Source organism: Erwinia sp. PME.40.26/001, assembly GCF_055556675.1.
This window is the reverse complement of the sequence record NZ_JBVHNP010000006.1, coordinates 57,672-114,321: the sequence shown is the minus strand read 5'-3', so window position 1 is coordinate 114,321 and position 56,650 is coordinate 57,672. Positions and strand designations below refer to the sequence as shown.

The 56,650-nt window shown below is 56.3% G+C and carries 53 protein-coding genes (2 of these 53 only partly in view); 24 read left to right on the top strand and 29 right to left on the bottom strand.

From position 1 onward, the window contains the following. Window positions 1-564, bottom strand: partial view of a dephospho-CoA kinase gene (coaE, locus tag ACZ3HG_RS17020; protein ID WP_062747268.1) — the 5' portion only. It extends 48 nt beyond the left edge of the window; 564 of the gene's 612 nt are visible here — the first part of the coding sequence; it begins with the start codon at window positions 562-564; the stop codon falls past the left edge of the window. A 248-nt stretch (window positions 565-812) separates the two neighbouring features. Between coaE and ACZ3HG_RS17015 the strand changes: the two genes are divergently transcribed. After that, window positions 813-1,853 carry a GMP reductase gene (locus ACZ3HG_RS17015; protein WP_191934138.1) on the top strand — a complete coding sequence of 347 codons (1,041 nt, stop codon included), beginning with the start codon at window positions 813-815 and terminating at the stop codon, window positions 1,851-1,853. A gap of 34 nt (window positions 1,854-1,887) precedes the next feature. On the opposite strand, the gene hofC is transcribed toward ACZ3HG_RS17015, so the two are convergent. The 7 genes from hofC to ACZ3HG_RS16980 all read right to left on the bottom strand — a co-directional run bounded on the left by hofC (window position 1,888) and on the right by ACZ3HG_RS16980 (window position 7,397). Further along, window positions 1,888-3,087 carry a protein transport protein HofC gene (gene hofC / locus ACZ3HG_RS17010; protein WP_465333507.1) on the bottom strand — a complete coding sequence of 400 codons (1,200 nt, stop codon included), beginning with the start codon at window positions 3,085-3,087 and terminating at the stop codon, window positions 1,888-1,890. Beyond that, a complete protein-coding gene (gene gspE / locus ACZ3HG_RS17005) occupies window positions 3,080-4,480 on the bottom strand; it encodes a type II secretion system protein GspE (protein ID WP_191936149.1) in 1,401 nt (466 codons plus the stop codon). Before gspE ends, hofC begins: the two co-directional genes overlap by 8 nt. Beyond that, complete coding sequence (gene ppdD / locus ACZ3HG_RS17000) at window positions 4,477-4,920, bottom strand: prepilin peptidase-dependent pilin (protein ID WP_191936150.1); 444 nt, start codon at window positions 4,918-4,920, stop codon at window positions 4,477-4,479. Before ppdD ends, gspE begins: the two co-directional genes overlap by 4 nt. Before the next feature lie 241 nt (window positions 4,921-5,161). Beyond that, window positions 5,162-6,052 (bottom strand): carboxylating nicotinate-nucleotide diphosphorylase, encoded by an 891-nt coding sequence (nadC, locus tag ACZ3HG_RS16995; protein WP_191936151.1) that lies wholly within the window; start codon window positions 6,050-6,052, stop codon window positions 5,162-5,164. An 80-nt stretch (window positions 6,053-6,132) separates the two neighbouring features. Beyond that, window positions 6,133-6,678 (bottom strand): DUF4865 family protein, encoded by a 546-nt coding sequence (locus ACZ3HG_RS16990; protein ID WP_191934133.1) that lies wholly within the window; start codon window positions 6,676-6,678, stop codon window positions 6,133-6,135. Then, window positions 6,675-7,073: a tautomerase family protein gene (locus ACZ3HG_RS16985; RefSeq protein ID WP_191934132.1), complete on the bottom strand. Its 399-nt coding sequence runs from the start codon at window positions 7,071-7,073 to the stop codon at window positions 6,675-6,677. The genes ACZ3HG_RS16990 and ACZ3HG_RS16985 overlap by 4 nt, the downstream gene beginning before the upstream one ends. A gap of 3 nt (window positions 7,074-7,076) precedes the next feature. Continuing rightward, window positions 7,077-7,397, bottom strand: coding sequence for a carboxymuconolactone decarboxylase family protein (locus tag ACZ3HG_RS16980; protein WP_191936152.1), 321 nt, complete (start codon window positions 7,395-7,397; stop codon window positions 7,077-7,079). 104 nt (window positions 7,398-7,501) lie between these two features. Here ACZ3HG_RS16980 and ACZ3HG_RS16975 point away from each other — a divergent pair, with 104 nt between their 5' ends. Continuing rightward, window positions 7,502-8,413: a LysR substrate-binding domain-containing protein gene (locus ACZ3HG_RS16975; protein ID WP_465333504.1), complete on the top strand. Its 912-nt coding sequence runs from the start codon at window positions 7,502-7,504 to the stop codon at window positions 8,411-8,413. Here ACZ3HG_RS16975 and ACZ3HG_RS16970 read toward each other — a convergent pair. From ACZ3HG_RS16970 to ACZ3HG_RS16960, 3 genes are all read right to left on the bottom strand, one after another. Beyond that, window positions 8,400-9,059, bottom strand: a complete 660-nt coding sequence (locus tag ACZ3HG_RS16970; protein WP_191936154.1) for an anti-sigma factor — start codon at window positions 9,057-9,059, stop codon at window positions 8,400-8,402. The genes ACZ3HG_RS16975 and ACZ3HG_RS16970 overlap by 14 nt on opposite strands. Beyond that, window positions 9,056-9,601 (bottom strand): RNA polymerase sigma factor, encoded by a 546-nt coding sequence (locus ACZ3HG_RS16965; RefSeq protein WP_191934128.1) that lies wholly within the window; start codon window positions 9,599-9,601, stop codon window positions 9,056-9,058. The genes ACZ3HG_RS16970 and ACZ3HG_RS16965 overlap by 4 nt, the downstream gene beginning before the upstream one ends. Window positions 9,602-9,723: 122 nt before the next feature. Beyond that, complete coding sequence (locus ACZ3HG_RS16960; RefSeq protein WP_191934127.1) at window positions 9,724-10,281, bottom strand: fasciclin domain-containing protein; 558 nt, start codon at window positions 10,279-10,281, stop codon at window positions 9,724-9,726. Between the two features lie 183 nt (window positions 10,282-10,464). On the opposite strand from ACZ3HG_RS16960, the gene ampD reads away from it, so the two are divergent. Together ampD and ampE are read left to right on the top strand one after the other, a co-directional pair. Further along, entirely contained in the window at window positions 10,465-11,022 is a 558-nt protein-coding gene (gene ampD / locus ACZ3HG_RS16955) for a 1,6-anhydro-N-acetylmuramyl-L-alanine amidase AmpD (RefSeq protein ID WP_191934126.1), read from the top strand. Beyond that, window positions 11,019-11,873: a beta-lactamase regulator AmpE gene (gene ampE, locus ACZ3HG_RS16950; protein WP_191934125.1), complete on the top strand. Its 855-nt coding sequence runs from the start codon at window positions 11,019-11,021 to the stop codon at window positions 11,871-11,873. The genes ampD and ampE overlap by 4 nt, the downstream gene beginning before the upstream one ends. Here ampE and ACZ3HG_RS16945 read toward each other — a convergent pair. From ACZ3HG_RS16945 to aroP, 3 genes are all read right to left on the bottom strand, one after another. Further along, entirely contained in the window at window positions 11,844-12,824 is a 981-nt protein-coding gene (locus ACZ3HG_RS16945) for a glycoside hydrolase family 43 protein (protein WP_191934124.1), read from the bottom strand. The two genes, ampE and ACZ3HG_RS16945, sit on opposite strands and share 30 nt — an antisense overlap. Further along, window positions 12,821-14,236, bottom strand: coding sequence for a glycoside-pentoside-hexuronide (GPH):cation symporter (locus tag ACZ3HG_RS16940; RefSeq protein WP_191934123.1), 1,416 nt, complete (start codon window positions 14,234-14,236; stop codon window positions 12,821-12,823). Before ACZ3HG_RS16940 ends, ACZ3HG_RS16945 begins: the two co-directional genes overlap by 4 nt. 170 nt (window positions 14,237-14,406) lie before the next feature. Next, window positions 14,407-15,762 (bottom strand): aromatic amino acid transporter AroP, encoded by a 1,356-nt coding sequence (gene aroP / locus ACZ3HG_RS16935; protein ID WP_191934122.1) that lies wholly within the window; start codon window positions 15,760-15,762, stop codon window positions 14,407-14,409. 472 nt (window positions 15,763-16,234) lie between these two features. Between aroP and pdhR the strand changes: the two genes are divergently transcribed. From pdhR to ACZ3HG_RS16895, 8 genes are all read left to right on the top strand, one after another. Continuing rightward, the gene (pdhR, locus tag ACZ3HG_RS16930; RefSeq protein WP_191934372.1) at window positions 16,235-16,999 is read left to right on the top strand and encodes a pyruvate dehydrogenase complex transcriptional repressor PdhR; all 765 of its coding nucleotides are present in this window, start codon (window positions 16,235-16,237) and stop codon (window positions 16,997-16,999) included. 139 nt (window positions 17,000-17,138) lie between these two features. Beyond that, window positions 17,139-19,802: a pyruvate dehydrogenase (acetyl-transferring), homodimeric type gene (gene aceE / locus ACZ3HG_RS16925; protein WP_191934121.1), complete on the top strand. Its 2,664-nt coding sequence runs from the start codon at window positions 17,139-17,141 to the stop codon at window positions 19,800-19,802. A 14-nt stretch (window positions 19,803-19,816) separates the two neighbouring features. Next, entirely contained in the window at window positions 19,817-21,415 is a 1,599-nt protein-coding gene (gene aceF / locus ACZ3HG_RS16920) for a pyruvate dehydrogenase complex dihydrolipoyllysine-residue acetyltransferase (protein ID WP_465333500.1), read from the top strand. A gap of 300 nt (window positions 21,416-21,715) precedes the next feature. After that, window positions 21,716-23,143 carry a dihydrolipoyl dehydrogenase gene (gene lpdA, locus ACZ3HG_RS16915; protein WP_191934371.1) on the top strand — a complete coding sequence of 476 codons (1,428 nt, stop codon included), beginning with the start codon at window positions 21,716-21,718 and terminating at the stop codon, window positions 23,141-23,143. Window positions 23,144-23,273: 130 nt separating this feature from the next. Continuing rightward, window positions 23,274-23,978: an SDR family NAD(P)-dependent oxidoreductase gene (locus ACZ3HG_RS16910; RefSeq protein ID WP_137269064.1), complete on the top strand. Its 705-nt coding sequence runs from the start codon at window positions 23,274-23,276 to the stop codon at window positions 23,976-23,978. Window positions 23,979-23,991: 13 nt separating this feature from the next. After that, window positions 23,992-24,666 (top strand): energy-coupling factor ABC transporter ATP-binding protein, encoded by a 675-nt coding sequence (locus ACZ3HG_RS16905; RefSeq protein ID WP_137269065.1) that lies wholly within the window; start codon window positions 23,992-23,994, stop codon window positions 24,664-24,666. Beyond that, window positions 24,663-25,307: an energy-coupling factor transporter transmembrane component T family protein gene (locus ACZ3HG_RS16900; RefSeq protein ID WP_137269066.1), complete on the top strand. Its 645-nt coding sequence runs from the start codon at window positions 24,663-24,665 to the stop codon at window positions 25,305-25,307. The genes ACZ3HG_RS16905 and ACZ3HG_RS16900 overlap by 4 nt, the downstream gene beginning before the upstream one ends. Beyond that, window positions 25,307-25,846, top strand: a complete 540-nt coding sequence (locus tag ACZ3HG_RS16895; protein WP_465333497.1) for a biotin transporter BioY — start codon at window positions 25,307-25,309, stop codon at window positions 25,844-25,846. The genes ACZ3HG_RS16900 and ACZ3HG_RS16895 overlap by 1 nt, the downstream gene beginning before the upstream one ends. Before the next feature lie 62 nt (window positions 25,847-25,908). Here the strand turns inward: ACZ3HG_RS16895 and ACZ3HG_RS16890 are convergent, their stop codons facing one another. After that, complete coding sequence (locus ACZ3HG_RS16890) at window positions 25,909-26,895, bottom strand: zinc-dependent alcohol dehydrogenase family protein (protein WP_191936159.1); 987 nt, start codon at window positions 26,893-26,895, stop codon at window positions 25,909-25,911. 46 nt (window positions 26,896-26,941) lie between these two features. Between ACZ3HG_RS16890 and ACZ3HG_RS16885 the strand changes: the two genes are divergently transcribed. Genes ACZ3HG_RS16885 through ACZ3HG_RS16875 form a run of 3 tightly spaced genes read left to right on the top strand, consistent with a single transcriptional unit; the run spans window position 26,942 to window position 30,058 of the window. Continuing rightward, window positions 26,942-27,373 carry an acyl-CoA thioesterase gene (locus ACZ3HG_RS16885; protein WP_423244841.1) on the top strand — a complete coding sequence of 144 codons (432 nt, stop codon included), beginning with the start codon at window positions 26,942-26,944 and terminating at the stop codon, window positions 27,371-27,373. A 5-nt stretch (window positions 27,374-27,378) separates the two neighbouring features. Beyond that, complete coding sequence (locus tag ACZ3HG_RS16880; RefSeq protein WP_465333495.1) at window positions 27,379-28,890, top strand: class I adenylate-forming enzyme family protein; 1,512 nt, start codon at window positions 27,379-27,381, stop codon at window positions 28,888-28,890. Then, the gene (locus tag ACZ3HG_RS16875) at window positions 28,853-30,058 is read left to right on the top strand and encodes a thiolase family protein (RefSeq protein ID WP_465333493.1); all 1,206 of its coding nucleotides are present in this window, start codon (window positions 28,853-28,855) and stop codon (window positions 30,056-30,058) included. Before ACZ3HG_RS16880 ends, ACZ3HG_RS16875 begins: the two co-directional genes overlap by 38 nt. 7 nt (window positions 30,059-30,065) lie before the next feature. Here the strand turns inward: ACZ3HG_RS16875 and ACZ3HG_RS16870 are convergent, their stop codons facing one another. Next, window positions 30,066-30,848 carry an enoyl-CoA hydratase/isomerase family protein gene (locus ACZ3HG_RS16870; RefSeq protein ID WP_465333491.1) on the bottom strand — a complete coding sequence of 261 codons (783 nt, stop codon included), beginning with the start codon at window positions 30,846-30,848 and terminating at the stop codon, window positions 30,066-30,068. Between the two features lie 1,171 nt (window positions 30,849-32,019). Between ACZ3HG_RS16870 and cspG the strand changes: the two genes are divergently transcribed. From cspG to yacL, 3 genes are all read left to right on the top strand, one after another. Continuing rightward, window positions 32,020-32,232, top strand: coding sequence for a cold shock protein CspG (gene cspG / locus ACZ3HG_RS16865; RefSeq protein WP_062747198.1), 213 nt, complete (start codon window positions 32,020-32,022; stop codon window positions 32,230-32,232). A gap of 505 nt (window positions 32,233-32,737) precedes the next feature. Further along, on the top strand, window positions 32,738-35,335 hold the full coding sequence (acnB, locus tag ACZ3HG_RS16860; protein ID WP_465333489.1) for a bifunctional aconitate hydratase 2/2-methylisocitrate dehydratase: 2,598 nt from the start codon (window positions 32,738-32,740) through the stop codon (window positions 35,333-35,335). A 166-nt stretch (window positions 35,336-35,501) separates the two neighbouring features. Beyond that, on the top strand, window positions 35,502-35,864 hold the full coding sequence (gene yacL / locus ACZ3HG_RS16855; RefSeq protein WP_062747191.1) for a protein YacL: 363 nt from the start codon (window positions 35,502-35,504) through the stop codon (window positions 35,862-35,864). A gap of 73 nt (window positions 35,865-35,937) precedes the next feature. Here yacL and speD read toward each other — a convergent pair whose 3' ends face one another. From speD to ACZ3HG_RS16840, 3 genes are all read right to left on the bottom strand, one after another. Next, window positions 35,938-36,747, bottom strand: coding sequence for an adenosylmethionine decarboxylase (speD, locus tag ACZ3HG_RS16850; RefSeq protein WP_062747316.1), 810 nt, complete (start codon window positions 36,745-36,747; stop codon window positions 35,938-35,940). 27 nt (window positions 36,748-36,774) lie between these two features. Continuing rightward, the gene (speE, locus tag ACZ3HG_RS16845; RefSeq protein ID WP_191934111.1) at window positions 36,775-37,632 is read right to left on the bottom strand and encodes a polyamine aminopropyltransferase; all 858 of its coding nucleotides are present in this window, start codon (window positions 37,630-37,632) and stop codon (window positions 36,775-36,777) included. Between the two features lie 277 nt (window positions 37,633-37,909). After that, a complete protein-coding gene (locus tag ACZ3HG_RS16840; protein ID WP_062747186.1) occupies window positions 37,910-38,257 on the bottom strand; it encodes a YacC family pilotin-like protein in 348 nt (115 codons plus the stop codon). A 211-nt stretch (window positions 38,258-38,468) separates the two neighbouring features. Here ACZ3HG_RS16840 and cueO point away from each other — a divergent pair, with 211 nt between their 5' ends. Further along, window positions 38,469-40,085, top strand: coding sequence for a multicopper oxidase CueO (gene cueO, locus ACZ3HG_RS16835; protein WP_465333608.1), 1,617 nt, complete (start codon window positions 38,469-38,471; stop codon window positions 40,083-40,085). 287 nt (window positions 40,086-40,372) lie between these two features. Here the strand turns inward: cueO and ACZ3HG_RS16830 are convergent, their stop codons facing one another. Then, window positions 40,373-41,650 (bottom strand): cystathionine gamma-synthase family protein, encoded by a 1,278-nt coding sequence (locus ACZ3HG_RS16830; RefSeq protein WP_062747181.1) that lies wholly within the window; start codon window positions 41,648-41,650, stop codon window positions 40,373-40,375. Window positions 41,651-41,903: 253 nt separating this feature from the next. On the opposite strand from ACZ3HG_RS16830, the gene hpt reads away from it, so the two are divergent. Continuing rightward, window positions 41,904-42,440 carry a hypoxanthine phosphoribosyltransferase gene (gene hpt / locus ACZ3HG_RS16825; RefSeq protein ID WP_062747178.1) on the top strand — a complete coding sequence of 179 codons (537 nt, stop codon included), beginning with the start codon at window positions 41,904-41,906 and terminating at the stop codon, window positions 42,438-42,440. Window positions 42,441-42,583: 143 nt separating this feature from the next. Here hpt and can read toward each other — a convergent pair whose 3' ends face one another. Beyond that, window positions 42,584-43,246 (bottom strand): carbonate dehydratase, encoded by a 663-nt coding sequence (can, locus tag ACZ3HG_RS16820; protein ID WP_118665867.1) that lies wholly within the window; start codon window positions 43,244-43,246, stop codon window positions 42,584-42,586. Window positions 43,247-43,354: 108 nt separating this feature from the next. On the opposite strand from can, the gene ACZ3HG_RS16815 reads away from it, so the two are divergent. Continuing rightward, the gene (locus ACZ3HG_RS16815; RefSeq protein ID WP_191934110.1) at window positions 43,355-44,281 is read left to right on the top strand and encodes an ABC transporter ATP-binding protein; all 927 of its coding nucleotides are present in this window, start codon (window positions 43,355-43,357) and stop codon (window positions 44,279-44,281) included. Beyond that, the gene (locus ACZ3HG_RS16810; RefSeq protein WP_191934109.1) at window positions 44,278-45,048 is read left to right on the top strand and encodes an ABC transporter permease; all 771 of its coding nucleotides are present in this window, start codon (window positions 44,278-44,280) and stop codon (window positions 45,046-45,048) included. The genes ACZ3HG_RS16815 and ACZ3HG_RS16810 overlap by 4 nt, the downstream gene beginning before the upstream one ends. Window positions 45,049-45,140: 92 nt before the next feature. Here the strand turns inward: ACZ3HG_RS16810 and panD are convergent, their stop codons facing one another. From panD to sfsA, 8 genes are all read right to left on the bottom strand, one after another. Beyond that, the gene (gene panD / locus ACZ3HG_RS16805) at window positions 45,141-45,521 is read right to left on the bottom strand and encodes an aspartate 1-decarboxylase (protein ID WP_062747172.1); all 381 of its coding nucleotides are present in this window, start codon (window positions 45,519-45,521) and stop codon (window positions 45,141-45,143) included. 65 nt (window positions 45,522-45,586) lie between these two features. Further along, on the bottom strand, window positions 45,587-46,441 hold the full coding sequence (gene panC / locus ACZ3HG_RS16800; RefSeq protein ID WP_191934108.1) for a pantoate--beta-alanine ligase: 855 nt from the start codon (window positions 46,439-46,441) through the stop codon (window positions 45,587-45,589). A 15-nt stretch (window positions 46,442-46,456) separates the two neighbouring features. Further along, window positions 46,457-47,251 carry a 3-methyl-2-oxobutanoate hydroxymethyltransferase gene (gene panB, locus ACZ3HG_RS16795; RefSeq protein WP_465333485.1) on the bottom strand — a complete coding sequence of 265 codons (795 nt, stop codon included), beginning with the start codon at window positions 47,249-47,251 and terminating at the stop codon, window positions 46,457-46,459. 76 nt (window positions 47,252-47,327) lie between these two features. Next, the gene (gene folK / locus ACZ3HG_RS16790) at window positions 47,328-47,807 is read right to left on the bottom strand and encodes a 2-amino-4-hydroxy-6-hydroxymethyldihydropteridine diphosphokinase (protein WP_191936170.1); all 480 of its coding nucleotides are present in this window, start codon (window positions 47,805-47,807) and stop codon (window positions 47,328-47,330) included. Next, entirely contained in the window at window positions 47,804-49,225 is a 1,422-nt protein-coding gene (pcnB, locus tag ACZ3HG_RS16785; protein ID WP_342354642.1) for a polynucleotide adenylyltransferase PcnB, read from the bottom strand. The genes folK and pcnB overlap by 4 nt, the downstream gene beginning before the upstream one ends. 58 nt (window positions 49,226-49,283) lie before the next feature. Continuing rightward, complete coding sequence (gluQRS, locus tag ACZ3HG_RS16780) at window positions 49,284-50,189, bottom strand: tRNA glutamyl-Q(34) synthetase GluQRS (protein WP_465333482.1); 906 nt, start codon at window positions 50,187-50,189, stop codon at window positions 49,284-49,286. Between the two features lie 69 nt (window positions 50,190-50,258). Next, complete coding sequence (gene dksA / locus ACZ3HG_RS16775) at window positions 50,259-50,714, bottom strand: RNA polymerase-binding protein DksA (RefSeq protein WP_191934103.1); 456 nt, start codon at window positions 50,712-50,714, stop codon at window positions 50,259-50,261. A 308-nt stretch (window positions 50,715-51,022) separates the two neighbouring features. Further along, window positions 51,023-51,727, bottom strand: a complete 705-nt coding sequence (gene sfsA / locus ACZ3HG_RS16770; RefSeq protein ID WP_191936173.1) for a DNA/RNA nuclease SfsA — start codon at window positions 51,725-51,727, stop codon at window positions 51,023-51,025. A 263-nt stretch (window positions 51,728-51,990) separates the two neighbouring features. On the opposite strand from sfsA, the gene hrpB reads away from it, so the two are divergent. Continuing rightward, a complete protein-coding gene (gene hrpB / locus ACZ3HG_RS16765) occupies window positions 51,991-54,441 on the top strand; it encodes an ATP-dependent helicase HrpB (RefSeq protein WP_191934101.1) in 2,451 nt (816 codons plus the stop codon). Window positions 54,442-54,740: 299 nt separating this feature from the next. After that, a protein-coding gene (gene mrcB / locus ACZ3HG_RS16760) for a bifunctional glycosyl transferase/transpeptidase (RefSeq protein WP_191934100.1) crosses the window boundary here: on the top strand, window positions 54,741-56,650 show its 5' portion. It continues 631 nt past the right edge of the window; the window shows 1,910 of its 2,541 coding nt (coding positions 1-1,910); the start codon lies at window positions 54,741-54,743; its stop codon lies beyond the right edge, outside the window.

Genomic DNA, 56,650 nt, shown 5'->3' with positions numbered 1-56,650 from the left:
GGCGGCAACGTGGGCGATCACCGTTTCAGGCGATCCGCCGTTATCAATAATGTCATCTGCTACTGCCAGGCGCGCTTCGCGCGTCGCCTGCGCCGCAAGAATATTTTCCGCCTGTTCGCGACTGATATTGTCACGACGCATGGTGCGGTTCAGCTGTGTTTCCCGGTCAACATCGACGACCAGTACCCGGTCAGCAAGATGCTGTAAGTTATTTTCAACCAGCAGGGGGACGACCCACAAACACCATGCCGATCGGCTTAATGCTAACTGCTGTTGGGTTGCGGCGTGGATAAGCGGATGTAACAAATTATCAATCCAGCGCTTTTCCTGCGGTGAACTGAAGATTTTCTGGCGCAGAACGGCCCGGTTTAACGCGCCATCCGGATGCAGAACCTCATCGCCGTAGCGGGCATGGATGACGTCCAGAACGGGTTGTCCCTTTTCAACGACCTGGCGAGCGATGACATCGGCATCGACAACATCCACACCCAGCCCGGCAAAGGCATTTGCAATGGTGCTTTTCCCGCTGCCGATACCACCGGTCAGCGCCACGATATAGCGCATAGGACTCAACTCTCAGTGCCTTGATGAACTGCGTTTACGCCGTATACACCGTTTTGCGATACAGGTCACAAGACAAATTCACAGATAAATTTATCAGATTGTAACGTAATTAAAGTCAATTTCGCAGTCTTGTCGGCGCGTTTTTAGCGCGTATGATAGCGTCACTGGAGCTGGCACTCAGCTTGTGACAACAAGCGTAGCTCGTCAGGTGCGTCACTGCATCAACGCCATCAACCAGGAAATTTGTTATGCGTATCGAAGAAGATATTAAGTTGGGCTTCAAAGATGTTCTAATCCGGCCAAAGCGTTCCACGCTGCAAAGCCGTTCTCAGGTTGAGCTGGAGCGTCAGTTTACCTTCAAGCATTCAGGCATCGCCTGGTCTGGCGTACCCATTATTGCGGCGAATATGGACACCGTCGGTACCTTCAGCATGGCGCAGGCGCTGGCCTCGTTCGATATTCTCACCGCAGTGCATAAACATTACAGCGTTGAGCAGTGGCGGGCGTTCGTTGAGCGTTCCACGCCGGAGGTGCTTCAGCATGTGATGGTGTCTACCGGAACCTCTGAGGCTGACTTCCTCAAGCTGCAGCAGATTCTGGCGCTGTCCCCGGCGCTGAACTTTATCTGCATTGACGTGGCGAACGGTTACTCCGAGCACTTTGTCGCCTTTCTGCGGCGTGCCCGCGAAGCCTGCCCGGGTAAAACTATCTGTGCCGGTAACGTGGTGACCGGGGAAATGGTGGAGGAACTGATCCTCTCCGGGGCCGATATTGTCAAAGTGGGCATCGGGCCGGGGTCGGTCTGCACTACCCGAGTGAAAACCGGCGTGGGCTATCCGCAACTGTCCGCCGTGATTGAGTGTGCAGATGCGGCACACGGTCTTGGCGGCCAGATTGTCAGCGATGGCGGCTGCTCGGTACCTGGCGATGTTGCAAAAGCCTTCGGCGGCGGTGCTGATTTTGTCATGCTCGGCGGGATGCTGGCGGCTCACGATGAATGTGAGGGCACGGTCGTCGAAGAACAGGGCGAAAAATTTATGCTGTTCTATGGCATGAGCTCAGAGTCAGCAATGAAACGTCATGTTGGCGGTGTGGCACAGTACCGGGCAGCGGAGGGGAAAACCGTTAAGCTGCCGGTGCGGGGGCCGGTCGAACTCACCGCTCTGGATATCCTGGGAGGGCTGCGTTCAGCCTGTACCTATGTGGGTGCCGAAAGGTTGAAAGAGCTGACCAAGCGCACAACGTTTATCCGCGTTAACGAGCAGGAAAACCGCGTTTTTAACCGCTAAACCGGCCAGCCCCGCCCCGTCGGGCGGGGCATGTCTACCCCAGCGCATCCCCCAGGCGAAATACGGGCAGATACATGGCCACCACCAGCGTACCGACAATCCCCCCAATCACCACCATCATCAGCGGTTCCAGCGCCGCCGCGAGCGTATCTGCCAGCTGGTGGGTGCGTTGTTCATGCCAGTTCGCCAGCCTGAACAGCAGCGTATCCAGCGAACCAGACTCTTCACCCACCTTCACTAACTGGTAGCAAAGAGGCGTAAACAACGCATGAGATTTCAGGGCCTGATGCAGGGGATGACCTGCCTCAATGTGGCGCTGTAATTCGCCAATAGCCTCACGCCAGATCAGCGGTGACAGTGTCTTTTCCACGGCCTGCAGGCTCTGAAGTAATGTCAGTCCAGCCCGCTGTGTCAGAGACAGAGTGGTAAAAATCTGGCTTAACAGGCTGCCCTGACAAAGCGTCGAGACCAGGGGCAAACGAAGCAGTAAACGCTGTCCCACGCGCTGCCAGCGCAGAGACGTCCTGCGACGGTGCCTCCAGATGAGTGCTGCAACGGCAACACTGACGATCATCATCAGTGCCTGCTGTTGCAGAAGCTGTGAAAAAGCGATAACAGCGGCGGTAAAGGCGGGAAGGGGAGCATTAAACGTCTTGTAGATAGCGACGAACTCAGGCAGAACAAAGACCAGCATCCCCAGACTGACCAGCAGTGCCACTACGAGAATAAACAGGGGGTAGCGCAGGGCTTTTTTCACCTTCATCTGCAACTGGTGCTGACGCTCCTGCTGATTGGCCAGCTGCAGGCAGCACTCGTCCAGCTCACCGGTCAGTTCGCCGATATGAATCAGTGCCGGATACAGCGGCGGAAAGACGTCAGGCCAGTGCGTTAACGCTTCTGAAAAGGGTGTGCCAGCCGAGATGCTGTGTTGCAGGCCGGAAAGCAGCGCCTGCCAGCCCGGTTCAGGGTGATCCTCAGCCAGCAGCTGTAAGCACCCTGACAGGGACATTCCCGCCTTTAGCAAGGTGGATAACTGGCGCACAAAGGCCGTTTTATGCGCCCATTTCCAGTGCCGTGGGGCGTAGCGGCGGTCGTGCGAGATCTTCAGCGGTAGCTGACTGGCCGCCGCCAGATCACTGGCAATCTGCAGCGGGCTGGCGGCAAAGCGGTATCCCTGATGGAGTCCGCCCTCATCGTCAACCGCCTGCCAGCGATAAAGAGAACGTTTACTCATGACTTTCTCCTGCGACCCGTGTCAGCTCTTCCAGGGTGGTGTCACCACGATTGACGCAGTGCAGCCCCTCAACAAACAGGGAATTCAGCCCCTGCTGGCGGGCAATATTTGCCAGTTCTTCCGGATGAGCCGATCTTGCCAGAGCATTCTGTAACCTGGCATCGATCGGCAGCAGTTCAAACAGGGGCAGGCGTCCATAGAAGCCCGAAAAGCAGTGTTCACAACCTACCGCGCGCCAGTTCTGTACGGTCCCGGGCCAGACAGACGGAGGAAAATGGGCCGTGGCATCGGCAGGCTGACGGCAGTGGGGACAAAGCCTGCGTACCAGACGTTGTGCAATGACCAGTTTCAGCGCGGAGGCCAGCAGATAGCCCGGAACACCCATCTGTCCCATACGTACCAGTGTTTCCGTCGTGGAATTCGTATGCAGGGTGGAGAGCACCAGATGTCCGGTCTGGGCTGCTTTAACCGCAATCTCAGCGGTTTCCCCATCACGTATCTCTCCAATCATGATTACGTCTGGATCCTGGCGCAGCAGCGCACGCAGGACCCGGTGAAAATCCAGGCCTGCCCGGGGATGAATTTGAGTCTGATTAATGCCTGGCAGAGGGATCTCGATTGGGTCCTCTACGCTGCACACATTTCGCGTGATGGCATTCAGCCAGCTCAGACCACTGTACAGCGTGAACGTCTTGCCGCTGCCGGTGGGGCCGGTCACCAGAATCATGCCCTGCGGCCGGGACAGTGCTTCACGGTAGCGCTTCAAATGATGGGCTGGCATGCCAAGATTTTCCAGGGCGATAGCCTGGGTATCACTTTGCAGCAGCCGTACGACGGCTTTCTCACCGAAACGTGTCGGCAACGTAGACAGACGAAACGACTCGCTGACGCCGTTAAGCAACAGGGAGAACTGACCATCCTGCGGCACCCTGCGTTCAGCAATATCCAACCCCGCGAGGATCTTTAACCGGGCGACCAGCGGAGCGCTATTATCCTGGCCCGCCACAGGCAGGCGCTGCAGAACGCCGTCGACGCGCAGGCGAACACGAAGCCCCGCTTCCTGTGGCTCAATATGAATATCCGATGCGCGTTTCTGCAGCGCCTGGGTGAGCAGCATATCAATTTTGTCTACAGCCGATCCCGCGGATTCTTGCTGGTTTTCCGTCGAACCCTGCACGGAAGAGGCATGTTCGCGGGTAAACTGCTCTATGCGTGCCTGTGGCCAGCACTCAACATCAATGGTGCTGTGGGTAGTAAAGCGCAGGGCTGCCATCATCTCATGAGTGGGCGTTTCCGCCGTGGCAATACGCAGCCGCTGTGCGCTGTAGTCGATGATAATAGCCCCGTGCTGCTGGCAGATGATTTCTATCGCACGCTGAGTCTCTGCGGTCATGGTATCTGTTCCTCATCGAAACGGAATACCTCCTGACAGGCTTCCTTCAGGCTGACGTTTCCACTGGTACAACTGCGCTGCCAGCTTATCTGCCCATCGCTGCTATCCCACTGCGGTGTGAGTTTAACGCTTAAACCCAGCAGGCTTTCCTGGCCGGTAAGCGTAATCACCCCTGCATTTGCGGTCAGTGCAGAAACATAGCGCGAGGTCCGTTCAGCAGGAACCCCGTTACTGCCGGCACTACAGTTTCCACTGCCCCCACGCTCTATCGCGCACAGTTCGACGGCGGTTTTAAACGGCATCGCCGTCTGGAGCATATCGGTGAGCGCTGCTTTTTGCAGATAGCCCTGATAAGCAGGCAGCCCAATGGCGCTGAGAATGGCAATAATAGCGATGACGATCATCAGTTCGATCAGGGTAAAGCCCCGCTGGTGGATCATAACAAACCTCCTTGTGTATTGAGGCAGGTACCCTACTTCAGCGGGAAACCTCCGGCCAGCGTCAGACCGCGTTGTTCAGAGGCACGTCGTAAAGTGTGTTGCTGTGTTGCATGGGTACCGTCAGGGCTGGAAGCCACCCCGCAAAAGCACCGCGCGGACAAAAAAAAGGCCAGCGTATCTGGCTGGCCTGAGGTAAAACGGGGACGTTGACTGACGCGATGTCTGCTACGCGGCGTTACCCTTAGCGAAAGCGCATCGACAGATCGAGGGCATGCACATGTTTGGTCAGGGCACCGACGGAAATATAATCCACACCGGTTTCGGCAAAGGTACGCAGTGTTTGATCGGTGACATTTCCCGAGACTTCCAGCAATGCCCGGCCGTCGCTGATTTTCACCGCTTCACGCATCTGCCCGACGGTGAAGTTGTCCAGCATCACGATGTCTGCACCGGCCTGCAGCGCCTGCTCCAGTTCATCCAGCGACTCGACTTCCACCTCTACGGGGACGTCAGGGCGCAGCCAGAAGGCTTTTTCGACGGCTTTGGCGATAGAACCGCAGGCGATGATGTGGTTTTCTTTAATCAGAAACGCATCCGAAAGACCCAGACGGTGGTTGGCCCCGCCGCCGCACAGTACCGCGTATTTCAGTGCCGTACGCAGCCCTGGCAGGGTTTTACGCGTATCCAGCAGCTGTGTACGGGTGCCTTCCAGCAGGGCGACATAGCGGCTGACTTCCGTTGCCACGCCAGAGAGCGTCTGGACAAAGTTCAGTGCGGTACGTTCAGCGGTGAGGATCACCGGGGCAGGGCCGTTGACCTCAAACAGCGTCTGATCGGCAGCGATCGTATCACCGTCATCAACGTGCCAGACAATCTGCACTTTGTCCCCCAGTTGAATAAACACTTCCTCCACCCAGCGCTTACCGCAGAAAATACCCGGTTCACGCGTGATGACTACGGCGTGAGAGGCGGTGTCGGCAGACAGCAGACTGGCGGTGATGTCCTGGCAAAGGTCAATTTCACCCCCCAGGTCTTCACGCAGTGCCTGGGCGACGCCAGGCGGAATATCGTCCTCAATACGGCCCATTAATTCAGCGCGACGGCTGTCCGGATCGTAACGGCGGGATGTCATGATCAAACTCCGAAAGGTCGGATAACAGAGGCTGACATGCTAGCGTGTTTATACCGCCCATGCCAGCGACCGCCGCCGGATTACACGATGTGTAGCGGCAGCGAGATGTGTCCCACCCGGTAGCATTCTGCGGCATTCACGTCACTCAACGGCCGCGGGCTTATCTGAAAGGTTAAATGCCGCCAGGTTTGTACATCCCATGCAAGGATCTGACTGACTGAGGCTGCCTGTTCTTCGATCTCTGGGCGGTAACGTGTGAGATCTGTATAGGGGGATATGGGGGTAATAATACGCCTGGCAAAACCGGCGTTCGCCAGTGCCGATGCCGGTTGGTAGTGCAGGACCAGCCAGCTGTCAATCTGCGGCCAGCCATAATCCTGAGTCAGCCGCTGAAACGCACTGCTGGTGAGAAAGCGCGTCATACTCTCACTGTCCTGCCAGAGGTAAAAAGGCGCATACAGCGGCTCGGGAGAATGTTGTGGGCTGCCATAATCAGCGTAGCAATAGGCTTTCAGAAGCAGGCCAGGGAAACCATCAAGCCGGTGACCATTTTCGCCGATACGGGTGGTGATGATTGCCATGTCATAGTCATGTGGCAGGCGGAAACGATATTGCATGGCGATCATAATGTGTTCTCCGCTGGCCAGTGAAAAGCGTTACCGCTGGCGAAAGACCAGTCCTCAGGCTGGGTAAAACTCAGTGTGACCATCACATCTTCCGGGCGTATCGCCAGCTCGCCGGAGAGTCGATGTGCCAGGTGATGATAAAACTGCTGTTTTTGCTCCACCGTTCTGGGCCTGCCTGCGGTGATATGAAACCAGACAAATCCCTCAGATCGCGGGCCGCCAAGATAGTGGCGTGGATACACCCGCTGGTCTGGCGCATATTCGTCCAGCAGTTGAAAGCAGTCATCCGGCGGTACGTCGAAAAAATCCACCAGCGTACGGTGCAGGATCTCTGACAGCGCCTGTTTGAAAGGGGGCGTGGTGCCCCCGGGCAGGGCAATCCGGGTAAATGGCATAAGTTACTCCTGAGGTTTGCTGCCTGGCTGAGGCAGCAGGCTGAGTGCTGAAACGGCTGCGGGCCAGCCGCAATAAAACGCCAGATGTGTCATCGCTTCCGCGATTTCGCTGTCAGTCAGACCATTCTGCCGGGCGAAATCCAGATGCCAGGGTAACTGCTGGTGGCGGCCGAGCGCGATTAACGCGGCCAGGGTGATCAGACTGCGTTCACGTTTGTTTAATTCGCTACGCTGCCAGATCGTGCCAAACAGAGTCTGTTCTGTAATGGCGGCAAGCACGGGGGACACGCTGGCCAGGCTGTCACGGTCAAGCGGTGCTGTCATGCGGCTGTTCCTTTTCTGTGGAAGAAGACAGCAGCATAGAACGTAAAAATAGTTTATAAAATCGCATATATTCGTATCGATAATCCCGAAAAACAGGATGATGAATGCAGTCGTTTAAACGTATGACTTTCGATCTGGATGCGTTACGCACGTTTGTGCTCGGTATTGAACTGGGGAGTTTTGCCCAGGCCGCCGACCGGTTGAGTCGCTCGACCTCCGCCGTTAGTGCGCAGCTAAAAAAACTGGAACAGCAAACAGGGCTGCCGCTGTTACAGAAGGCCGGGCGACGGCTGGCACTGACTGATAACGGCGAGCTGCTGATGGCTTATGGCAGGCGATTACTGGCGCTCAATGATGAGGCCTTCAGTGCGCTGTCCGGTCGGGATATTGGCGGTAGCGTGCGCATAGGGTTACAGGAAGATTTTGGTGAGATCGTGCTGCCGGAACTGCTGGGGCAGTTTTCGCGGGCACATCCGCTGATACAGGTCTCTGCACGCATTGGCCGTAACAGTGAATTACTGCAGGGAATGCGTCAGGGGGAGCTTGACCTGGCATTGTGCTGGCAGGGGGATGACACGTCACGCTTTACGCAGCCGCTGCCGGCCGCCGCACTGCGCTGGATAGGGCGTGAAGGGTTTCAGCTGGCGCAATGGTTAGAGCAGGGTGAGGCGTTGCCGCTGTTGCTGTTTGAGGCACCCTGTCTGATGCGCACCCGGGGAATCGATGCACTGGATCACGCCGCCATACCGTGGCGGGTAGCTTTTACCAGCAGAAGCCTGAGCGGACTCTGGGCCGCGGCCTCCGCCGGACTGGGCGTGACCCTGCGCACTCAGTTTGGGCTTCCGCAGGGGCTGCAGGTCTTACATCATCCGCTGCTGCCGCCGGTCGGGGATTTGGGCATGGCACTGCTTCAGGGGCAGGAGGTATTACCGCCTGCCGCCGCGCGCCTGCGCGCGATACTGCTGGCGCAACTGGCTCCGGTTTTACCCGAGGCCAGTCTGGCTACAAAGGCATAATTTTACCGCTATACAGTACCTGCCCTGTCGGTTGTCCGGTCGGGGAACCGCCGCGCGGCTCAAGGCTGATCGCCAGCGTCGGTAGCTGTGCTATCTGGCGTGACGTGACGTCAACGCGCTGACGCTCTCCCTCTGTCACCAGCCCCAGAGACTGCGGTTTCTCACCTGGCGGGATGAGCCAGAGCTGTAAACTGTGGTCGGGTTGAATGGCCGGGGCATTGACGGCCTCCACCATCAGCTGCGTTTTATCCGGGCTGAGGCTGACGACCCAGGACCCCTGCTGGCTGTCACCGTTAAGTACCGCAATGGCCTGCTGTGCTGGCGGCACGCTGAACTGTGTATACAGCAGCGCTCCGGCAAAGGAGGCGGCCAGCACCCATCCCACCCAGGGCCAGCGCGGGCGGTGTGCAGGCGCAATGTCAGCGGGAAGCCCACGGGATATTCGCTGCCAGACGGCTTCAGGAGGGGGAACGGGAGTCACCTGCTGGTCGAGTTCAGCCAGTGAATTCTGCCAGCGGCTGACTTCTGCCGCCAGCTCAGGCTCCTGCAGCAGGCGGCGGGCAAAACGCTGACGTGCGGCACCGCGCAGCGTGCCAAGGGCATATTCTGCGGCCAGGGCTGAGTCAAAATCGCGTCTGCTTTTCATATGCCCACACACTCTTTCAGTTGAGTTAATGCACGGCGGATCCAGCTTTTAATGGTTCCCGCAGGTTGTTCCAGGTGCAGCGCAATTTCGCTATGTGACAATCCCTGATAATACGCCAGCGTGATGCTCTGACGCTGTTCAGACGACAGCTGTGTCATGCAGTCTGTCAGTCTGCGTGATTCTGATCCTGAAGGTAAGTCAGCGCTGAGGGGCGTCATGGCGAACAGATCGTCATCCTCTTCCAGCGCGTCGACACGGTTATCCTGCAGGCGCAAATAATCAATCGCGCGGTTGCGCACAATATTGGTAAGCCAGGTTTTAGGGGCGCTGAGTGCCGGATCAAAGCTGTCAGCACGCTGCCAGACGATAAGGAAGCTGTCATGCAGCACCTCTTCTGCCCAGTCGCGACGGCGTAACATACGCAGTGCAATGGCAAAAAGGTAAGGTGAATAACGGCGGTAGGTCGCCTCAAATGCCTGTTTATCACCGGCCGCGATGGCCTTCATAAATAAAATCTGGCTATCCGTTACGTCGTCCGTCATGAAGCATCCTGAAAAAAGAGGTGCAGAAGGAGTGTAAAAAAACCTGCTGCACCAATTATATACCCTTTATTTTAACATCAGCGGGTATATTTAGTTTTTCCCGAGTGTTGGCACACGATGGATTAAGGCATCAGTACCGTATCAATAACATCAATCACGCCATTTTTTTGCTGCACATCATAGGTGCTGATATTGGCGACGTTGCCTTTATCATCTTTTACCTGGATATTGTGAGGGCCGTTCATCATCAGCCACAGAGGGGCACCGTTAACAGTTTTCAGCTCTGCACTGCCGTTCCCCTGTTTGATTTTTTTCATCAGCGCTTTCATATCATATTTTCCGGCGACCACATGATAGGTCAGCACGCTGGTCAGCGTGGCTTTGTTTTCCGGTTTCAGCAGATTATCCACGGTGCCTGCCGGCAGTTTGGCAAAGGCGGCATTGGTCGGCGCAAAGACGGTGAACGGGCCTGGACCTTGCAGGGTTTCTGCCAGGCCGGCTGCTTTCACCGCGGTCACCAGTGTCGTGTGGTCTTTCGAATTCAGGGCATTTTCAACGATATTATGGGAAGGGGACATGGCGGCCCCACCCACCATCACGGTATTCCTCGACATCTCAGCCATGGATGCAGCACTGAACAGCATTGAAGCACACAGGGCGGTACGGATGAACGTTTTCATGATGAGTTCCTTAGCGTAAGAGAAGGCATTTTTGCCTCACATAGCTATCTACGGATGAGGAGTGAAATCGGATGCAAAAAAGTAAAAATATTTTCTCACAGGGTAAAATGAGCGGCAGATAAGTTTGATTCAGCAGAAAAAAATCATGTTAATCTGCTGGAGTCTGAACACAGGAGAAGCGGTATGCAGCTGCAAGATGGGTGGATTTCGGGGGTACGGCAGGTGCCGTCGCCGCACAGTAATCAGCGACCGGAAGGGGAATCCCCCTCACTGCTGGTGATCCACAATATCAGTCTGCCACCCGGTGAATTTGGCGGCCCATGGGTCGACGACTTGTTTACCGGACAGCTTGATCCCAGCATTCACCCGTACTTTGCTGATATCTGCCATTTAAAGGTCTCAGCACACTGTTTTATTCGTCGCGATGGTGAAATCGTGCAGTACGTCCCTTTTCACCTGCGTGCATGGCATGCCGGCGTGTCACGCTATCAGGGGCGAGAGGCCTGCAATGATTTTTCCGTGGGTATTGAGCTGGAAGGGACGGACACGCTGCCCTATACCGATGCACAATATCAGACGCTGTGTGCAGTGACGGCATTACTGACACAGCACTACCCCGCTATGGCACAGCACATCACCGGGCACAGCGACATTGCGCCTGAACGTAAAACGGACCCGGGCCCCTCTTTTGACTGGGCGCGTTATCATGCTGACCTTGAGCATACGGGAGTGAAGCTATGACGTTATTCAGCCTGTTACTGGTTCTGGGATGGGAAAGACTGTTTAAAATGGGCGAGCACTGGCAGCTTGACCATCATTTAATACCGTTATTCCGCGCCCGCCGCCACTTCTCTCTGCTTCGCACGCTACTGATGACCGTACTGATGATGGCGGCGGTTGCGCTATGTCTGCTGGCGCTGAAAGGGCTGTTTTTTGGTGTGCCTAAGCTGCTGTTTTGGATCGTCATTGGCCTGTTGTGCATCGGGGCCGGGTCGGTACGCCTGCACTATCACGCTTATCTGAAAGCTGCCAGCCACAACGATCGTGATGCACACCAGGCGATGATTGAAGAGTTAACGCTGATCCACGGTGTTCCTCCGGAGTGCAGTGAGCGTGAGTTTCTGTCAGCGCTGCAAAATGCACTGCTGTGGATCAACTACCGGTTTTACCTGGCACCGCTGTTCTGGTTTGTGGTGGGGGGGCCGTGGGGGCCGGTGCTGCTGGTCGGCTACGCTTTTCTGCGAGCGTGGCAGAGCTGGCTGGCACGTCAGCAGAACCCGCTGGCGCGGGCACAATCAGGTGTGGATGCCATTCTGCACTGGGTTGACTGGGTCCCGGTACGCCTGGTCGGTGTCGCGTATGCCCTGCTGGGGCACGGTGAGCGTGCGCTGCCTGCCTGGTTCGCTTCGCTGGGCGACCGCCACACGTCTCAGTACCAGGTACTGACGCGACTGGCTCAGTTCTCTCTGGCGCGCGATCCCCACCTCGATAAGGTGGAGACCCCGCGTATCGCGGTTGCGCTGGCAAAAAAAGTGTCGCTGGTTGTGGTCGTGGTGGTGGCGTTACTGACGATTTACGGCACGCTGGTGTAGCGTCGTATCCGTATCCGCCGGTGGCGTGCCAAACTGCGGCATGCCGCTGGCATCCCAGCGGAATGTTTTTATCCGCGTATGGCGATTAGGGTCATACAGCGGGTCCCCTTCAATTTCGGTGTAGTTACGGGCGTGATAGACCAGCACATCCTCGCCGTTTTCACCCGTAGTAAAACTGTTGTGTCCGGGGCCATACTGGCGGTTTTCCCAGCTGGTGGTAAAGACCGGTGCGGCAGATTTTTGCCAGTTTGCCGCCTGCAGCGGATCCGCGTCGGCATCAATCCAGAGCAATCCCATGCAGTAGTTCTCGTCGGTAGCGCTGGCAGAATAACTGACAAACAGCCGCTGACCGTGGCGAATGGCCGCCGGGCCTTCATTCACGCTAAAACCGGCGCACTCCCATTCATACTGCGGGCGACTGATCATCACCGGGTGGCCCTTGATCTGCCACGGGGTGGCCAGCTCTGCCAGATAGAGGTTGGAATTTCCGGGAATAGCCGGATCTTTCTGCGCCCACAGATACCAGTTTTTCCCCTGATGAACGAAGTGGGTGGCATCCAGCGCAAAGCTGTCGATGGGGGTCAGGATCTGCCCGCGCTCCACCCACTTTCCGCTGAGCGGGTCGGCATCATCACAGGTGAGGGCAAACATCCGGTGCTGGAACAAGCCCTGTTTGATCTCCTGTGACGGCGCGGCAGCAAAATAGATCACCCACTGCCCGTCAATCAGATGCAGCTCGGGTGCCCATATTAATGCACTCATTGGCCCGCGTTCGGGCTTGTGCCAGACGACTGCCGCCCGGGCCTCTGCCAGTCCGTCCAGCGTGGTGGCGCGGCGGATCTCCAGCCGGTCATACTCCGGCACCGAAGCGATAAAGTAGTAGCTTCCCTGATGGCGCAGTATAAACGGGTCGGCACGCTGTTCGATTAAGGGGTTAGGCCAGTGGCTCATCGTGCGGCTCCTTGTGGTTTTGTTTTCAGCTCTTTGCTGTTGTGGTAATCGTTCAGCTCCTGATAGTTAGTGCGGCGCTGTTCCAGGTCGCTCTGGATTTGCAGCATCAGCGTACGGTCCACTTTCAGCAGGCGCACCACACCGGCGGTGATCAGGTAACCCACCGCCGGGATCACGGTAAACAGCAGGACGATGCCGTTTAAAGCGGCCGGGCTCTGCTGTTTTGCCCCGGCATTGTAGCCGTACCAGGAGAGCAGGAAGCCGACCATCGCCCCGGCCACTGCCAGCCCGACCTTCAGGAAGAACAGGTTGCCGGAAAAGCTGATACCGGTGATACGTTTGCCGGTTTTCCACTCACCGTAGTCATCCACATCGGCCATCAGCGACCAGTGTAGCGGTGAAGGGATCTGATGCAGAATATTCAGCAGGAAGTACATCACCAGCACCAGCATGGTGGCCTGCGGGTCGAGGAAGTAGAACCCGCCAGAGAAGATCGCCAGCGCAATATTGGTCCAGAAGAAGACTTTCAGTTTACACCAGCGGTCGGTCAGAACCTTTGCCAGCGTGCTACCCACCATCATGCCAACCACGCCCAGGCTGATAAACAGCGTGGCAAAGTGGGTCGACTGCTGCATCACCCATGTGACGTAGTACATGGTGGCGGCCATGCGGATAAAGCCGGGGCAGACGTTGCAGAAGGTCAGCAGCAGAATACGCACCCACTGATCGTTCTTCCACACGTCCCGCAGATCCCCCTTCAGGTCGTCATGAGTGGGGACGGCCGGATGAATACGTTCGCGCACCGTGGCAAAGCAGAACAGAAACATCATCAGGGCGACCAGCGCCATCACACCCATAGCCATCTGGTAGCCGCGCGCCTTATTGTCACCGCCAAACCAGTCCGCCAGCGGCAGCAGCGTCAGCGAGAGGATCAGGGTGGCGACGCCAACCATCACAAAGCGGTACGACTGGCAGGAGACACGCTCACCCGGGTCACTGGTGATCACGCCGCCCAGCGAGCAGTAAGGAATATTGATCGCCGTATAGGTCAGGGACATCAGGAAGTAGGTGGCGAATGCCCAGATCACCTTGCTGTTGTAGGTCCAGTCTGGCGTGGTAAACATCAGTACGCTGAACAGCACGTAGGGCAGGGAGATCCACAGCAGCCATGGGCGGAACCGCCCCCAGCGACTCTGCGTGCGGTCGGCAATCGCGCCCATAATCGGGTCCGTCACGGCATCGATTACCCTGACTGACAGCAGCAGCACCCCGACCAGCGCCGGGGCAAGGCCGAAGACGTCAGTGTAGAAATAGTTAAGAAAAAGCATGATGGCACCGCCGATCATATTGCATCCGGCGTCGCCCATCCCGTAACCAATTTTTTCTCTGACTGAGAGCCTGGTGCTCTTCATGGATTATTCTCCCGCGTATCATTCGTGATCGAGAGTATTCACGCTTATCGCGCGCTGTGCGCAGGTGCAAAACGTCGCAGAGATGGACAAAACGCCTGGGGAGGGGAAAGTGTGAGGCAGATAACAGTTCGGCCAGCTTATGCTGGCCGAATCAGAAGCGAAGGTGATGATTATCCGCGCTGAGTGCGGTTTTTCACCCAGTAGCCGACGGCGAGGATCAGTACCCATACCGGGATCAGCCAGACGGAGATTGCCATGCCTGGGGTGATCGCCATCAGTACCAGGATACCGGCCAGGAATAACAGGCAGATCCAGTTACCCAACGGGTAGAACAGGGCCGGGAAGCGGGTTTTAATCCCCTGCTGGTCCTTCTTACGGCGGAACTTCATGTGCGCCAGGCTAATCATCGCCCAGTTGATGACCAGAGCAGAAACCACCAGCGCCATCAGCAGGCCAAAAGCCTCGCCCGGCATCAGGTAGTTCAGCAGCACGCACAGGGCAGTGGCCACGGCGGAGAACAGAATGGAGATCACCGGCACACCGCGACCGTCCACTTTCAACAGCGCTTTCGGGGCGTTGCCCTGCTGCGCCAGGCCAAACAGCATACGGCTGTTACAGTAAACACAGCTGTTGTACACCGACAGCGCCGCCGTCAGGATCACGACGTTAAGGGCGTTGGCCACCAGGGCATCGCCCAGCTCGTGGAAAATCAGCACAAACGGGCTGGTATCGGCAGTGACACGCGTCCACGGCATCAGTGAAAGAAGGACGGCCAGTGAGCCGACATAGAAAATCAGGATACGGTAGATCACCTGGTTGGTGGCTTTGGGAATGCTGGTTTCCGGGTTATCGGCTTCTGCCGCCGTGATACCGACCAGCTCCAGACCACCGAAAGAGAACATGATGATGGCCATCATCATGATCAGGCCGCTAAAGCCATTCGGCAGGAAGCCCCCCTGTTCCCAAAGGTTACGCACGCTGGCCTGCGGGCCACCGGTACCGCTGAACAGCAACCAGCCGCCGAACAGGATCATCGCCACGACGGCAACGACCTTGATTATCGCGAACCAGAACTCCATTTCACCGAACACTTTGACATTGGTGAGGTTGATCGCGTTGATCAGCACAAAGAAAACGGCGGCAGACATCCAGGTGGGGATATCGGGGTACCAGAACTGGATATATTTGCCCACTGCGGTCAGTTCGGCCATTGCGACCAGCACATACAGGACCCAGTAGTTCCAGCCGGAGGCGAAACCGGCGAAATTACCCCAGTATTTATAGGCAAAGTGGCTGAAGCTGCCTGCAACAGGCTCTTCCACTACCATTTCGCCCAACTGGCGCATAATCAGGAAGGCGATAAACCCGGCGATGGCATAGCCAAGTATCACGCCGGGACCTGCGGATTGAATCACCGATGCACTGCCCAGAAACAGGCCAGTACCGACGGCACCGCCTAATGCAATCAGCTGGATATGGCGGTTTTTCAGACCACGCTTCAGCGTTTCGCCCTGCTGTTGTTCCATAGAAACCTCGTACTTATTATTTTTTAATGTATTAAAAACTTTACGCTGTCGTGTAAGCGAAAATAGGGCAAAACCTATCCTGGCGAAGAGAATAGTGTTAAGTGACCGCTAATGCACTCGCTTTTGCTTTCTGTGCGAAAGAATGCCCAAAAAATCAACGATCGCTCTCAGTTTTATCATTCTCATTTTCTGTCACAAATCAGCAAGAATGACGAATAACATTCTCTTATGGTGACATCGCTGTTTATCCACTAACCTGCTGCCGCCTTTCGAAAAAGTGACGAAATTTAACATTTACCCCGCCCGGTAAGAGCCCGACAGTTTTTCAGCTTAGGCTATGATTGTGAAAGAGACGACGGTCTGGATTCAGCGGGTCACCATATGGACATCAGGTGAATACTTTGTTACTTTACGGGCTCCTTTTTGCAATTGGTATTACCAATTTACTCTGGCAAATCGAAAAGAAGGGATGATGGCCTACAGCAAGATCCGCCAACCGAAGCTTTCTGATGCTATCGAACAGCAGCTTGAGTCCCTGATTATGGAAGGGACGCTGCGCCCTGGAGAGAAACTGCTGCCCGAGCGAGAGCTGGCTGTACAGTTTGACGTCTCCCGCCCCTCTCTGCGTGAAGCGATACAGCGTCTGGAAGCCAAGGGCCTGTTACTCCGCCGTCAGGGGGGAGGAACCTTCGTCCAGACCCATTTGTGGAAAACCCTGAGCGATCCGCTCGTAGAATTAGTTGCCGGCCATCCTGAATCCCAGTTCGACCTGTTAGAAACACGACATGCGCTGGAAGGGATTGCCGCCTATTACGCCGCACTGCGCGGCACTGACGACGATCTGGCGCGCATCCGCGACTGTCATCTGCAGATCCAGACCGCCCAGCAAAGCGGCGATCTCGACGCAGAAGCCGATGCCGTGATGCAATATCAGATTGCTGTCACAGAAGCGGCTCATAATGTGGTGCTTTTACATCTACTTCGCAGCATGGGCCCGATGCTGGAACAGAACGTCAGACAGAACTTTGAATTGCTCTACTCGCGTCGTGAGATGCTGGAGAAAGTAAGTAGCCACCGCGCCAGTATTTTTGAGGCGATTGTGGCACGTGAGCCCGAGCAGGCACGCGAAGCTTCACACCGCCACCTGGCGTTTATCGAGGAAATATTGCTGGACAGAAGTCGGGAGCAAAGTCGTAGAGAGCGCTCCTTGAGACGTTTACAGCAACGTAAGGACTAACGCGTAAATATAACGCGGCACGTACCTGTATAGGTATAAACGACGGGCCTGTCTCTTTGTGTTTTGAAGTGAACCAGAGCACAAAGAGACAGGCTCCAGACAATTCAACGTAATTAGACACAGATAAGGAATACCCCCCATGTCAGAACGTTTAAATAATGACGTGGATCCGATCGAAACTCGCGACTGGTTAGAAGCGATCGAATCGGTCATCCGTGAAGAAGGTGTTGAGCGCGCACAGTATCTGATTGACCAGGTGTTGAGCGGCGCACGTAAAGGCGGCGTGAAAGTGGCTGCCGGTGCGGGAGCCAGTAACTACATTAACTCTATCGCCGTTGAAGATGAGCCGGAATACCCGGGCAACACGTCTTTAGAGCGTCGTATCCGTTCCGCTATTCGCTGGAACGCCATCATGACCGTTCTGCGTGCATCAAAGAAAGATATGGATCTGGGTGGCCACATGTCCTCCTTCCAGTCTTCTGCCACTGTGTATGAAGTGTGCTTTAACCACTTCTTCCGTGCGCGCACCGAAAAAGACGGCGGCGATCTGGTTTACTTCCAGGGCCATATCTCGCCGGGCGTGTACGCCCGTGCCTTCCTGGAAGGTCGCCTGACCGAAGACCAGATGAACAACTTCCGTCAGGAAGTTGACGGTAAAGGCCTGTCCTCTTACCCGCATCCTAAACTGATGCCTAACTTCTGGCAGTTCCCGACCGTTTCCATGGGCCTGGGCCCACTGGGTGCAATCTATCAGGCTAAGTTCCTGAAATATCTGGAACACCGTGGCCTGAAAGATACTTCTCAGCAGACCGTTTATGCCTTCCTGGGCGACGGTGAGATGGATGAGCCAGAATCTAAAGGGGCGATCACCATCGCGACCCGTGAAAAACTGGATAACCTGGTCTTCATCATCAACTGTAACTTGCAGCGTCTGGATGGCCCGGTCACCGGTAACGGCAAGATCATTAACGAACTGGACGGCATCTTCGGTGGCGCTGGCTGGGAAGTGATCAAGGTTATCTGGGGCGGCCGTTGGGATGAACTGCTGCGTAAAGACACCAGCGGCAAACTGATCCAGCTGATGAATGAAACGGTTGACGGCGACTATCAGACCTTCAAATCCCGCAACGGTGCCTACGTTCGTGAGCACTTCTTCGGTAAATATCCGGAAACCGCAGCGCTGGTTAAAGATATGACCGACGACGAGATCTGGTCCCTGAACCGTGGTGGTCACGATCCGAAGAAAGTCTTTGCCGCACTGAAAAAAGCCCAGGACACCAAAGGTAAACCTGTGGTGATTCTGGCACATACCATTAAAGGTTATGGTATGGGCGAGACGGCAGAAGGCAAGAACATCGCGCACCAGGTCAAGAAAATGAACATGGATGGCGTACGCTACATCCGCGATCGTTTCAACGTACCGGTCAGTGATGAAGCCATTGAAAAACTGCCGTATGTGACCTTCGAAAAAGGTTCTGAAGAGTATAACTACCTGCACGGTCAGCGTGAAAAACTGGGCGGCTACCTGCCAACCCGTGAAGCGAAATTCAGCGAGAAGCTGGATATGCCGGTGCTGGAAGATTTCCGTGCGCTGCTGGATGAGCAGAACAAAGAGATCTCGACCACCATCGCCTTCGTGCGTGCCCTGAACGTGATGCTGAAAAATCCGTCGATCAAAGATCGTCTGGTGCCGATCATTGCGGATGAAGCGCGTACCTTCGGTATGGAAGGCCTGTTCCGCCAGATCGGTATCTACAGCCCGAATGGCCAGCAGTACACGCCGCAGGACCGTGAGCAGGTTGCTTACTATAAAGAAGACGAAAAAGGTCAGATCCTGCAGGAAGGGATTAACGAACTGGGTGCAGGCGCATCGTGGCTGGCGGCGGCAACGTCTTACAGCACCAACAACCTGCCAATGATCCCGTTCTACATCTACTACTCCATGTTCGGTTTCCAGCGTATCGGTGACCTGTGCTGGGCAGCGGGTGACCAGCAGGCACGCGGCTTCCTGGTGGGCGGCACTTCTGGTCGTACGACACTGAACGGTGAAGGTCTGCAGCACGAAGATGGTCACAGCCATATTCAGTCTCTGACTATCCCGAACTGTATCTCCTACGATCCGGCTTACGCTTATGAAGTTGCAGTCATCATGCATGACGGCCTGGTGCGTATGTACGGCGAAGCGCAGGAAAATGTGTATTACTACATCACCACGCTGAACGAAAACTACCATATGCCAGCTATGCCGGCCGGTGCAGAAGAGGGTATCCGTAAAGGTATCTATAAACTGGACAGCAAAGAAGGCAGCAAAGGTAAAGTACAGCTGCTGGGTTCAGGTTCTATCCTGCGCCACGTGCGTGAAGCGGCTGACATCCTGGCGAAAGATTACGGCGTAGGTTCGGACATCTACAGCGTGACCTCCTTCACCGAACTGGCCCGTGATGGTCAGGACTGTGAGCGTTGGAACATGCTGCACCCAACGTCAGAGCCTCGCGTGCCGTACATCGCTCAGGTGATGAACGATGCCCCTGCCGTGGCATCAACCGACTACATGAAACTGTTCGCCGAGCAGGTTCGCAGCTATATCCCTGCCAGCGACTATCGCGTGCTGGGTACTGACGGCTTCGGTCGTTCAGACAGCCGTGAGAATCTGCGTCACCACTTCGAAGTGGACGCATCTTACGTGGTGGTTGCAGCCCTGGGTGAACTGGCTAAACGTGGCGAAATCGACAAAAAAGTGGTGGCTGATGCCATCGTTAAGTTCGAGATCGATGCTGATAAAGTTAACCCACGCCTGGCATAAGAGGTAATAGAGTAATGGCTATCGAAATTAATGTCCCGGACATCGGTGCAGACGAAGTTGAAGTCACCGAGATTCTGGTCAAAGTGGGCGACACTGTTGAAGTTGAGCAGTCACTGCTGGTCGTTGAGGGTGATAAAGCCTCAATGGAAGTGCCTTCCCCACAGGCTGGCGTCGTTAAAGAGATCAAAGTGGCTACCGGCGATAAAGTCGAAACCGGCAAACTGATCATGATCTTCGAAGCGGCAGGCGGTGCAGCCGCACCGGCTGCGGCCGAAGAGAAGAAAGAAGAAGCGGCTCCGGCCGCACCTGCAGCGGCCCCGGCGGCCAGCGCAGCGAAAGAGGTCAACGTACCGGATATCGGCGGCGACGAAGTTGAAGTCACTGAGATCATGGTTAAAGTCGGCGACAAAGTTGAAGCTGAACAGTCGATCCTCACCGTTGAAGGCGACAAAGCCTCAATGGAAGTGCCTGCACCATTTGCAGGTACGGTTAAAGAGATCAAAATCGCCACGGGCGATAAAGTCAGCACCGGTTCTCTGGTGATGGTGTTTGAGGTAGAGGGGGCTGCACCAGCGGCTGCACCTGCCCAGAGCACTGAGGCTGCGGCTCCAGCTCAGGCTAAACAGGAAGAAAAAGTGGCCCCGGCTGCGGCTCCTGCTAAAGCAGAAGCCAAGTCAGAGTTTGCTGAGAACGACGCTTACGTTCATGCCACGCCGGTGATCCGCCGTCTGGCACGCGAATTTGGTGTAAACCTGGCGAAAGTCAAAGGCACCGGACGTAAAGGCCGTATTCTGAAAGAAGACGTGCAGAGCTACGTGAAAGACGCGGTGAAACGTGCTGAAGCCCCGGCTGCAGCGGGTGGTGGTCTGCCAGGCATGCTGCCATGGCCGAAAGTGGACTTCAGCAAGTTCGGCGAAATCGAAGAAGTGGAACTGGGCCGCATCCAGAAAATCTCTGGTGCTAACCTGAGCCGTAACTGGGTGATGATCCCACACGTGACTCACTTCGACAAAACCGACATCACTGAGCTGGAAGCATTCCGCAAGCAGCAGAATGCTGAAGCAGAGAAGCGTAAGCTGGATGTGAAGTTCACCCCGGTGGTGTTCATCATGAAAGCGGTGGCGGCAGCGCTTGAGCAGATGCCACGCTTCAACAGCTCACTGTCTGAAGACGCGCAGAAGCTGACGCTGAAGAAATACATCAACATCGGTGTGGCGGTTGATACGCCAAACGGTCTGGTGGTTCCGGTGTTCAAGGACGTGAACAAGAAAGGCATCACTGAACTGTCTCGTGAGCTGATGGCTATCTCCAAAAAAGCGCGTGATGGCAAGCTGACTGCTGGCGAAATGCAGGGCGGTTGCTTCACCATCTCCAGCCTTGGCGGTATCGGGACAACCCACTTCGCGCCAATCGTTAACGCGCCGGAAGTGGCTATCCTCGGTGTTTCCAAGTCTGCCATTGAGCCGGTCTGGAATGGTAAAGAGTTCACGCCGCGTCTGATGATGCCGATGTCGCTCTCCTTCGACCACCGCGTTATCGACGGTGCTGATGGTGCGCGCTTCATTACCATCATCAATAACGCACTGGCTGATATTCGCCGTCTGGTGATGTAACCATGAAGAAGGCCGGCGGAAGCCGGCCTTCTTGTAAGTTGTTGTAGTGATTCGTGGCACCGTGGTTTGCAGTTTATTAACAATTCTGTAAACTCTTGCGGTGAACGCGTCCCGGTGGAAGAAGGACGTTGAAAATTCTATCCAAAATAATTGGAACTGCATCAAGGCGGCAAGTGAGTGGATCCTGATGAGCTTTCATAAGTCAGTGATTTGGGTGAGCGAGCGTAGCCAACACAGATGCAGGTTCAAGTATGAAGGGTATAAGCTCTGACCCGCCGGACAATCAAATAAGAGGTCATGATGAGTACAGAAATTAAAACTCAGGTCGTGGTACTTGGGGCAGGTCCTGCAGGTTACTCTGCAGCCTTCCGTGCAGCGGATCTTGGTCTGGAGACCGTGATCGTTGAGCGTTACAGCACCCTCGGTGGTGTTTGTCTGAATGTTGGCTGTATCCCTTCTAAAGCCCTGCTGCACGTGGCGAAGGTGATTGAAGAAGCCAAAGCGCTGGAAGCACACGGTATCGTGTTCGGTAAGCCACAGACTGACGTGAATAAGATCCGCAGCTGGAAAGAGAAAGTGATCACCCAGCTGACCGGTGGCCTGGCCGGCATGGCAAAAGGCCGTAAAGTGAATGTGGTGAACGGCCTGGGTAAATTTACCGGCGCTAACACCCTGGAAGTGACAGCAGAAGACGGCTCTAAAACTGTTATCACTTTCGACAACGCTATCATCGCCGCGGGTTCCCGTCCGATTGAACTGCCCTTCATTCCGCATGAAGATCCGCGCGTCTGGGACTCTACCGATGCGCTGGAGCTGAAAGAAGTGCCAGAGCGTCTGCTGGTTATGGGCGGCGGCATCATCGGTCTGGAAATGGGTACCGTGTATCACGCACTGGGCTCGCAGATCGACGTGGTCGAAATGTTTGACCAGGTGATCCCGGCGGCTGACAAAGATGTGGTGAAAGTCTTCACCAAGCGCATCTCTAAGCAGTTCAACCTGATGCTGGAAACCAAAGTGACCGCCGTAGAAGCCAAAGAAGACGGCATCTACGTCACGATGGAAGGCAAAAAAGCCCCTTCTGAACCACAGCGATACGATGCGGTGCTGGTGGCGATCGGCCGCGTACCGAATGGTAAAGGTCTGGATGCAGGCAAAGCCGGTGTGGAAGTGGACGATCGCGGATTTATCCGCGTCGACAAGCAGATGCGTACCAACGTGCCGCACATCTATGCAATCGGCGATATCGTCGGTCAGCCAATGCTGGCGCACAAAGGCGTGCATGAAGGCCACGTGGCAGCAGAAGTGATCTCGGGCCTGAAGCATTACTTCGACCCGAAAGTGATCCCATCGATCGCCTATACCGAGCCGGAAGTCGCCTGGGTCGGTCTGACCGAGAAAGAAGCGAAAGAGAAAGGCATCAGCTATGAAACGTCCACCTTCCCGTGGGCGGCATCAGGCCGTGCTATCGCTTCCGACTGTGCAGACGGTATGACCAAACTGATCTTCGACAAAGCGACACACCGTGTCATCGGTGGTGCTATTGTCGGAACCAACGGCGGCGAACTGCTGGGTGAGATCGGTCTGGCTATCGAGATGGGTTGTGATGCCGAAGATCTGGCGCTGACCATCCACGCTCACCCAACCCTGCATGAATCGGTTGGCCTGGCGGCGGAAATCTTTGAAGGCAGCATTACCGATCTGCCAAACCCGAAAGCGAAAAAGAAATAATTCGCCATAAGGTTTAAATAACGGCTCCTGCGGGGGCCGTTTTGCTATCTGCTACGCCGAAAAAACCGCGCAGAATGCCGCAAAATCGCGTATCTTTGCAGGCAATTTCTGACCGGTAAAAAGGCTTGTTGTGTCCAGTAAAGTTGCCCTGATCACCGGTGCCTCACGCGGTATCGGCCACCATCTTGCCCGCCATTTTTATGCGCAGGGCTACCACCTGATATTAATTGCACGGAATGCGCAGGCGCTGAACGCCTTAGCCAGCACCTTCGATCCTGCCCGCGTACAGACGCTGGCGCTCGACGTGTGTGATTATCCTGCTATTGCACAGCAGGTGCCGCAGGCGCTGGCCGCGAACCGCCAGCTTGATGTACTGATCAACGCCGCCGGCATTTTTCGTCCCGGCTCTACGCAGACCCCGCTGTCTGATTTCAGCGCGCTGCTTGCCACTAACGTGACCGCTATCCACCATCTGTGCCAGCTGTGTACCCCGTGGCTGCTGAAATCCGCTGAGGGGCGCATCTTTAATCTTGCCTCCGTCAGTGGCGTACAGCCTTACGGCAGCGTGGCCAGCTATGCCGCCAGCAAACACGCGCTGGTCGGATACAGCCGTTCGATTGCCCGTGAGCTGGGCGCACAGGGGATTAAAGTGACCACGCTGTGCCCCGATGTCGTGGACACCGATATGGCACAGGGCTCTGGCCTGACAGTCGACGAGATGCTGAGCACCGACGACCTCTGTCGCGCCGTGGACTTTGTGATGTCGTTGTCTCCTGCTGCAGTGGTGGAGCAGCTGACCATCGGGCGGCAGTATCGTCCGCGTCAACCTGTCTGAACCAGGAGGTATTATGCTGGAACTGAAAGGGGTCTCGCATGCTTACGGCGAACGGAAAGTCCTCGATAACCTTCATTTGCAACTCACGGAAAAACGCATCGGCATTGTCGGCAGCAACGGCTGTGGCAAAAGCACTTTTGCCCGCCTGCTGAACGGCCTGTTATTACCCCAACAGGGCGAGGTGCTGGTTGACGGATTGAACACCCGTCAGCAGGGGAAAGCGGTGCGGCGGAAGGTTGGGTTTGTGTTCCAGAACCCGGACAACCAGATTGTCTTCCCGGTGGTGGAGGAAGATCTCGCCTTCGGTATGAAAAACCTCGGACTGTCGAAACAGGTGATCCGCGAACGCACCGATGCGGCGCTGGCGCGCTATGACATGCAGGACCTGCGTCAGCATCCGGCACATCTCCTTAGCGGCGGGCAGAAGCAGCTGCTGGCCATCTCCGGGGTGCTGGTCATGGAGCCAGAATATATCGTTTTCGATGAACCGACCACGCTGCTCGATCTGCGCAACAAGCGGCGTATTGCGCAGGCGATTGCCGATCTCGACCAGACGGCTATCGTGGTGTCCCACGATCTGGAGTTTTTGCAGGATTTTGACCGCGTACTGGTGTTTGACCACGGTCAGGTGGTGATTGATGATCTGCCTCACATAGCATTGAAAGAGTATGTCAGGATGATGTCATGATGTTGAGTGATTATATTCCGGGACATTCGATCATACATCGCTTGCCGCCGGGGCTGAAGATCCTCACCCTGGCGCTGCTGGGCACGCTACTGTTTGTCTTCCCGCGCCTGGAAACTTCGCTGGTCGCCCTGCTGCTGGTGGGACTGTGCTATCCGCTGGCGCGTATCTCACCGCATATCATGCTGCTGCAGCTTAAGCCGCTGCTGTGGGTGCTGGCACTGTTGTTTGCCGTGCAGTGGTGGATGGTGAACTGGCAGTCCGGCGTGCTGGTGATTGCCCGGCTGGCGGCGCTGATGCTGATGGCGGCGCTGGTGACCCTTACCACGCGTACCACTGAGATGATTGACGCGCTGGAGAAAGGTCTGTTCTGGCTGCGTTATTTACGTATCAATCCGGCGAAGGTCAGCCTGGCGCTGTCGCTGGCGATGCGGTTTATTCCGGTACTGGCGGCCATCGTGGCTGAAGTGCGCGAAGCGCAAAAAGCGCGCGGGCTGGATCGCAGCGTCATTGCCATTGCTATCCCGGTGATCGTTCGCACCCTGAAGATGGCCGATGATATTGCGGCAGCGCTGGAAGCCCGTGCCTGGGACCCCAAACTGCGCCCTGAGCGTACCGATGCAGAGAAAGTGAGAGGCTCGTAATGTCCACCCGAGATATTGTTTATATTGCGCTTTTCGCCGCGATCACCGCTGCGCTGGGCTTGTTCCCGGCATTCAGCCTGCCGGTGATTGCGGTGCCGATCACCGCCCAGACCTTAGGCCCCATGATGGCGGGGGCGATTGCCGGTGCCAGGCGTGGCGCGCTGGCGATGGTGTTGTTTGTCGTTCTGGTGGCGGTTGGCCTGCCGCTGCTGGCCGGAGGCCGTGGCGGCCTGGGGATCTTCTTTGGCCCCAGCGGGGGCTTTCTTCTGGCGTGGCCGCTGGCGGCGCTGCTGATAGGTAATCTCTACCAGCGCTTCCTGCGCTCGCTGACGGTAGTCAAAGAGGGGCTGATCCTCGCGTTGGGGGGTGTCGTGGTGATTTACTCTGCGGGCATTCCGTGGATTGCCGTGGTGGCCGGGTTACCCCTTAAGCAGGCCGCGCTGGGCTCACTGGGTTTCCTGCCAGGCGATATGGTGAAAGTGGGGCTGGCGGTGCTGATTGTCCGTGCCGTGCGCCGGGCGTATCCCACCTTAGACTGACCTGCGTGCAGCAGCAGCGGCCGACCGGCTTGTCGATCGGCCCTGACTGCAGCCTCTCCGCCTCAGAGCCGCAGTAGAATTTTCCCTTTCAGCTCCCCGGACTGCACGTCTTTGACCGCTTTATCGATCTCCTCCAGCGCATATTCAGCGACAATGTCGGTCGCAATCACGCCATCCCGGATCAGCGCCATGACTTCATTGATCCTGCGCTGGACCAGCGCCTTATCATGATGATGTACCCACTGCCGCAGATGGAAGTGGGAAAAACGAATATCCGGGCGGCTGCGCCAGAAGGTGGCCGGGATCGGCTGACCTGACAGCAGGCCGTAGTGGATAAACTGCCCGCCCGGCATCAGCGCCTGTGCCAGCATCAGCGACGCTTCACCGCCAATGCAGTCGAGGATGGCTGCGGCGCCACCCTGACGGGCAATGGCGGCCAGCGCCTGCGGGTATGTCTCCGCACTGCTGTTCAACACCTGCCTGGTGGCATACCCGCTAAACAGGCTGAGGTTTTCAGCTTTACGCACGATGGCGATCGGCATCAGCCCCAGGTGGTTGGCAATGCGGATCAGCATTTTGCCGATGGCCGAGTTGGCCGCATTGATAATAATCTGCATCCCCGGTGAGCGCTCAAGCGCTTCTGTCAGCATCAGTAACGCGGTCATCGGATTAACATAGCTGGTGGCCGCCTGCTGGTCGGTGACAAAGTCAGGCAGGGTAAAGCACCACTGCGCATCGCTGTCTTTATAGTGTTGCCATGCGCCCATGCTGCCCACCGGCAGGACGCGCTGGCCGACGCGCAGGCTGGGATCGTCGCTCTGGCTGATCCGGCCCATGCCCTCAAACCCGGGCACAAAGGGCAGGGTGATACGCGAACGATAGGCCCCGGAAATCGTAATAATATCGGAGGGGTTAATAGTGGCAAACGCCATTTTAACCCGGACCTGGCCTGTGGCTAATGGCGTCAAAGCCTGTTGTTCAAGCTGCATAACGTGACTGATATTGCCGAACTCCCGGACGACGGCTCTGGTGAATAAAGTCTCTTTCATGGTATATTTTCTTTCGTGTTGTCCGGTTTACAGGTTTATGATTTTTATGCAGGAACAGTATAATAGCGAAGCATTTCGCGTATCAATGCGGGATATAGATTTAAACGGCCACGTGCATAATTCAGTCTATTTAGATTATTGTGAAGATGCCGTCGTCAATGCCTTTCGCCGTGCTGAAATTCTGCCTTTATTTCGCCCGCATACCGCAGGCGTTGCCTATCATGTCAAAAAATGTGAAGCCACATTCTTTCATCCCCTGTCGGTGGACGATGTTGTTATCCCTCAGGTACTGATTGAGAAAATGGGTAACAGCAGTTTGATTTTTACCATCCGCTTAATGTGTGAGGATCGCACCACGCTGAGCGCCGAGGGGAAATTAATCTGGGTATGCGTGGGGCTGACGGATCATAAACCCTGCCCCATCCCCGATGAAGCACGTCAGGCGCTGATGCACCACTTTTCGTTTGCCGGGGCCTGAGTGTTATGCCGGTACATGACAAAGTAAAATACCATGCGGAGCGCCATCCTGCGCAGATCGCTGTGGATATTGCCGGTGCCACCCTGAGCTGGCAGCAGCTGTGGCAGAGCGCACTGGCGCTGTACCAAACCCTCTTGCGTGAAAGGCCTGCCGGCGGCAGCGGGATTGTTGCTATTGCCGCCGGGAATGATATTACCTTTCCCGTGGCCTGGCTGGCCGCCAGCGCCCAGCCTTTTACCGCCGCTATTATCGACCCGCAGACGCCCGCAGCGCAGCTGAATGACATCCTGCACAGGCTTAATCCTGATTGCCTGCTGCTGCCAGCCGGGGATCAGACGTTGAAAGCGCAGGCCGACCGATTGTCGGTTCGCTGGCGGGATATCGACGGCGGGCAAAGCCACCCTGATGTATCGGACGATAGCGCCTTTACCGGGGGGATGCAGGCCGGGACGCCGTTTTTAATCAACTTTACCTCCGGCACCACCAGCCTGCCGAAAGCGTTTATCCGTTCGCGGCGATCCTGGCGGGCCAGCCTGGAAAACGGCGAAGCGATCTTTGGCCTGCAGGGAGGCCCTTCGACGCTGTTTCCCGGCCCGCTTTCAAACGGCATTGGACTGTATTGCCTGAACGAAACGCTGTACGCGGGGGGGACCTTTTACAGCCCCGGCCGGTGGCAACCGGAATCCGTACTGGCGTTGATCGCCCGGCAGCAGATTGAACGGTTGGTGGTCGTGCCCACGATGATCGCCGGATTTGCCCGCGCTGTGGGGTCCGCAGCCTGCCCCAGCCTGCGCAGTCTGGTCAGCGCCGGCGCTAAGCTGGAACTGAACCACTATCGTCAGGCCCGGATGCTGTTTCCCGCCGCGCGGATACAGGAGTATTACGGGGCTTCTGAACTCGGTTTTATCGCCGTGTCCACGCCGGATGAGGCCGACATCCAGGCTTCGCTGGCGACGGTCGGGCAGGCCTTTCCCGGCGTACACATCAGCATCTGTGATGATGACGGTAAGCGACTGTCGCACAATCAGCCCGGAACCATTTATATCCGCAGCGAACAAATTATCGACCGGTATCTATGGGGCGATGAGGGCAGCGCCTTTGTGAAACAGGGCGCTATAGCGACGGCAGGGGATATCGGTTATCTGGATGAAAAACAGTGCCTGCACGTGATTGGTCGCCGGGGAAATATGATCCTCAGCGGGGGGAATAATATTTATCTTGCCGAAATAGAGTCCGCGATTAAATCACTGCCGGGCATTATTGAAGCGGTCGTGATTGCCGTTGATGATGAGTATGCGGGCAAAAAGATGGTGGCCATCGTGGAAGCGGCGGCGGACGATCTGCATCTGCTCCCCCAGCGCTGTCGTTCAGTGCTGGCAAAATATAAACAACCCCACCAGTTTTATCATATTACGCGCTGGCCGCTGACGCCGGGCGGCAAAATCGAGCGCGCCGGGCTGGAAAAAAGGATCGCACAACATGGCAGCAGCACAGAGCTTACTGAATTATCAGCCTGACGATGACGCGAAGCCGGTGATTGTAGTGGCGCGGCGCACGCCCGTCGGCAGGGCCTACGGTGTTTTTGCCGGAGTACCGATGGAAGGGCTACTGGCCCCTCTGTTTGAGCACATCATGGCAGCATTGCCACCGGGTTTTAACGCCATAGATGAGGTCATCATCGGCAATGCGACCGGCGGCGGCGGCAATATTGCCAGGCTGGCGGCACTGGCGGCGGGCGTGCCGCTCTCCGTTCCGGCGGTGACGGTGGATCGTCAGTGCGGCTCCGGGCTGGAAGCTGTGATCCAGGCTTGCCGCCTGGTGCAGGCCCGGGCGGGGGAGTGTTATCTGGCGGGGGGCGTCGAAAGCGTCAGTACCGCGCCGTGGCGGGTGGAAAAGCCCGCCTCGCTGAAGCAGATGCCGCGTTTTTACGGCCGCGCACAGTTCTCCCCGGATGATATTGGTGACCCGGAGATGGGGATCGCGGCGGAAAATGTAGCGTGCCAGTGCGGCATCAGCCGTGAACGACAGGATCGCTTTGCCCTGCGCAGCCATCAGCGTGCGCTGGCCGCCCAACAGCAGGGAGCGTTCCGTCAGGAAATTGTACCGGTCAGCGTGAAAGGGCAGTGGGTGGCGGTGGATGAGTGTCCTCGCGCCAACACATCGCTGGAGAAACTGGCGGCGCTGCCCCCGGCGTTTGCCGCCGGAGGGACGGTGACGGCGGGCAACTGCTGCCCGCTCAACGACGGCGCGTCGCTGATGCTGGTGATGAGCCGTCGCAAAGCCCGCGAGTACGGCTTTACCCGCGGGCTGCTTTTTGCCGATGCCTGTAGTGCCGGCGTCGACCCTAACCTGCTTGGTCTCGGGCCGGTACCTGCCACGCAAAAATTGCTGGCCCGCCAGCCGGCTCTGACCATCGGCCACATCGCGGTGATTGAATTTAACGAAGCCTTTGCTGCCCAGGTGCTGGGGTCGGTTGATGCACTGGGTATTGATGAGCAGCGCATTAACTTACAGGGCGGAGCGATTGCGCTGGGCCATCCCTACGGTGCCTCCGGCGCAATCATGGTCACGCGACTGTTCAGCCAGCTGCTGGCGGAGCCGGACGGAGAAGGTTTTGGCCTGGCCATGCTGGGCATTGCCGGGGGCCTCGGGCTAAGCGCGTTATTCCAGGCTGTATCGATCTGAAGCCGCACTATTTTCCCGTCCACAGCGGCCTGCGCTGCTCAGTAAAAGCGCGCAGGCTTTCCTGATAGTCTTCACTCTGCTGCAGTTGCGCTAACTCAGCCTCACTCTGCTGGCGAAGATCGGCTGCCAGCGCCTGCCTGAGCAGCGCATTACAGGCCTGAACGGCCAGCGGAGAATGACGGTTAAGACGTGCGGCCAGCGCCAGCGCGGTTTCCAGCAGATCTTCCGCCGGGGTAACCTGATAAAAAAGACCCAGCGCCAGCGCACGTGCGGCGTCCACCGGTTCGCCGGTTAACAGCATTTCCCTGGCCAGGCTGGCGGGTAGCCGGGTAGCCAGCTGGCCAATTCCTCCACCCAGCGGTAACAGGCCGTGTTTAACCTCCGGCAGGGCGATTTTTACCTGGTCTGTCGCCACGATAAAATCACACTCCAGCGCCAGCTCAAGACCGCCACCAAAGGCATGCCCGTTCAGTACGGCCACCCAGATTTTCCGCCGGGGGGTATACTGGAGCGGATTATAGCCGCCATGTGAGTTAAGCAGCCCTTTACCGCCGTCGGTAAACGCTTCCTGCAAATCGGCTCCGCCACAGAATACCGTACCGCTGCCGGTCAGCAGCACGGTGCGGATATCGGACTGCTGTTCGCACCACTGCAGGCAGGCTTCAAACTCCGCAATCATCATGGCATTGTAGGCGTTACCGGCGACGGGGCGGTTTAGTGTCAGGCGCGCCACGTGTGCGGTCGGGCGGTCGCAGCGGACCAACTGGGTGTTCGGTAGAGGGGTATTCATGGTGGCTCACAGCGGTTTAGCAGGTAAAGGCGAGTGTATCACGTCAAAATGTGCGTGAGCAGGGGACTGATTGCGCCGTCCATTCATTATTGATCAATAAAGCGGACATTGCGCTTCCCCTTAAATTGTCAGAGCTTTCTGATGTGGCATGAATATTGATTTTCAGTGGGGTTTTTACCTTCGGGGATAATAATAACGTCTATTTTTCCTGACAATTGGCGTTAATATCACCACATTGGCCCATTATGTGAACTGGGACGTCTTTTAATACTGATAATAATTACATGTTATTAAAAACAGTATTGACTCTGGTTTTTAAAGCAGTAAATTGGATCCCACAGCAGGCAAATATTACCCGGCTGTGATGCAGTAAAGAGTAACAGATATATATGCGATGAAGGTCACGAAGTATTTTAGTATGGGAATGTTGTCGTAAGTGTTCAGATTATTTTTTCTTACGCCGACACTGCTTCAAGGCCATGCAGTCAGTTGCAAAATCGCAGGGTGGGAACGTAACGCGACGACATAAGGCCATGTTTTACCGATGCAAGCAAGTCTGGAGGTTGTGACACTTTTTGTTATCGTCGCAACAGAAGTCGAGCCACGTATCAAAGAGTCTACGTCGCGATGGGTGTGTACTTGTTTAAACCGCCATGTCTGTTGACTGGCATGATGATGTTAACTGTCATTTATGGAGGTAAGTTAGAATTTTAGTTACTAATACTGTCCGTAATAAACACGTACATTCAACGAAGTATTAATAGCAGTAAAACTTGTTAAGTTCGTTAATGTTAAATTTTGAGTTAGCAGTAACCTAAAAGCCCTGGCGATCTCCGTCAGGGCTTTTATCATTTACGCTGCCGGTGATTTTTTTCTTCTACCTGGTGGGTGTGCTTTCTCAGCGCTTTTCACTGACAACGAAGGCGGCATAAAGTTCCAAAAATATAAGTGAAATGAATCCTTGCTTGTTCAGGCGTATCCGGTCTACTATGTTTGCATCGGTTTGGAATACAGACCTTATGAAAGCAGTTTTAGTAAAGCAGTCCTCAGTACAAGTGTTATCACAGATATCCCTTCATCGAGAGCCTCCTCCTAAGTGCCCATAAGATAAATTCTGATGAACAGGCCATGTTCGCCATGTAAAGTGGCTCAAAAATGAATAGGAAATATTATGTCTAACAAAATGACTGGTTTAGTAAAATGGTTTAACGCTGATAAAGGCTTCGGTTTTATCACTCCTGCAGACGGCAGCAAAGATGTATTCGTACATTTCTCTGCAATCCAGAGCAGCGATTTCAAAACCTTAGATGAAGGCCAGAAAGTGGAGTTCTCTATCGAGAACGGCGCTAAAGGTCCATCAGCAGTAAACGTTGTCGCGCTGTAATTCGCGATAACCTCACTGACAAAGACGATCGCGATGACGGCATAACAGCCCGAGCAGTGCAGCGTCAGTGATAAAAAAGCCGCCATGTGCGGCTTTTTTTGTTTTTGTCCCCCAGGCCTCGCCCTCTTCCTGTGCTTCTCTTTCCGTCCGGTTTGCCCCCCTGATAAGTTATTGAACGCCGCGTTACAATAAGCTGCATTTATTTCCACACCGACAGGCGGGAGATGGCTTTGCGGAACATACGCTGTTTTTTATTCCAGGATGAAGAATAACCGGCAGAATTGGCAGGATAAGGCAGTGAAAGCCGCTGGAAAAGCGCTTTTTTGCCCCTAAAAACGGTCAGGGTAATGATGTTGCTTTTTTGTAAACGGATTAACATGCCGCCGAAATCCTGCTATGCTGGCCCTCGCGGAACCGGGCACCATACCCTACACATGGATTGTTTCACTTTACGGTGGATCAGGTAGCCCGGGATGCCAAATACAATGAGAGCGAGGAGAACGTCGTGCTAGAAGAATACCGTAAGCACGTTGCCGAGCGTGCTGCCCAGGGGATTGTTCCAAAACCGTTAGATGCTTCCCAAATGGCCGCGCTGGTTGAACTGCTAAAAGCCCCTCCAGCGGGTGAAGAAGAATTTCTGTCCGACCTGTTAATCAATCGAGTGCCGCCGGGCGTTGACGAAGCGGCCTATGTGAAAGCCGGTTTCCTGGCTGCCGTCGCAAAAGGCGAAACAACCTCTCCTCTGGTGACTCCTGAACTGGCCGTTAAGCTGCTGGGTACCATGCAGGGTGGCTACAACATCCATGCGCTGATTGACGCGCTTGACGATGAAAAGCTGGCACCGATTGCCGCTGAAGCGCTGTCCCACACGCTGCTGATGTTCGACAACTTCTATGATGTTGAAGAAAAATCCAAAGCCGGTAACCCGCACGCGAAAAAAATTATTCAGTCGTGGGCTGATGCCGAGTGGTTCCTTAAGCGCCCTAAACTGGCAGAAAAAATCACCGTAACCGTGTTCAAAGTGACCGGCGAAACCAACACCGACGACCTCTCTCCGGCGCCGGATGCCTGGTCTCGCCCGGATATTCCACTGCACGCGCTGGCGATGTTGAAAAACGTCCGTGAAGGCATCGAACCCGATGATGCCGGCAACGTTGGCCCGATCAAACAGATTAAAGCATTACAGGCTAAAGGCTTCCCGCTGACCTACGTCGGTGACGTGGTGGGTACTGGTTCTTCACGTAAATCAGCCACCAACTCGGTGCTGTGGTTTATGGGCGACGACATTCCTTACGTGCCGAACAAGAAAGGCGGCGGCGTCTGCCTCGGCGGTAAAATCGCCCCTATCTTCTTCAACACCATGGAAGATGCGGGCGCACTGCCGATTGAAGTGGATGTTGACCGTCTGAATATGGGCGATGTCATCGACATCTATCCGTATAAAGGTGAAGTGCGCAATCATGATACCGGTGAAGTGCTGGCTAACTTCGAGCTGAAAACCAATGTGCTGGTGGATGAAGTGCGTGCCGGTGGCCGTATCCCGCTGATCATTGGCCGTGGCCTGACCACGAAAGCCCGCGAATCTCTTAATCTGCCGCACAGCGATGTGTTCGAGCAGGCGAAAGACGTGGCAGCCAGCACCCGTGGTTTCTCACTGGCGCAGAAAATGGTGGGCCGTGCCTGTGGCGTGAACGGGGTTCGTCCGGGCGCTTACTGCGAACCCAAAATGACCTCGGTTGGCTCTCAGGACACTACCGGTCCCATGACCCGTGATGAACTGAAAGACCTGGCCTGCCTGGGCTTCTCTGCCGATCTGGTGATGCAGTCCTTCTGCCATACCGCCGCCTATCCGAAGCCGGTTGACGTCACTACACACCATACGCTGCCTGACTTCATCATGAACCGCGGTGGCGTGTCGCTGCGTCCGGGCGATGGCATTATCCACAGCTGGCTGAACCGTATGCTGCTGCCGGATACCGTCGGCACCGGCGGTGACTCCCACACCCGTTTCCCTATCGGTATTTCCTTCCCGGCGGGTTCAGGTCTGGTGGCCTTTGCCGCTGCGACCGGTGTGATGCCGCTGGATATGCCTGAATCTGTACTGGTACGCTTTAAAGGCAAAATGCAGCCGGGTATCACCCTGCGCGATCTGGTGCATGCGATCCCGCTGTATGCGATTAAAGCGGGTCTGCTGACCGTTGAGAAGAAAGGGAAGAAAAACATCTTCTCCGGCCGTATTCTGGAAATTGAAGGTCTGCCGGACCTCAAAGTTGAGCAGGCATTCGAGCTGTCAGATGCGTCCGCTGAGCGTTCTGCTGCGGGTTGCTCGATCAAGTTGAGTAAAGATCCGATTATCGAGTATCTGAACTCCAACATCGTGCTGCTGAAGTGGATGATCTCAGAAGGTTACGGCGATCGTCGTACGCTTGAGCGCCGTATTCAGGGCATGGAAAAATGGCTGGCCGATCCGCAGCTGCTGGAAGGCGATGCGGATGCGGAATATGCGGCAGTGATCGACATCGATCTGGCCGATATTAAAGAGCCGATCCTGTGTGCGCCGAACGATCCGGATGATGCCCGTCTGCTGTCCGATGTGCAGGGGACAAAAATCGACGAAGTCTTTATCGGTTCCTGCATGACGAACATCGGTCACTTCCGCGCGGCCGGCAAACTGCTGGATGCGCATAAAGGCCAGCTGCCTACCCGTCTGTGGGTGGCTCCGCCTACCAAGATGGATGCGGCACAGCTGACTGAAGAAGGTTACTACAGCGTGTTCGGTAAGAGCGGTGCGCGCATTGAGATCCCTGGCTGTTCGCTGTGCATGGGTAACCAGGCGCGTGTGGCAGATGGGGCGACAGTGGTATCGACGTCAACGCGTAACTTCCCTAACCGTCTGGGCACCGGCGCTAACGTCTATCTGGCTTCTGCCGAGCTGTCAGCGGTCGCTTCACTGCTGGGTAAACTGCCTACGCCAGAAGAGTATCTGACGTTTATGGATCAGGTGGATAAAACCGCGGTAGATACCTATCGTTACCTGAACTTTGACCAGCTGAGTCAGTACACCGACAAAGCCGACGGTGTGATTTTCCAGACGGCAGTTTAAGCGTCAGTCTGCAGTTAACAAACCGGGCCCAGTGCCCGGTTTTTTTATGCCTGCGTAAAACCGCTGCTTTTCCCGCGCCGGGCTGCGATAATGCGCGCCAAAGCTCAGTATTGTCGCGGCAGGCGCGCAAAATGGGGTTAAGCAGGCAGGCCGGGAGGAAGGCGCGATGGAATATGAATTTTTAAGAGACATTACCGGTGGCGTGAAGGTGCGCATGACGATGGGCCACGAGGCCGTCGGCCACTGGTTTAACGATGAGGTGAACGAAAACCTGGCGCTGCTGGATGACGTTGAAGCGGCCATCGCAGAGGTGAAAGGCAGCGTGCGCCAGTGGCAGCGCGTGGGCAGTGAATATACCCTGCTGCTGGATGAAGAGGAAGTGATGATCCGCTCAAACCAGCTCGGTTTTGAAGGCGACGAGATGGAAGAGGGCATGAACTATTACGATGAAGAGAGCCTGGCGTTCTGCGGCGTAGAGGACTTCCTGGCGGTGATTGCCGCCTACCGGGCGTTTCTGCAGGGACGTTAAGCGGCAAAACAGGTCGGGTCGATCGACGATCGACCCGCACCAGTCCGCTATCGCTAAACAGGGGGCATCCCCCTTACTGCGTTTTTAACCCCACAGAGGGAATATTGCGGCCGTAATAAATCTCACGCATCTCCTTCCACAGCAGGTCGGTAATACGCTTGTGCTCCTGCGGGCTGAGATCGGACGGTTTGGTATTAAACAGATAGTGTTTCAGGTCGAACTCTTTCAACATCATTTTGGTGTGGAAGATATTTTCCTGATACACATTCACATCCATCAGGTCATACATCGATTTCATATCGTCTGACATGAAATTCTGGATAGAGTTAATCTCATGATCGATAAAGTGTTTCACCCCGTTGACGTCGCGGGTGAAGCCACGCACGCGATAATCGATAGTGACAATATCGGACTCGAGCTGATGAATTAAGTAGTTCAGCGCTTTCAGCGGCGAAATCACCCCGCAGGTCGACACTTCAATGTCCGCGCGGAAGGTACACAGGCCGCCTTCGGGATGGCTTTCCGGGTAGGTATGGACGCAGATATGGCTTTTATCAAGGTGAGCGACCACGGAATTCGGCAGCGGGCCGGGATGTTCGGAGGTATCGATGTCGCGCGGGTCGATCGGCTCTTCACTGACCAAAATCGTCACGCTGGCACCCTGAGGCTCATAATCCTGACGTGCGATATTGAGCACGTTAGCACCGATAATTGAGCAGGTCTCGCTCAGAATTTCAGTCAGGCGGTTGGCATTATACTGCTCATCAATGTATGCAATATATCCGTCGCGTTCAGCATCCGTGTTGGCGTAACAGATATCGTAGATACAAAAACTCAGGCTTTTCGTCAGGTTGTTGAAGCCATGTAGTTTAAGCTTTTGCAATTTCACTCACCCCCTTAAAATGCCCGGCTAGTCAGCCAGCGCATTCAACAAATATTGCGGCAGGGCAAAGCTGCCAGTGTGGATCGCCGGATTATAATAACGGCAGGTCAGACCCGCGTCGGCAAAGCGTGAGGCGATAGTCGCGGTATCAAGCTGGCGCAGCGCCGGATTATTGCTGGCCCAGGCAAAGGTCATAATGCCGCCGTAATAGGTCGGGATCGCCGCCTGGTAGAAGCTGACATCCTCAAAATAGTGGCTGAGTTTGCGATGGCTGTTAACCGCTTCATCCTGCTGCAGGAAACAGACGCCATTTTGTGCCACGAATATGCCATCCTGATTCAGGCAGCGGTGGCAACCCTCATAAAAGTCTGAAGTAAACAGACTTTCACCCGGCCCGATGGGGTCGGTACAGTCAGAAATAATGACATCGAATTTTTCGCGGGTCTGCTTAACGAAGTTCACACCATCATCGATGACCAGCGTAAAGCGCGGATCATTATAAGCGCCCTGGCTGTGGTTGGGCAGATGTTCCTTACAGAAGGTCACGACGCCTTCATCGATTTCGACCATGGTGATCTGTTCGATATTTTTATGGCGGCTCACTTCACGCAGCATGGCCCCATCTCCGCCACCGATGATCAGAACGCGTTTAGGTGCGCCATGTGCCAGCAGGGGAACGTGAGTCATCATTTCGTGATAAATAAACTCATCGCGCTCGGTGGTTTGTACCACACCGTCAAGCGCCATTACGCGACCCAGTGCCGCATTTTCGAAGATGATCAGATCCTGATGCCCGGTCTGCTCGCGATACAGTACCTTATCGACAGTAAAATACTGCCCGAACCCGGTATGAAGCGTTTCATACCACATTTCATTATCGCTCATGGTCGGTTTTCCTCCTCATAGACTCTGCGTCATTCAGGTTTCAGCCAGGCGGCACCCCGGTGAACACTGTGTGAACGGGGGGCGGTTGCCTGACCTGTGCCGGCCGGGATAACGAGGCCGGCCAGTGCATCCCGAAAGCGATGCGGTTGCGGACAGTCCGCGCCCCGGCACCTGAAAAACGGGTATCACAGCCGTAAAAAATGGGCCAGTATCATAGCTATTTATGACCGTGGTTGCACGGTCAAATCAGCGGCAGCAGGAGGATGAGTATGGTCGATTACTTCACGTAGGCAAGCAGACTCAGTGAATCACGAGCCAGAGATTTGCATTTGGTATCGTTCGGGACGGCAATGCCGCTCAGATCGCGGTAGCTGTCTTCACCGAGTGCTTTCATATTGAAGCTGTTGTAATTGGTCAGATCCCAACGATTCTGTTGTGCAAAAAAGACCAGTGCGCGGCGGATTTGGCCGTCGGGAAGTTCCTGGTAACCACAATCATTTTTCAGATAAACAAATACAGCGGTTAAATCTGCCAAATCTTCTGCTTCCGATTCGCTCAGTGCGAAGCTGGTGGAGGAGAAGCCAAACAGCCCTAACAGCAACAGAGCCTTGATGCTTTTCTTCATGATTTTTCTCATACGTGTGCAATAAGCAGACGTTAGCACAGTTCACGCCGGGTGCCAGCCACTTTTGCGGCAGAAAAATCCTGAAGCACCCAATGCACCGTCATTTTACGTGCTTGACCTTCCCGCTGGGGCAGGGTTTATGCTGCGGATAATACTGGCCCCTGCGACTGACTTGCCCGGGGATATCGACATCTGACAAAAGGAATGGATGATGCAACGTCGTGATTTTCTTAAATTAAGCGCTGCCGTTGGCGCAGCCAGCGCCCTGCCGCTGTGGAGCCGTTCATTAATGGCGGCGGAACAGCGCCCGCTGCTGCCCGTCCCCACGTTGCTGACGGCCGATGCCCGCAGTGAAATTACCCTGACCGCACAGGCGGGCAGCAGCCAGTGGCGGGGCAAAAATGTCCCTACCTGGGGCTATAACGGCAGCCTGCTGGGCCCGGCTATTCAGCTGGAGCGCGGCAAAGAGGTCAATATCAACATCTATAACCGGCTGCCGGAAGCCACCACCGTACACTGGCACGGTCTGGAATTGCCGGGCAATGTTGATGGCGGGCCACAGGCGCGTATTGAGCCGGGTCAAAAGCGCCGCGTCACCTTTACCCCGGATCAGCCTGCAGCGACCTGCTGGTTCCATCCGCATCAGCATGGACGTACCGGCTATCAGGTGGCGCAGGGGCTGGCCGGGCTGGTGCTGATTAACGATCCGGAGAGCGGCAAACTGCGGCTGCCCACGCTGTGGGGCGTGGATGATATTCCTGTCGTCTTACAGGATAAACGCCTGAGCGCTGACGGCAGCCAGATTGACTACCAGCTGGATGTGATGAGTGCCGCTATGGGCTGGTTTGGCGATACGATGCTGACCAATGGAGCTATCTATCCGCAGACTGCGGCACCGCGCGGCTGGTTACGCCTGCGGCTGCTCAACGGCTGTAATGCCCGTTCTCTTAATCTGACCACCAGCGACCAGCGTCCCATGTATGTGATCGCCAGCGACGGCGGGCTGCTGGCTGAACCGGTGCCGGTCACCGAACTGCCGATGATGCCGGGCGAACGCTTCGAAGTGCTGGTGGACACCTCTGATGGCAAAGCATTTGACCTGCAAACCCTGCCCGTGCGGCAGATGGGGATGACGGTGGAGCCCTTCGATTATCCGCTGCCGGTGCTGTCGATCAATCCCCTGCGGGTGCTGGCCAGCGGCACGCTGCCCGATAAGCTGGTGGATCTGCCTGCGGTCCCGCCCACAAAAGGACTGAACACCCGCTGGCTGCAGCTGATGATGGATCCTGAGCTGGACCGTCTCGGTATGGCAGCCCTGGTGGAAAAATACGGCCATACCTCAATGGCAGGTATGAAGATGGATGCCCACGACGGCGCAGATGATGCGGACAAGATGGCGATGGCAGGGCACGATAATATGCCCGGTATGGACCACGAGGAAATGGCGGGAATGGCACATGATAAGCCGTCCGGTGCTTACGATTTCCATCAGGCGAACAAGATTAACGGTGTTGCGTTTAACATGGATAAGCCATCGTTTGAAGTGAAGCAGGGAGCCTTCGAGAAATGGACCGTTTCCGGCGAAGGCGACATGATGCTGCATCCGTTCCATATTCACGGCACCCAGTTCCGTATTCTCTCTGAAAACGGCAAACCCCCTGCGGCCCACCGCAGCGGCTGGAAAGACACGGTGCGTGTCGAAGGCTGGCGCAGTGAGGTACTGGTACGCTTTAATCATCAGGCCGACGCCGCCAATGCTTATATGGCCCACTGCCACCTGCTGGAGCATGAAGACACCGGTATGATGCTCGGCTTCACTGTGGCGTAATCTCCGGCACGGCAGACCTTTTTTTTGAGCCGATTTATATGTTACTGATTATTATCAGTATTTAAACAAAGTGAGAAAAAAGGGTTTTGCCCAAACATCGTGATAAAAGGTAAGGAAGTCAACGGGGTAATGACGTAAGCTAACGGTTCACTGCCGTACAGGCAGCTTAGAAAACAGGGTGGCCAGTTAGCGTGAAAGCGAGGGGAACGCCTTTCAGGGAGTGTCCGGGGAAGAGAAATTTCGCAGGGGCCGATCAGCGATCGACCCGCTACCTTACCGCGAGAGCGTTACGCCAGCGACAGCCGTACGTCCTCGATTAAATCCTCTTTATTCTCTATGCCAATCGACAGGCGAATGGTGGAAGAGGTGATGCCGAAACGGTTGCGTACTTCGATCGGTACGCCGGAGTGGGTGGTGCTGGCAGGATGGCTGGCAAGGGATTCGGTGCCGCCGAGGCTGACCGCCAGCTTAAACAGCTGCAGGGTGTTAAGGAAGCGGAATGCCGCCGCCTCACCGCCGCGAATATCAAACGAGAACGTCGAGCCGGCACCGCTGCACTGGGTGCTGAACACTCTGCCTGCGGCAGAGGCCGGGTCAAGGAACGGCAGGTAGTGGACCTTTTCCACCTGCGGATGGCTTTGCAGGAAGGCGGCCACCGCGGCGGCATTATCGTTGGCGCGCTCCATACGCAGCGCCAGCGTCTCCAGCGAACGGCCGATCATCCAGCTGGAGTGCGGATCAAGCTGGGTACCGATGGCGCTTCGCAGGGCCTTCACCTGACGAATTAACGCCTTGCTGCCCATGGCTGCACCGGCAATCAGGTCGGAATGGCCGCCGACATATTTCGTCAGCGAGTAGAGCGAGATATCGGCCCCGTGTTCGGTCGGCCGTGAAAAGACCGGGCCAAGCAGGGTGTTATCACAGGCGATAATCGGGCGATGCTGCTGCTGGCGCTCAATATGGTCGGCCACGCGCTTCACCAGTGCAATGTCGACCAGGCTGTTAGTGGGGTTGGCCGGGGACTCAATCAGGATCACCGACACCCGACCCAGCGTCATCGCTTCCTCTGCAGCAGCCTGTACTCCCTGTTCATCCACACCGTCAGCAAACCCGAGCGTCGAGACACCCAGGTTGCGGAAGGTTTTACTCAGCAGCGTCTCCGTACCGCCGTACAGCGGCTGGGAGTGCAGGATGGTATCGCCCGGTTTGACAAACGCCAGCAGGGTGGTGGAAATGGCCGACATCCCGGAGGAGAACAGTGCCGCGCTGTCGGTGCGTTCATAGATCGCCAGGCGGTCTTCCACAATCTCACTGTTCGGGTGATTAAAGCGCGAATACACCAATCCGTTGCCTTCCCCGGCGGGCGGCTCACGGCGGCCGGAAACGTAATCAAAGAAGTCGCGACCCTCTTCTGCGCTGTTAAACACAAAGGTCGAAGTGAGAAATACCGGCGGTTTCACCGCGCCCTCTGACAGTGACGGATCATAGCCATAGTTAAGCATCTGGGTTTCAGGGTGCAGCTCGCGCGTGCCGATGTGTGTTTTTTTAGAATGTGAGGAAGGCATGAGAACTCCGGCCGTCAGGCATAGGATCTATTATTGTTGCGCATAAACTAGCATGAGGCAGGGTGCCGCCATAAATGCCTAAACGCTCTATGGTTAAATCAAAATGCCATATGAAATATGGCTATCTGAACGTATAGCAGTCTATATGTCTGCTTGGTATAGCAGGAAAATCCGTTGCGCAACGGTGAGCGAAGCCGTGGCGAAGTGTGATAAACTTCACCGCTTTCCCTGAGCAATCGACGAAGCGCTACCTATGAAACATACCGTTGAAGTGATGATCTCTGAAGCTGAGATCAAATCCCGCGTTGCCGAACTCGGCAGACAAATCAGTGACCACTACCGCGACAGCGGCAGCGAGATGGTGCTGGTTGGCCTGCTGCGCGGCTCATTTATGTTTATGGCCGACCTGTGCCGTACAATCGAAGTGTCACACGAAGTCGATTTTATGACGGCCTCAAGCTATGGCAATGGCACCTCAAGCTCACGTGATGTAAAGATCCTGAAGGATCTGGATGAGGATATCCGTGGCAAAGACGTGTTAATTGTTGAAGATATTATTGATTCAGGTAATACCTTGAGCAAAGTGCGGGAAATTTTCCGCCTGCGCGGACCGAAGTCACTGGCGATCTGTACGCTGCTGGATAAGCCTTCTCGTCGTGAAGTTGACGTGCCGGTTGAGTATGTGGGCTTTGCCATCCCTGACGAATTTGTGGTGGGTTATGGTATTGATTACGCCCAGCGTTATCGTCATCTGCCCTATGTGGGTAAAGTGGTGATGCTGGACGAGTAACCCGTAAGGTGTAAGCACAGCACAATCGACTAAGGCCGGGTTCTCCGGCCTGATATACCATATCCCGCCTGTTCATTATTCCGCACGCCGCCTGGCCTTATGCCGCGTGAGTGTAGACTGGCGGTGCCGCCAGAACAGGTGGCTTACGGGTTGAGATCCGGGTCGTTCAGCAGGTTAGCAATACCGTGGCGGTAGCGCTGTTCCAGGATTTCGCGACTGGCAGAACTGACGCCCAGATCGCGCAGATAACCGTCCTGGATGCCGTAGACCCAGCCATGAATATTGACCTTCTGTCCGCGTTTCCAGGCTGACTGCATCACCGTCGAGTGACCCAGGTTATACACCTGCTCAATGACGTTGATTTCACACAGTTTATCGAAACGTTTTTCGGGCGGCAGTTCACCCAGTAACGAACTATGCTTGTACCACAAATCGCGAATATGCAGCAGCCAGTTATCGATCAGGCCCAGCTCAGGATTTTCGACGGCGGCCTGAACGCCCCCGCAGCCATAGTGGCCACAGATAATGACGTGCTCAACTTCCAGCACCTCTACCGCGTACTGCACCACTGACAGGCAGTTTAAATCGGTGTGGATCACCAGGTTGGCGACATTGCGGTGGACGAACAGTTCACCCGGTTCCAGCCCGGTCAGGCGCTCGGCAGGTACCCGGCTGTCAGAACAGCCAATCCAGAGAAAACGGGGTTTTTGCGCCAGAGAAAGGCGCTCAAAGAAGCCGGGGTCTTCCTCTTTCAGCAACCGGGACCACTGGCGATTGTTGCTGATAAGGGTATCAATGTCTTTCATAATGGTGTCGACCCGTTGCTCAAAATGCGATGCAGTAATATAGGGCAATGCGGCACGATTGAAAATCACAAACAAGAAACCTAAACAAAACAGGGCACTCTTTAACCTATGACTTATGCACTGGAGCTTGAAAAACTGACCAAAACCTACGCCGGTGGGGTTCAGGCGCTAAAAGGTATCGATCTCACGGTTGAAGCCGGTGATTTCTATGCGCTACTGGGGCCAAACGGCGCCGGTAAGTCCACCACCATCGGGATTATCAGTTCGCTGGTGAATAAAACCGCCGGCAAGGTGCGGGTGTTTGGCTACGATCTGCAGCAGGACGTGGTCAATGCCAAGCGCCAGCTGGGTCTGGTACCGCAGGAGTTCAACTTTAACCAGTTTGAAACCGTGCTACAGATCGTGGTCAGCCAGGCCGGGCTGTACGGCGTGGAAAAAGCCGAAGCGCAGAAACGTGCTGAAAAGTACCTGAGACAGCTCGATCTGTGGGAAAAGCGTAACGAACGTGCGCGGATGCTCTCCGGCGGCATGAAGCGTCGTCTGATGATTGCCCGTGCGCTGATGCATGAGCCCAAGCTGCTGATCCTCGATGAACCCACCGCCGGGGTGGATATCGAACTGCGTCGTTCCATGTGGACCTTCCTGCAGGAGCTGAATGCGCAGGGCACCACCATTATCCTGACCACCCACTATCTGGAAGAAGCCGAGATGCTGTGCCGCAATATCGGCATTATTCAGCGCGGGGAGCTGGTCGAAAACACCTCCATGAAAGGCCTGCTTTCCAAGCTGAAATCGGAAACCTTTATCCTCGACCTCGCGCCGAAAAGCCCGCTGCCGAAGCTGGAAGGGTTTAAGTATCGCCTGGCGGATACCTCAACGCTGGAAGTCGAAGTGCTGCGTGAGCAGGGCCTGAACAGCGTGTTCAGCCAGCTCAGCCATCAGGGGGTGCAGGTGCTCAGTATGCGTAATAAAGCGAACCGTCTTGAGGAGTTATTTGTGGACCTGGTTAACGGTCACAGTGGAGATAAAGCATGACACATTTGTATTGGGTGGCGCTGAAAAGCATCTGGGGTAAAGAAGTGAACCGCTTCGCCCGCATCTGGATCCAGACGCTGGTCCCGCCGGTGATCACCATGACACTCTATTTTATTATCTTCGGTAACCTGATTGGTTCACGCATCGGTGAAATGCACGGCTTCAGCTATATGCAGTTTATCGTGCCGGGCCTGATTATGATGGCGGTGATCACCAACGCCTATGCCAACGTTGCCTCCTCGTTCTTCAGCGCCAAGTTCCAGCGTAATATAGAAGAGCTGCTGGTGGCCCCGGTACCGACGCACGTGATTATTGCCGGCTATGTCGGCGGTGGTGTGGCGCGCGGAGTGTGTGTAGGCGTGCTGGTTACGGCCATTTCGCTGTTCTTCGTCCCGTTCCAGGTGCATTCATGGCTGATGGTGGCGGTAACGCTGCTGCTGACCGCCGTGCTGTTCTCGCTGGCGGGCCTGCTGAACGCGGTGTTTGCCCGTACCTTCGATGATATCAGCCTGATCCCGACCTTCGTGCTGACCCCGCTGACCTATTTAGGGGGCGTGTTCTATTCGCTGACCCTGCTGCCGCCGGTCTGGCAGATGGTGTCTAAGCTGAACCCGATCGTGTATATGATCAGTGGCTTCCGCTACGGTTTTCTGGGGATTAATGACGTGCCGCTGGTGTTTACGCTGGGCGTGCTGGTGGCGTTTATCGTGGTCTTTTACGCGCTGGTGTGGGTGTTAATTCAGCGCGGGCGTGGATTACGTACCTGATTAAAACTGTTTTATCGGGTTGGCCGGAAAATAAGGTCAACCCCTACCTGTAACGCAGGGGCCGATCGTTGTGACCGATCGGCCCTTTTGTTTTACGCGACCTGAACCGGCACGGCTTTCGCCACGCGTTTCATCTGGTTGTCGCCCTCAAAATAGGCCACTTTTGGTTGCCACTCCCGCGCCTCGGCGTCGGACATCTGCACGTAAGAGCAGATAATCAGCAAATCGCCTTCGCAGGCGCAGCGCGCTGCCGCCCCGTTAACCGAAATGATTTTTGAGCCCCGTTCAGCCGCGATCGCATAGGTTGAAAAGCGCTGGCCGTTGTTCACGTTATAAATATCAATCGCTTCATATTGCAGAATGCCGGAAGCGTCGAGGAAATCCTGGTCGATGGCGCAGGACCCTTCATAATTCAGGTCAGCCTGAGTCACTTTGACCCGGTGAAGTTTGCCCTGCAACATAGTACGGTTCATAAATAATCACTCTGCAGTCAATTCAAAAAATCGGTCGACAGTATTGCCTGAGCGGGCGCGTCTGTCTACTGGGTCAGATCAACCTGCTGGTTATCAATCAGACGCGCTTTGCCCAGCCACGCGGCCATCAGGATCACCGCGCGGCGGCTGTCGACATTCAGCGGCAGCAGCGTATCGGCATCGACAATGGCCAGACCATCAGGCTGAAGCCCCCGCTCGCTGAGGGTGCTTTCTGCCGCATCGATCAGGGTTTCGACGTGACGCTCCCCCTGGCTGAGTTTGCCGGCGATATCCTGCATGACCTGGCTGAGGACGGGGGCAATCTTACGCTCCCCGGCCGTGAGGTAGCCATTACGGGAACTGAGCGCCAGGCCATCTTTAGCGCGCACGGTCGGCACGCCGACGATATCAATATCGTAGCCCATATCCGCCACCATTTTGCGGATCAGCGCCAGCTGCTGATAATCTTTCTCGCCGAAGCAGGCAAGATCGGGCTGGACCAGGTTAAACAGCTTGCTGACGATGGTGGAAACCCCCCGGAAGTGGCCGGGCCGGCTGGCCCCTTCCAGCAGCGTGGACAGGACGGGAACGTCAACAAAAGTCTGCTCACTGAGGCCCTGGGGGTAAACGTCGCCGGGTGCCGGGGAGAAGACCAGGTCAACGCCACGGCGGTTCAGCTTTTCGCAGTCCTCCTGCAGCGTGCGCGGATAGCGCGCCAGGTCATCGGCACGTTCGAACTGCATGGGATTAACGAAAATCGACACCACCACAATATCCGCACGTTCGCGCGCTTCATCGACCAGCGTCATATGCCCGTCGTGCAGGTTGCCCATGGTGGGAACCAGCGCAATACGTTTGCCATCCTGACGCCAGCGACGGACTTCGCGGCGCAGCATGGGCAGCGTTTCAATAATCAGCACGGCCTTTCTCCTCGGTTACTGGAAACTGTGTTCTGCAGCCGGATAACGTCCGTCTGCCACTTCTGTCACATACTGACGCACTGCGGCACGGATTTCGCCCGCTTCCGCGAGGAAGTTTTTGGCGAATTTCGGAATATGGCCCCCGGTAATACCAAAGGCATCATGCATCACCAGAATTTGCCCGTCGGTGACGTTACCGGCACCAATGCCAATGGTCGGCACCGTCAGCGCATCGGTAATGCGCTGTGCCAGTGCCACCGGCACGCACTCCAGCACCAGCAGCTGCATGCCGGCGGCTTCCAGCGCCAGCGCGTCTTCCAGCAGGCGGTCAGCAGCAGCGCTGTCACGCCCCTGCACCTTATACCCGCCGAAAATATTGACCGACTGCGGTGTCAGGCCCAGGTGGCCACAGACGGGTACGGCGCGCTCGGTTAACTGCCTGACCGTCTCTGCCAGCCATTTACCGCCTTCCAGCTTGACCATATTGGCCCCGGCACGCATCAGCTGTGCCGCGTTGTCAAAGGTCTGCTCCGGAGTGGCATAACTCATAAAAGGCAGGTCAGCAAGCAGCAGGGCTGCCGGGCTGCCGCGTCGTACCGCCTGAGTATGGTAGACAATATCGGCGATGGTGACCGGCAGCGTGGAGTCGTGGCCCTGCACCACCATCCCCAGTGAATCCCCGACCAGCATGACCTCAATGCCTTCATCGGCAAAGAGTTTAGCGAAACTGAAATCGTATGCGGTGATCGAAGCGAATTTTCGCCCCTGTTGTTTCCACTGGTGCAGGGTAGAGACAGTTGTCGGTTTCATCATTTCACCTTAAGAAAACTGAGTTGGCGTATCTTAAAGGAAGGGAAGGGCAGTGCAAAGGGGGATAACGGGCGGGTTACCAGCGGGAGATAGCCCGGGTATCGAGCCGGGCAAGAATATCGGCCAGCCGTGTGCCGTCCGGCAGGCACAGCGCCGGAGCAATCTCCAGCAGCGGGAGCAGCATAAATGCGCGGTTGAGCATATCGTAGTGCGGCACCGTCAGACGTGGCGTATTCAGCGTCTGCTCACCAAACAGCATGATATCCAGGTCGAGGGTGCGCGGCCCCCAGCGGTGGGCTTTACGCACGCGTCCCTGCTCCAGCTCAATACGCTGGGTGTGGTTCAGCAGGCTTTCCGCGTCCAGCCGGGTATCCAGCGCCACGGCTGCATTGAGAAAATCAGGCTGATCAGGTGGACCGTAGGGGGGCGTACGATAGAGAGACGAGGTGGCAACCAGCGTGGTTTCAGGCATGGCCGCCAGCGCATGCAGTGCAGAGTGCACCTGATGCAACGGGTCGGCCAGATTACTGCCCAGTGCCAGATAGACGCGGATCATGCGTCGTTATTTTGGTCACGGCGTGGTGCGCCCGGCACGCGTTTGCGCGGGCGGCGGGTGCGACGGCGCGGAACCGGATCGTCACCCAGGGTGTTGAGCATGGTTTTCTGCTGCGGCGGTGCAGACACCTGGAACTCACTCCACCAGGTAGTAAGGCGCTGCAGCTCGTGGTTTTTTTCCACTTCGGCACGCAGGGCCAGCAGGTCGTAGGCGGCGCGGAACTTAGGATGCTCCATCAGCTTCCAGGCGCGTTTGCCGTGGCGGCGCGACAGGCGGAGCTGCAGCGTCCAGATATCACGCACCAGCGTGGTAATTCGTTTCGGGATGGCCAGAGAACGGCAGGCTTCATCCAGCACGTCATTCATCGACAGCGCAAACGCATCGTAGTAGGCAAGCCCGCTCTCCTGCGCAATTTTCTGCGCGGCTTCGAGCTGCGGATACCAGAACATGGCGGCAAACAGGAACGCCGGGTTAACACGCATCTGATTATAAATGCGGTTATCGGTGTTTTTCAGCACCTGCAGGATCATCCGCTCCATATTACTGTCACCCTGTTCGGTGAAGTAGCGGGTGAGGATCGGGAACAGCGGCTGGAACAGCTGATATTCGCGCAGTTTCAGATAGGTGCTGTGACCGTAGCCCGCCTGCAACAGTTTAAGGGTTTCCTCAAACAGGCGCGCGGGTGGGATATCATTCAGCAAGGTCGCCAGGCGCGGGATGGGTTCCCCGGTTTCCGCCGCGATGCTCATATCCAGCTTGGCGGCAAAGCGCACCACGCGCAGCATGCGCACCGGATCTTCGCGATAGCGGGTTTCCGGATCACCGATCATGCGGATAATGCCCTGCTGCAGATCGCTCAAACCGCCTACGTAGTCGCGCACCGTAAAGTCGGCCACGCTGTAATAAAGGCTGTTGATGGTCAGGTCGCGTCGCTGGGCGTCATCTTCAATCGACCCGAAGATGTTATCCCGCAGCAGCATCCCGTTCTGGCCACGCTGTGAGCTGTTTCGGTCTTCCGTCACCGGTTGTTCGGCTTCGTGATGACCGCGGAAGGTGGCGACCTCAATGATCTCTGGGCCAAACATCACGTGTGCCAGACGAAAACGGCGGCCGACCAGGCGACAGTTACGGAACAGCTTACGCATCTGGTCCGGGGTGGCATTGGTGGTCACATCGAAATCTTTCGGCTTTTTACCCAGCAGCAAATCGCGCACGCCGCCGCCGACCAGATAGGCTTCATATCCAGCTTTATTCAGGCGATACAGCACCTTGAGGGCATTTTCACTGATGTCCTTGCGTGAGATATTATGGGCGTCACGCGGGACGACGGCCATCTGACGCACTTCCTCGATTACGGCAGGCGCCACTTCCTCACGGCTGAGGACCTTACGGCAAAAATTAGCAACTCGGGTAAAAATGGGACACCTCGATAGTGACAATGAAATCTGGTCGGTAAAAACAGCGGCTAATCATAGCTCAGAGTGAACCGTTTGAGAATGCCGAAGTCGCCGTATGCGCCAGCCTTGCATCATTAATTGGAATATTTGCGCACGCCCAGTGAGCAATCGCCTGCTGTAACAGCATGTCCGTGGTCAGATCCTGCCAGCCTGCCGGTACCCGCTGACCGAGAAAACGCAGCGCCTCCACCAGCGGGGGACGAGGATCGCCGCCGGGAAGAGCGGGAGCATGATTCTGTTTGGACAGCTTGTTGCCGTCGTGATTAAGCACCAGCGGCAGATGCAGATGTCGGGGGACATCCCAGCCAAGCTGATGGTACAGCGTCATCTGACGCACGGTGGGTTCGATAAGGTCTGCACCGCGTACGATCTCGGTGATCCCCTGAAAATGATCGTCAACCACCACTGCCAGGTTATAAGCAAACAGCCCATCGCGGCGATGGATAATAAAATCTTCATGGGCCAGATGTGGGTCAGCCTTGACCATGCCGCGCACACCATCCTCAAACGCCGTCACCGGATGATCGACTTTAAGCCGCAAAGCCGCCCGCTCCGGGCCGTGACCCAGGGTGCGGCAGTGACCGTCATAGTGCCCCCCCGCCTGCTGAATGCGGCTGCGGGTGCAGGTACAGTAGTAGCTGAGGCCCTGCTGCTGCAGGTCATCAAGCACCGCGCGATAGGCCTCGTGGCGCTGAGACTGCCACAGCACCTGGCCGTCCCATTTCAGGCCGTAATGTTCCAGCTGATGCAGAATACGTGTGGCGGCACCGGGGACTTCACGAGGGGGATCAATGTCTTCAATGCGCACGCGCCAGAGACCTTTTTCAGCACGAGCCTGAAGGTAACTGCCTAAAGCCGCTATTAAAGAACCGAAATGCAGGTCGCCGGACGGGGAAGGGGCGAAGCGCCCAATATATGATGACATAAGAGAAATGATCGGCAGTGAAGCGGAAACGGGAGCCGTTTCCGGCTCCACTGCACAATCAATGCGCCGTTAACCGGCCATTTGTTTTTCGCGGATTTCCGCCAGCGTTTTGCAGTCAATACAAAGATCAGCAGTAGGACGCGCTTCAAGGCGACGAATACCGATTTCAACGCCACAGGATTCACAGTAGCCAAAATCGTCATCGAGCACTTTCTTCAGCGTCTTCTCGATCTTTTTGATCAGCTTGCGCTCACGGTCACGGTTACGCAGTTCAAGACTAAACTCTTCTTCCTGAGTGGCGCGGTCAGCGGGGTCCGGGAAGTTAGCGGCTTCATCTTGCATATGCGACACAGTGCGATCCACTTCATCCCGAAGCTGGTTGCGCCAGGCTTCAAGAATTTTCTTGAAGTGCTCCAGCTGGGCTTCGTTCATATACTCTTCGCCTGGCTTCTCTTGGTACGGCTCCACCCCAGCGATGGCGAGAATACTCAGGGACGATGTTTTACGGCTTTGCCCTTCTTGCATGTTGTTTCTCCTGGATAACACGCACTACACCCTTCATCTTTAAGCTGCAGGGCGTTGGCAGCTACCCTGCAACCCGACATATTCGGGCATCGATCCCACGTTGGGGAAAAAAACAGGCCGCTATAAATAACAGAAGCGGTCAAGGTTAGCAATTATTCCTGAACATGGCTTGACAAGCCTGTGAGGAAAAGCGTATTTAGCGCGCGCCATCTCCGTCCATCCGGCAGCGCAGCAGCATCAGTTTCCTGTATTGACTCAGTCACTTAATGCCCGCTGAGTGGCCGTATAAAAGCAAATCGCGCTACATTTTACAACTCCACCTTCAGGGGCCTGTACAGATGGATCCCTTCGGGTGATAACTGCGCCTTATAGCAGAGTAGTTCAACCCCACTCTGCTGTGCCTGTACCAGTAGTTCCGCGTAGCGTGCATCAATATGACGCGCCGGGGAAACGTCCTCAATCCCCGAATGCAGAACGGCGAAGAACAGTACCGCCCGATGGCCAGATTGCGCAATCTGTATCAGTTCGCGCAAATGCTTCTGGCCTCGCTCGGTCACCGCATCCGGAAAATACCCTTTACCCTGCTGTAACAGCGTCACGGATTTGACTTCAATATAGCAGTTACTGCGATTATCTGCCTGTAACAGGAAGTCAATGCGGCTGTTTTCACTACCGTATTTTACTTCCGGTAACAGCGTATCGTATCCGGTTAACTCCGGGATCGTCGCGGCGGTAAGTGCTTCGCGCACCAGGGCGTTAGCGCGCAGGGTGTTGACGCAGATCCAGTGCCCCTCCTGGGTTCTGGTCAGCTCCCAGCTGTGCGGATATTTCCGCGTCAGACTGGCCGATGTTGAATACCACAGGGTGTCACCCGGCGTGGCGCAACCGGTCATCGCGCCGGTATTCGCACAGTGGATAGTCAGGGTTTCGCCTTCCGGCGTCACAATATCTGCCAGAAAGCGCTTATAGCGTTTAACCAGCGTTGCTGACTGCAGCCCGGGATTAAATTCCATAGGAATTCCTTATCGTCATTTCCTGCCCGTTATCTCCTGCTGGCGAGTCGTGGCGACATCCACACAACACGCTGACGGACAGTGACCCGAAAAAATTACGCGGCCTCAGCAGTACAGGCTGCGTAGCGTTGCGCACTGATATGACAGGCAGATGACGGAAAACGTACGGCGGTAAAACAGCGCTGGCGTCCCCCCGGTCAATCCGCCCCGGAGGATGCTACAATGCCCGCGAAAATTAGACCATGCTGTAATGGAGCGAAAACGTGAGTTTATTACCGGTCAGTGCCGTGTTATCCGAGCTGTTAGCGGCATTGAGGACCTCATCGCAGGTGCTGCTGGCGGCCCCCACCGGGGCGGGGAAGTCTACCTGGCTGCCGTTACAGATCCTGCAGCAGGCGGGATTTAACGGGCGGATCCTGCTGCTTGAACCCCGCAGGCTGGCCGCGCGCAACGTGGCACAGCGGCTGGCCGAGCTGTTAGGTGAGGAACCTGGTGCAACCGTAGGTTATCGCATGCGCGGTGAAAGCCGCTGCGGTCAACACACCCGGCTGGAGGTGGTGACCGAAGGGATTCTCACGCGAATGTTGCAGCAGGATCCGATGCTGGACGGCGTATCGCTGGTGATCCTTGATGAGTTCCATGAGCGCAGCCTGCAGGGGGATTTGGCGTTGGCGCTGCTGCTCGACGTTCAGGGCGGTCTGCGTGATGACCTGAAAGTGCTGATTATGTCTGCGACCCTGGATAACTCACGGCTGCGGGACTGGCTGCCGCAGGCCCCCTTAATCAGTTCGGAGGGACGCTCCTTCCCGGTAGAGCGTCGTTATCAGCCGCTGGCAAGCCACCTGCGTTTTGAGGAGGCGGTTGCCCGCCAGGCCAGTCAGCTTTTGCGTGAAGAGTCGGGTTCAATGCTGCTGTTCCTGCCCGGCGTGGCGGAAATCCAGCGCGTACAGACGCAGCTCGCGGAAAGGGTGGACGGCGATGTTGACCTCTGCCCGCTGTACGGTGCGCTGACGCTGGCCGAACAGCGCCGGGCGATCCTGCCTGCGCCCGCCGGGCGGCGTAAAGTGGTGCTGGCGACGAATATTGCCGAAACCAGCCTGACAATTGAGGGAATCCGCCTGGTGGTGGACAGCGCCCAGGAGCGCAGCGCACAGTTTGATGTGCGCAGCGGAGTGACCTGCCTGCAAACCCAGCGCGTCAGCCAGGCATCAATGACCCAGCGTGCCGGACGCGCCGGACGTCTTGAACCCGGCATCTGTGTTCATCTGCTGGCAAAGGATCAGGCTGAACGCGCCGCCGCGCACAGCGATCCGGAGATCCTCCACAGCGATCTTGCCTCCCTGTGGCTCGATCTGCTGCAGTGGGGCTGCCAGGAGGCGGGTCAGCTGCAGTGGCTGGATGCGCCGCCCGCCGCGGGGATCGCGGCAGCGCGACAGCTGCTGTTTCAGCTGGGGGCTACCGACGATACCGGCAGACTGACGGCCGGAGGGCGTAAAATGGCCACGCTGGGCAGTGAGCCGCGCTTTGGCGCTCTGCTGATGGCTGCGGGCAGTGATGCCGGTGCGGTGGCAACGGCGGCGGCGCTGGTGGCGATGCTGGAGGATCCGGTACGCGGCAGTGCCGACCTGCGCGACAGCTTCCAGCGGCGTCTGCCGCAGTGGCAGCGTCGCGCCCGTCAGCTGCAACAGCGGCTGAACATCAGCGGCGGACAGCCGGATGAGGATCTGATTGCTCCGCTGCTGGCGGCGGCATTTCCCGACCGTATCGCCCGGCGGCGCGGGGTGGACGGACGCTATCAGTTAGCCAACGGGAGCGGAGCCTCGCTGGATCGTGAGGATGGCTTAACCCGCTATGAGTGGCTGATCGCCCCGGCGCTTCTGCAGGGGAGTGGTCAGCCCGACGCACGTATTTTACAGGCGCTGCCACTGGATATCGATCGGCTGGTCAGCCAGCGGCCCGGTCTGGTCCAGCAGCAAACGGAAGTTGAATGGGATGATGAGAAAGGCACGCTGCGCGCCTGGCGGCGGGAGCAGATTGGCCAGCTGGTACTGAAATCGCAGCCGCTGGCAAAACCTGCCGAAGATGAACTGCACGCCGCCATGCTGCGCTGGGTGCGCAGTAAGGGGTTGTCGGTGCTGAACTGGACGCCGCAGGCAGAGCAGCTTCGGGTACGGCTGCACTGTGCCGCGCAGTGGCTGGCGGAAGGGGAATGGCCGGATATGCAGGAGAGTGCGCTGCTGGCAACGCTGGAACAGTGGCTGCTGCCCGCCATGAATGGCGTGCGGGATGGCAAAGGGTTGCGTCAGCTTGATATCACCAGTGCCCTGTCACAGCGGCTGACCTGGGCGCAGCGCCAGCAGCTGGACAATCTGCTACCCACCCATTACGTGGTGCCCACCGGCAGCCGCCTGCCGATTCAGTACGATCGCGACAAGCCCCCGGCGCTGGCGGTACGCCTGCAGGAGATGTACGGCGAGGCGAAAAACCCCAGCGTGGCTAATGGGCGTGTGCCGCTGGTGCTGGAGCTGTTATCCCCGGCACACCGTCCGCTGCAGATCACTCGCGACCTCGCAGCCTTCTGGTCGGGGGCCTATCGGGAAGTCCAGAAAGAGATGAAAGGGCGCTATCCCAAACACCTCTGGCCGGACGATCCCGCCAATACCCTGCCCACCAGCCGGGTGAAAAGATTTTCTTCCCCAGGGAACGGGAAGTGACAGCACTTTTAATCGTAACAATTTAAACAGCGATAATATTTATCCCGCTGAAATGGCGTGTTTTTTTCTGCGCTGACCGGCGGGCGATAAAAAAATCAAGGTTAAGCCTGCCGGTAATAAATGGTATTCTGTCGCGCTTTAGCAGGGGGAGTGTGGTGTCAGTGCGATGACGGTGCGTCATCTTCCGACAACCCCTGCGTGTCGGCCAGAGGCTTTCAGAAGGTTCTGGTTCCGCAATTGCCGTCGTGCAACGAGAGTAGTCGGCCTGGCCGACGCCTGCCCCTGGAGAAATAAAAGACATGTCTGACGATCGCGAACCTATCGGGCGAAAAGGAAAACAGCCCCAGCCTGCGCGTAATAAAGCGGGGCGTGGTCGCCGTAAGGAAGAAGAGTACGATGACTATGACGATCAGGATGATGATCTGGATGAAGAAGAGGTAACCCCGATGCCACGTAAAGGAAAAGGACGCGCTGCGCGCAAGAAAAGAGGCTGGTTAGGCTTTTTATTTAAGCTTTTCCTGATCTTCGCGGTAGTGATGGCCATTTATGGTTTCTATCTTGATTCGCAGATCCGCAGCCGTATTGATGGCAAAGTCTGGCAGCTTCCGGCGACGGTCTACGGCCGTATGGTCAGCCTTGAGCCCGGCATGTCTTACAATAAAAAAGAGATGATTGCCCTGCTGGAAGGCACACAGTATCGCGAAGTGACGCGTATGACGCGTCCTGGCGAATTTACCGTGCAGGCCAACAGTATTGAGATGATCCGCCGCCCGTTTGATTTCCCCGACAGCAAAGAGGGGCAGATCCGCGCCCGCCTGACCTTCAGCGGCGATGAGCTGACGGACATTAAAAATCTCGATAACGGACGCAGCTTCGGCTTCTTCCGCCTCGACCCCCGCCTGATCACCATGCTGCAGTCACCTAACGGTGAACAGCGGCTGTTTGTACCACGCGCCGGGTTCCCTGACCTGCTGGTGGATACCCTGGTGGCGACGGAAGATCGTCATTTCTATCAGCACGACGGTATCAGCCTCTATTCGATTGGCCGTGCCTTCCTCGCCAACATCACCGCCGGACGCGCTGTGCAGGGTGGCAGTACGCTGACGCAGCAGCTGGTGAAGAACCTGTTCCTGACCAACGAGCGTTCTCTGTGGCGTAAGGCTAATGAAGCCTATATGGCGCTGATTATGGATGCGCGTTACAGCAAAGATCGCATTCTGGAGCTGTACCTGAATGAGGTGTACCTCGGCCAGGCCGGTAACGATCAGATCCGCGGCTTCCCGCTGGCCAGCCTTTACTACTTTGGTCGTCCGGTAGACGAACTGAGCCTCGATCAGCAGGCCCTGCTGGTGGGGATGGTGAAAGGCGCGTCCCTGTACAACCCGTGGCGTAATCCTAAGCTGTCGCTGGAGCGTCGTAACCTGGTGCTGCGCCTGCTGCAGCAGCAAAAGGTCATCGACCAGGAGCTCTACGATATGCTGAGTGCCCGTCCGCTGGGCGTGCAGCCAAAAGGGGGCGTGATTACTCCGCAGCCGGCGTTTATGCAGATGGTGCGTAACGAGCTGCAGGCGAAGCTCGGTGACAAAGTGAAGGATCTCTCCGGGGTGAAAATCTTCACCACGCTGGATTCGGTGTCACAGGATGCCGCGGAGAAGTCAGTAGAAGAGGGCATCCCGGCGCTGCGTAAACAGCGCGGCGTGAACGATCTTGAAACCGCGATGGTGGTGGTCGACCGCTTCAGCGGCGAAGTCCGCGCGATGGTGGGCGGTGCCGATCCGCAGTTCGCCGGTTACAACCGCGCGCTGCAGGCGCGTCGTTCCATTGGCTCGCTGGCCAAACCGGCGACCTATCTGACGGCGCTCAGTCAGCCGGATACCTACCGTCTTAATACCTGGATTGCGGATAACCCGATCGCGCTGAAGCAGCCGAATGGACAGGTGTGGAAGCCGCAGAACGATGACCACCGCTTCAGCGGTCAGGTGATGCTGGTTGATGCACTGACTAACTCGATGAATGTACCGACAGTCAATCTGGGCATGACGCTGGGTCTGCCGCAGGTAGTCGATACCTGGACTAAGCTGGGCGTGCCGAAAGATCAGCTTCACCCGGTACCGGCAATGTTGCTGGGTGCGCTGAACCTGACCCCGGTCGAAGTGGCTCAGGCGTTCCAGACCATTGCCAGCGGCGGCAGCCGTGCGCCACTGTCGGC

Excerpts from the sequence above, each read along its gene's own strand:
- ACZ3HG_RS17015 (WP_191934138.1), top strand. The coding sequence starts at position 813 with ATGCGTATCGAAGAAGATATTAAGTTGGGCTTCAAAGATGTTCTAATC.
- hofC (WP_465333507.1), bottom strand. The coding sequence starts at position 3,087 with ATGAGTAAACGTTCTCTTTATCGCTGGCAGGCGGTTGACGATGAGGGC.
- gspE (WP_191936149.1), bottom strand. The coding sequence starts at position 4,480 with ATGACCGCAGAGACTCAGCGTGCGATAGAAATCATCTGCCAGCAGCAC.
- ppdD (WP_191936150.1), bottom strand. The coding sequence starts at position 4,920 with ATGATCCACCAGCGGGGCTTTACCCTGATCGAACTGATGATCGTCATC.
- nadC (WP_191936151.1), bottom strand. The coding sequence starts at position 6,052 with ATGACATCCCGCCGTTACGATCCGGACAGCCGTCGCGCTGAATTAATG.
- ACZ3HG_RS16990 (WP_191934133.1), bottom strand. The coding sequence starts at position 6,678 with ATGATCGCCATGCAATATCGTTTCCGCCTGCCACATGACTATGACATG.
- ACZ3HG_RS16985 (WP_191934132.1), bottom strand. The coding sequence starts at position 7,073 with ATGCCATTTACCCGGATTGCCCTGCCCGGGGGCACCACGCCCCCTTTC.
- ACZ3HG_RS16980 (WP_191936152.1), bottom strand. The coding sequence starts at position 7,397 with ATGACAGCACCGCTTGACCGTGACAGCCTGGCCAGCGTGTCCCCCGTG.
- ACZ3HG_RS16975 (WP_465333504.1), top strand. The coding sequence starts at position 7,502 with ATGCAGTCGTTTAAACGTATGACTTTCGATCTGGATGCGTTACGCACG.
- ACZ3HG_RS16970 (WP_191936154.1), bottom strand. The coding sequence starts at position 9,059 with ATGAAAAGCAGACGCGATTTTGACTCAGCCCTGGCCGCAGAATATGCC.
- ACZ3HG_RS16965 (WP_191934128.1), bottom strand. The coding sequence starts at position 9,601 with ATGACGGACGACGTAACGGATAGCCAGATTTTATTTATGAAGGCCATC.
- ACZ3HG_RS16960 (WP_191934127.1), bottom strand. The coding sequence starts at position 10,281 with ATGAAAACGTTCATCCGTACCGCCCTGTGTGCTTCAATGCTGTTCAGT.
- ampD (WP_191934126.1), top strand. The coding sequence starts at position 10,465 with ATGCAGCTGCAAGATGGGTGGATTTCGGGGGTACGGCAGGTGCCGTCG.
- ampE (WP_191934125.1), top strand. The coding sequence starts at position 11,019 with ATGACGTTATTCAGCCTGTTACTGGTTCTGGGATGGGAAAGACTGTTT.
- ACZ3HG_RS16945 (WP_191934124.1), bottom strand. The coding sequence starts at position 12,824 with ATGAGCCACTGGCCTAACCCCTTAATCGAACAGCGTGCCGACCCGTTT.
- ACZ3HG_RS16940 (WP_191934123.1), bottom strand. The coding sequence starts at position 14,236 with ATGAAGAGCACCAGGCTCTCAGTCAGAGAAAAAATTGGTTACGGGATG.
- aroP (WP_191934122.1), bottom strand. The coding sequence starts at position 15,762 with ATGGAACAACAGCAGGGCGAAACGCTGAAGCGTGGTCTGAAAAACCGC.
- pdhR (WP_191934372.1), top strand. The coding sequence starts at position 16,235 with ATGGCCTACAGCAAGATCCGCCAACCGAAGCTTTCTGATGCTATCGAA.
- aceE (WP_191934121.1), top strand. The coding sequence starts at position 17,139 with ATGTCAGAACGTTTAAATAATGACGTGGATCCGATCGAAACTCGCGAC.
- aceF (WP_465333500.1), top strand. The coding sequence starts at position 19,817 with ATGGCTATCGAAATTAATGTCCCGGACATCGGTGCAGACGAAGTTGAA.
- lpdA (WP_191934371.1), top strand. The coding sequence starts at position 21,716 with ATGAGTACAGAAATTAAAACTCAGGTCGTGGTACTTGGGGCAGGTCCT.
- ACZ3HG_RS16905 (WP_137269065.1), top strand. The coding sequence starts at position 23,992 with ATGCTGGAACTGAAAGGGGTCTCGCATGCTTACGGCGAACGGAAAGTC.
- ACZ3HG_RS16900 (WP_137269066.1), top strand. The coding sequence starts at position 24,663 with ATGATGTTGAGTGATTATATTCCGGGACATTCGATCATACATCGCTTG.
- ACZ3HG_RS16895 (WP_465333497.1), top strand. The coding sequence starts at position 25,307 with ATGTCCACCCGAGATATTGTTTATATTGCGCTTTTCGCCGCGATCACC.
- ACZ3HG_RS16890 (WP_191936159.1), bottom strand. The coding sequence starts at position 26,895 with ATGAAAGAGACTTTATTCACCAGAGCCGTCGTCCGGGAGTTCGGCAAT.
- ACZ3HG_RS16885 (WP_423244841.1), top strand. The coding sequence starts at position 26,942 with ATGCAGGAACAGTATAATAGCGAAGCATTTCGCGTATCAATGCGGGAT.
- ACZ3HG_RS16880 (WP_465333495.1), top strand. The coding sequence starts at position 27,379 with ATGCCGGTACATGACAAAGTAAAATACCATGCGGAGCGCCATCCTGCG.
- ACZ3HG_RS16875 (WP_465333493.1), top strand. The coding sequence starts at position 28,853 with ATGGCAGCAGCACAGAGCTTACTGAATTATCAGCCTGACGATGACGCG.
- ACZ3HG_RS16870 (WP_465333491.1), bottom strand. The coding sequence starts at position 30,848 with ATGAATACCCCTCTACCGAACACCCAGTTGGTCCGCTGCGACCGCCCG.
- cspG (WP_062747198.1), top strand. The coding sequence starts at position 32,020 with ATGTCTAACAAAATGACTGGTTTAGTAAAATGGTTTAACGCTGATAAA.
- yacL (WP_062747191.1), top strand. The coding sequence starts at position 35,502 with ATGGAATATGAATTTTTAAGAGACATTACCGGTGGCGTGAAGGTGCGC.
- speE (WP_191934111.1), bottom strand. The coding sequence starts at position 37,632 with ATGAGCGATAATGAAATGTGGTATGAAACGCTTCATACCGGGTTCGGG.
- ACZ3HG_RS16840 (WP_062747186.1), bottom strand. The coding sequence starts at position 38,257 with ATGAAGAAAAGCATCAAGGCTCTGTTGCTGTTAGGGCTGTTTGGCTTC.
- cueO (WP_465333608.1), top strand. The coding sequence starts at position 38,469 with ATGCAACGTCGTGATTTTCTTAAATTAAGCGCTGCCGTTGGCGCAGCC.
- ACZ3HG_RS16830 (WP_062747181.1), bottom strand. The coding sequence starts at position 41,650 with ATGCCTTCCTCACATTCTAAAAAAACACACATCGGCACGCGCGAGCTG.
- hpt (WP_062747178.1), top strand. The coding sequence starts at position 41,904 with ATGAAACATACCGTTGAAGTGATGATCTCTGAAGCTGAGATCAAATCC.
- can (WP_118665867.1), bottom strand. The coding sequence starts at position 43,246 with ATGAAAGACATTGATACCCTTATCAGCAACAATCGCCAGTGGTCCCGG.
- ACZ3HG_RS16815 (WP_191934110.1), top strand. The coding sequence starts at position 43,355 with ATGACTTATGCACTGGAGCTTGAAAAACTGACCAAAACCTACGCCGGT.
- ACZ3HG_RS16810 (WP_191934109.1), top strand. The coding sequence starts at position 44,278 with ATGACACATTTGTATTGGGTGGCGCTGAAAAGCATCTGGGGTAAAGAA.
- panD (WP_062747172.1), bottom strand. The coding sequence starts at position 45,521 with ATGAACCGTACTATGTTGCAGGGCAAACTTCACCGGGTCAAAGTGACT.
- panB (WP_465333485.1), bottom strand. The coding sequence starts at position 47,251 with ATGAAACCGACAACTGTCTCTACCCTGCACCAGTGGAAACAACAGGGG.
- folK (WP_191936170.1), bottom strand. The coding sequence starts at position 47,807 with ATGATCCGCGTCTATCTGGCACTGGGCAGTAATCTGGCCGACCCGTTG.
- gluQRS (WP_465333482.1), bottom strand. The coding sequence starts at position 50,189 with ATGTCATCATATATTGGGCGCTTCGCCCCTTCCCCGTCCGGCGACCTG.
- dksA (WP_191934103.1), bottom strand. The coding sequence starts at position 50,714 with ATGCAAGAAGGGCAAAGCCGTAAAACATCGTCCCTGAGTATTCTCGCC.
- sfsA (WP_191936173.1), bottom strand. The coding sequence starts at position 51,727 with ATGGAATTTAATCCCGGGCTGCAGTCAGCAACGCTGGTTAAACGCTAT.